The organism is Citrobacter sp. Cpo142 (genome assembly GCF_030332425.1).
In the GTDB taxonomy this organism is placed as follows: domain Bacteria; phylum Pseudomonadota; class Gammaproteobacteria; order Enterobacterales; family Enterobacteriaceae; genus Citrobacter; species Citrobacter portucalensis.
This window is the reverse complement of sequence record NZ_JAOWHW010000133.1, coordinates 115344-171673: the sequence shown is the minus strand read 5'-3', so window position 1 is coordinate 171673 and position 56330 is coordinate 115344. Positions and strand designations below refer to the sequence as shown.

At 54.0% G+C, this 56330-nt stretch carries 59 protein-coding genes and 1 pseudogene (2 of these 60 cut by a window edge); 26 read left to right on the top strand and 34 right to left on the bottom strand.

Annotated features, from left to right (window positions below; all coding sequences use genetic code 11):
* Both dtpB and uspA read right to left on the bottom strand, forming a co-directional pair.
* Positions 1-776 carry the 5' portion of a dipeptide/tripeptide permease DtpB gene (dtpB, locus tag OGY18_RS18750; protein WP_003827469.1) on the bottom strand. 697 nt of this gene lie to the left of the window's left edge, so 776 of the gene's 1473 nt are visible here — the first part of the coding sequence; it begins with the start codon at positions 774-776; the stop codon falls past the left edge of the window.
* A gap of 281 nt (positions 777-1057) precedes the next feature.
* The gene (uspA, locus tag OGY18_RS18745; protein ID WP_003023368.1) at positions 1058-1495 is read right to left on the bottom strand and encodes a universal stress protein UspA; all 438 of its coding nucleotides are present in this window, start codon (positions 1493-1495) and stop codon (positions 1058-1060) included.
* A 393-nt stretch (positions 1496-1888) separates the two neighbouring features.
* Between uspA and uspB the strand changes: the two genes are divergently transcribed.
* The gene (gene uspB, locus OGY18_RS18740; protein WP_003023371.1) at positions 1889-2224 is read left to right on the top strand and encodes a universal stress protein UspB; all 336 of its coding nucleotides are present in this window, start codon (positions 1889-1891) and stop codon (positions 2222-2224) included.
* Between the two features lie 64 nt (positions 2225-2288).
* Here the strand turns inward: uspB and pitA are convergent, their stop codons facing one another.
* On the bottom strand, positions 2289-3788 hold the full coding sequence (gene pitA / locus OGY18_RS18735) for an inorganic phosphate transporter PitA (protein WP_003827471.1): 1500 nt from the start codon (positions 3786-3788) through the stop codon (positions 2289-2291).
* 229 nt (positions 3789-4017) lie between these two features.
* On the opposite strand from pitA, the gene OGY18_RS18730 reads away from it, so the two are divergent.
* From OGY18_RS18730 to OGY18_RS18715, 4 genes are all read left to right on the top strand, one after another.
* Positions 4018-5211 carry a BaiN/RdsA family NAD(P)/FAD-dependent oxidoreductase gene (locus OGY18_RS18730; RefSeq protein ID WP_008786394.1) on the top strand — a complete coding sequence of 398 codons (1194 nt, stop codon included), beginning with the start codon at positions 4018-4020 and terminating at the stop codon, positions 5209-5211.
* A 403-nt stretch (positions 5212-5614) separates the two neighbouring features.
* A complete protein-coding gene (locus tag OGY18_RS18725) occupies positions 5615-6682 on the top strand; it encodes an HlyD family secretion protein (protein ID WP_003827499.1) in 1068 nt (355 codons plus the stop codon).
* Positions 6679-9426 (top strand): ribosome-associated ATPase/putative transporter RbbA, encoded by a 2748-nt coding sequence (gene rbbA / locus OGY18_RS18720; protein WP_286549303.1) that lies wholly within the window; start codon positions 6679-6681, stop codon positions 9424-9426. Before OGY18_RS18725 ends, rbbA begins: the two co-directional genes overlap by 4 nt.
* The gene (locus OGY18_RS18715) at positions 9426-10550 is read left to right on the top strand and encodes an ABC transporter permease (protein ID WP_063941408.1); all 1125 of its coding nucleotides are present in this window, start codon (positions 9426-9428) and stop codon (positions 10548-10550) included. Before rbbA ends, OGY18_RS18715 begins: the two co-directional genes overlap by 1 nt.
* A gap of 104 nt (positions 10551-10654) precedes the next feature.
* On the opposite strand, the gene nikR is transcribed toward OGY18_RS18715, so the two are convergent.
* Both nikR and OGY18_RS18700 read right to left on the bottom strand, forming a co-directional pair.
* Entirely contained in the window at positions 10655-11056 is a 402-nt protein-coding gene (gene nikR / locus OGY18_RS18710) for a nickel-responsive transcriptional regulator NikR (protein ID WP_003827507.1), read from the bottom strand.
* Between the two features lie 91 nt (positions 11057-11147).
* On the bottom strand, positions 11148-12008 hold the full coding sequence (locus OGY18_RS18700; RefSeq protein ID WP_286553966.1) for a LysR family transcriptional regulator: 861 nt from the start codon (positions 12006-12008) through the stop codon (positions 11148-11150).
* Between the two features lie 99 nt (positions 12009-12107).
* On the opposite strand from OGY18_RS18700, the gene OGY18_RS18695 reads away from it, so the two are divergent.
* Positions 12108-12614: a phenolic acid decarboxylase gene (locus OGY18_RS18695; protein ID WP_008786388.1), complete on the top strand. Its 507-nt coding sequence runs from the start codon at positions 12108-12110 to the stop codon at positions 12612-12614.
* Here OGY18_RS18695 and acpT read toward each other — a convergent pair.
* The 20 genes from acpT to OGY18_RS18595 form a co-directional block, all read right to left on the bottom strand.
* A complete protein-coding gene (gene acpT / locus OGY18_RS18690; RefSeq protein WP_003827514.1) occupies positions 12606-13196 on the bottom strand; it encodes a 4'-phosphopantetheinyl transferase AcpT in 591 nt (196 codons plus the stop codon). The two genes, OGY18_RS18695 and acpT, sit on opposite strands and share 9 nt — an antisense overlap.
* Before the next feature lies 1 nt (position 13197).
* The gene (locus tag OGY18_RS18685) at positions 13198-14427 is read right to left on the bottom strand and encodes a beta-ketoacyl-ACP synthase (RefSeq protein ID WP_003827516.1); all 1230 of its coding nucleotides are present in this window, start codon (positions 14425-14427) and stop codon (positions 13198-13200) included.
* Positions 14424-15155 carry a 3-ketoacyl-ACP reductase FabG2 gene (locus OGY18_RS18680; protein WP_003827518.1) on the bottom strand — a complete coding sequence of 244 codons (732 nt, stop codon included), beginning with the start codon at positions 15153-15155 and terminating at the stop codon, positions 14424-14426. The genes OGY18_RS18685 and OGY18_RS18680 overlap by 4 nt, the downstream gene beginning before the upstream one ends.
* Entirely contained in the window at positions 15152-15628 is a 477-nt protein-coding gene (locus tag OGY18_RS18675) for a hotdog family protein (RefSeq protein ID WP_003827520.1), read from the bottom strand. The genes OGY18_RS18680 and OGY18_RS18675 overlap by 4 nt, the downstream gene beginning before the upstream one ends.
* The gene (locus tag OGY18_RS18670; protein WP_003827522.1) at positions 15625-16794 is read right to left on the bottom strand and encodes a beta-ketoacyl-[acyl-carrier-protein] synthase family protein; all 1170 of its coding nucleotides are present in this window, start codon (positions 16792-16794) and stop codon (positions 15625-15627) included. The genes OGY18_RS18675 and OGY18_RS18670 overlap by 4 nt, the downstream gene beginning before the upstream one ends.
* A 1-nt stretch (position 16795) precedes the next feature.
* Entirely contained in the window at positions 16796-17380 is a 585-nt protein-coding gene (locus OGY18_RS18665) for a DUF3261 domain-containing protein (RefSeq protein ID WP_003827523.1), read from the bottom strand.
* A complete protein-coding gene (locus OGY18_RS18660) occupies positions 17373-19694 on the bottom strand; it encodes an MMPL family transporter (protein ID WP_191235941.1) in 2322 nt (773 codons plus the stop codon). Before OGY18_RS18660 ends, OGY18_RS18665 begins: the two co-directional genes overlap by 8 nt.
* Positions 19663-20268, bottom strand: a complete 606-nt coding sequence (locus OGY18_RS18655; protein WP_003827526.1) for a LolA family protein — start codon at positions 20266-20268, stop codon at positions 19663-19665. Before OGY18_RS18655 ends, OGY18_RS18660 begins: the two co-directional genes overlap by 32 nt.
* Complete coding sequence (locus OGY18_RS18650) at positions 20265-20687, bottom strand: acyl-CoA thioesterase (RefSeq protein ID WP_003827529.1); 423 nt, start codon at positions 20685-20687, stop codon at positions 20265-20267. The genes OGY18_RS18655 and OGY18_RS18650 overlap by 4 nt, the downstream gene beginning before the upstream one ends.
* Positions 20688-20690: 3 nt before the next feature.
* Positions 20691-22382 (bottom strand): glycosyltransferase family 2 protein, encoded by a 1692-nt coding sequence (locus tag OGY18_RS18645; protein WP_198579421.1) that lies wholly within the window; start codon positions 22380-22382, stop codon positions 20691-20693.
* On the bottom strand, positions 22373-22726 hold the full coding sequence (locus tag OGY18_RS18640; protein ID WP_003827533.1) for an ApeI family dehydratase: 354 nt from the start codon (positions 22724-22726) through the stop codon (positions 22373-22375). Before OGY18_RS18640 ends, OGY18_RS18645 begins: the two co-directional genes overlap by 10 nt.
* The gene (locus OGY18_RS18635; protein ID WP_003827534.1) at positions 22713-24074 is read right to left on the bottom strand and encodes an AMP-binding protein; all 1362 of its coding nucleotides are present in this window, start codon (positions 24072-24074) and stop codon (positions 22713-22715) included. The genes OGY18_RS18640 and OGY18_RS18635 overlap by 14 nt, the downstream gene beginning before the upstream one ends.
* Positions 24071-24652, bottom strand: a complete 582-nt coding sequence (locus OGY18_RS18630) for a COG4648 family protein (protein WP_003827535.1) — start codon at positions 24650-24652, stop codon at positions 24071-24073. The genes OGY18_RS18635 and OGY18_RS18630 overlap by 4 nt, the downstream gene beginning before the upstream one ends.
* Positions 24653-24658: 6 nt before the next feature.
* A complete protein-coding gene (locus OGY18_RS18625; RefSeq protein WP_003827536.1) occupies positions 24659-24910 on the bottom strand; it encodes an acyl carrier protein in 252 nt (83 codons plus the stop codon).
* Between the two features lie 12 nt (positions 24911-24922).
* Complete coding sequence (locus tag OGY18_RS18620) at positions 24923-25180, bottom strand: phosphopantetheine-binding protein (RefSeq protein WP_003827537.1); 258 nt, start codon at positions 25178-25180, stop codon at positions 24923-24925.
* Entirely contained in the window at positions 25161-25976 is an 816-nt protein-coding gene (locus OGY18_RS18615; protein ID WP_003827538.1) for a lysophospholipid acyltransferase family protein, read from the bottom strand. Before OGY18_RS18615 ends, OGY18_RS18620 begins: the two co-directional genes overlap by 20 nt.
* Complete coding sequence (locus OGY18_RS18610; RefSeq protein WP_003827539.1) at positions 25973-26695, bottom strand: beta-ketoacyl synthase chain length factor; 723 nt, start codon at positions 26693-26695, stop codon at positions 25973-25975. The genes OGY18_RS18615 and OGY18_RS18610 overlap by 4 nt, the downstream gene beginning before the upstream one ends.
* A 40-nt stretch (positions 26696-26735) precedes the next feature.
* Entirely contained in the window at positions 26736-27797 is a 1062-nt protein-coding gene (locus OGY18_RS18605) for a class I SAM-dependent methyltransferase (RefSeq protein ID WP_003827540.1), read from the bottom strand.
* A 68-nt stretch (positions 27798-27865) separates the two neighbouring features.
* Positions 27866-28243, bottom strand: coding sequence for a hypothetical protein (locus OGY18_RS18600; RefSeq protein WP_122973906.1), 378 nt, complete (start codon positions 28241-28243; stop codon positions 27866-27868).
* A gap of 470 nt (positions 28244-28713) precedes the next feature.
* The gene (locus OGY18_RS18595; RefSeq protein WP_003827543.1) at positions 28714-29760 is read right to left on the bottom strand and encodes an AI-2E family transporter; all 1047 of its coding nucleotides are present in this window, start codon (positions 29758-29760) and stop codon (positions 28714-28716) included.
* 133 nt (positions 29761-29893) lie between these two features.
* On the opposite strand from OGY18_RS18595, the gene OGY18_RS18590 reads away from it, so the two are divergent.
* Positions 29894-31111, top strand: coding sequence for an MFS transporter (locus OGY18_RS18590; RefSeq protein ID WP_149384398.1), 1218 nt, complete (start codon positions 29894-29896; stop codon positions 31109-31111).
* A 3-nt stretch (positions 31112-31114) separates the two neighbouring features.
* Here OGY18_RS18590 and OGY18_RS18585 read toward each other — a convergent pair whose 3' ends face one another.
* Positions 31115-31672: a DcrB family lipoprotein gene (locus tag OGY18_RS18585; RefSeq protein ID WP_003827547.1), complete on the bottom strand. Its 558-nt coding sequence runs from the start codon at positions 31670-31672 to the stop codon at positions 31115-31117.
* A gap of 72 nt (positions 31673-31744) precedes the next feature.
* The gene (locus OGY18_RS18580; RefSeq protein ID WP_003827549.1) at positions 31745-32410 is read right to left on the bottom strand and encodes a 7-cyano-7-deazaguanine/7-aminomethyl-7-deazaguanine transporter; all 666 of its coding nucleotides are present in this window, start codon (positions 32408-32410) and stop codon (positions 31745-31747) included.
* 168 nt (positions 32411-32578) lie between these two features.
* Here OGY18_RS18580 and tusA point away from each other — a divergent pair, with 168 nt between their 5' ends.
* Complete coding sequence (tusA, locus tag OGY18_RS18575; RefSeq protein ID WP_003827551.1) at positions 32579-32824, top strand: sulfurtransferase TusA; 246 nt, start codon at positions 32579-32581, stop codon at positions 32822-32824.
* A gap of 98 nt (positions 32825-32922) precedes the next feature.
* On the opposite strand, the gene zntA is transcribed toward tusA, so the two are convergent.
* Together zntA and OGY18_RS18565 are read right to left on the bottom strand one after the other, a co-directional pair.
* Entirely contained in the window at positions 32923-35121 is a 2199-nt protein-coding gene (gene zntA / locus OGY18_RS18570) for a Zn(II)/Cd(II)/Pb(II) translocating P-type ATPase ZntA (RefSeq protein WP_286553962.1), read from the bottom strand.
* Between the two features lie 74 nt (positions 35122-35195).
* Entirely contained in the window at positions 35196-35822 is a 627-nt protein-coding gene (locus OGY18_RS18565) for a lysoplasmalogenase (RefSeq protein WP_003827558.1), read from the bottom strand.
* A 141-nt stretch (positions 35823-35963) separates the two neighbouring features.
* On the opposite strand from OGY18_RS18565, the gene OGY18_RS18560 reads away from it, so the two are divergent.
* Entirely contained in the window at positions 35964-36323 is a 360-nt protein-coding gene (locus OGY18_RS18560; protein ID WP_003827560.1) for a DUF2500 domain-containing protein, read from the top strand.
* Positions 36324-36422: 99 nt separating this feature from the next.
* Here OGY18_RS18560 and OGY18_RS18555 read toward each other — a convergent pair whose 3' ends face one another.
* Positions 36423-36698 carry a DUF1145 family protein gene (locus OGY18_RS18555; protein WP_003023415.1) on the bottom strand — a complete coding sequence of 92 codons (276 nt, stop codon included), beginning with the start codon at positions 36696-36698 and terminating at the stop codon, positions 36423-36425.
* Positions 36688-37284, bottom strand: coding sequence for a 16S rRNA (guanine(966)-N(2))-methyltransferase (gene rsmD, locus OGY18_RS18550; protein ID WP_003827565.1), 597 nt, complete (start codon positions 37282-37284; stop codon positions 36688-36690). The genes OGY18_RS18555 and rsmD overlap by 11 nt, the downstream gene beginning before the upstream one ends.
* A gap of 151 nt (positions 37285-37435) precedes the next feature.
* Between rsmD and ftsY the strand changes: the two genes are divergently transcribed.
* From ftsY to livJ, 5 genes are all read left to right on the top strand, one after another.
* Positions 37436-38887 carry a signal recognition particle-docking protein FtsY gene (ftsY, locus tag OGY18_RS18545; protein ID WP_286553960.1) on the top strand — a complete coding sequence of 484 codons (1452 nt, stop codon included), beginning with the start codon at positions 37436-37438 and terminating at the stop codon, positions 38885-38887.
* A 2-nt stretch (positions 38888-38889) separates the two neighbouring features.
* Complete coding sequence (gene ftsE / locus OGY18_RS18540; protein ID WP_003023420.1) at positions 38890-39558, top strand: cell division ATP-binding protein FtsE; 669 nt, start codon at positions 38890-38892, stop codon at positions 39556-39558.
* Positions 39551-40609, top strand: a complete 1059-nt coding sequence (ftsX, locus tag OGY18_RS18535; protein ID WP_003827568.1) for a permease-like cell division protein FtsX — start codon at positions 39551-39553, stop codon at positions 40607-40609. Before ftsE ends, ftsX begins: the two co-directional genes overlap by 8 nt.
* A 270-nt stretch (positions 40610-40879) precedes the next feature.
* Positions 40880-41734, top strand: a complete 855-nt coding sequence (rpoH, locus tag OGY18_RS18530; RefSeq protein WP_003023425.1) for an RNA polymerase sigma factor RpoH — start codon at positions 40880-40882, stop codon at positions 41732-41734.
* Positions 41735-42004: 270 nt separating this feature from the next.
* Positions 42005-43108, top strand: a complete 1104-nt coding sequence (livJ, locus tag OGY18_RS18525) for a branched chain amino acid ABC transporter substrate-binding protein LivJ (RefSeq protein ID WP_139153507.1) — start codon at positions 42005-42007, stop codon at positions 43106-43108.
* An 83-nt stretch (positions 43109-43191) separates the two neighbouring features.
* Here livJ and OGY18_RS27575 read toward each other — a convergent pair.
* Positions 43192-43319: pseudogene (locus tag OGY18_RS27575) on the bottom strand (hypothetical protein).
* Positions 43304-43687 (bottom strand): aspartate 1-decarboxylase autocleavage activator PanM, encoded by a 384-nt coding sequence (panM, locus tag OGY18_RS18520; RefSeq protein WP_003827573.1) that lies wholly within the window; start codon positions 43685-43687, stop codon positions 43304-43306. Before panM ends, OGY18_RS27575 begins: the two are co-directional and overlap by 16 nt.
* A 423-nt stretch (positions 43688-44110) precedes the next feature.
* On the opposite strand from panM, the gene livK reads away from it, so the two are divergent.
* The 11 genes from livK to ugpQ all read left to right on the top strand — a co-directional run bounded on the left by livK (position 44111) and on the right by ugpQ (position 54575).
* Positions 44111-45220, top strand: a complete 1110-nt coding sequence (gene livK / locus OGY18_RS18515) for a high-affinity branched-chain amino acid ABC transporter substrate-binding protein LivK (protein ID WP_003023433.1) — start codon at positions 44111-44113, stop codon at positions 45218-45220.
* Positions 45221-45281: 61 nt separating this feature from the next.
* Entirely contained in the window at positions 45282-46208 is a 927-nt protein-coding gene (gene livH, locus OGY18_RS18510) for a high-affinity branched-chain amino acid ABC transporter permease LivH (protein ID WP_003827575.1), read from the top strand.
* Entirely contained in the window at positions 46205-47482 is a 1278-nt protein-coding gene (gene livM / locus OGY18_RS18505) for a branched chain amino acid ABC transporter permease LivM (RefSeq protein ID WP_048215381.1), read from the top strand. The genes livH and livM overlap by 4 nt, the downstream gene beginning before the upstream one ends.
* Positions 47479-48246 (top strand): high-affinity branched-chain amino acid ABC transporter ATP-binding protein LivG, encoded by a 768-nt coding sequence (gene livG / locus OGY18_RS18500; protein ID WP_003023438.1) that lies wholly within the window; start codon positions 47479-47481, stop codon positions 48244-48246. Before livM ends, livG begins: the two co-directional genes overlap by 4 nt.
* Positions 48247-48263: 17 nt before the next feature.
* Positions 48264-48977 (top strand): high-affinity branched-chain amino acid ABC transporter ATP-binding protein LivF, encoded by a 714-nt coding sequence (gene livF, locus OGY18_RS18495; protein ID WP_003827581.1) that lies wholly within the window; start codon positions 48264-48266, stop codon positions 48975-48977.
* 100 nt (positions 48978-49077) lie between these two features.
* Positions 49078-49359 (top strand): hypothetical protein, encoded by a 282-nt coding sequence (locus OGY18_RS18490; RefSeq protein WP_286553958.1) that lies wholly within the window; start codon positions 49078-49080, stop codon positions 49357-49359.
* Positions 49360-49606: 247 nt separating this feature from the next.
* The gene (gene ugpB, locus OGY18_RS18485) at positions 49607-50923 is read left to right on the top strand and encodes a sn-glycerol-3-phosphate ABC transporter substrate-binding protein UgpB (protein WP_003827583.1); all 1317 of its coding nucleotides are present in this window, start codon (positions 49607-49609) and stop codon (positions 50921-50923) included.
* 110 nt (positions 50924-51033) lie between these two features.
* Positions 51034-51921 carry a sn-glycerol-3-phosphate ABC transporter permease UgpA gene (gene ugpA, locus OGY18_RS18480; protein ID WP_126956409.1) on the top strand — a complete coding sequence of 296 codons (888 nt, stop codon included), beginning with the start codon at positions 51034-51036 and terminating at the stop codon, positions 51919-51921.
* Entirely contained in the window at positions 51918-52763 is an 846-nt protein-coding gene (ugpE, locus tag OGY18_RS18475; RefSeq protein ID WP_003023450.1) for a sn-glycerol-3-phosphate ABC transporter permease UgpE, read from the top strand. The genes ugpA and ugpE overlap by 4 nt, the downstream gene beginning before the upstream one ends.
* A gap of 1 nt (position 52764) precedes the next feature.
* On the top strand, positions 52765-53835 hold the full coding sequence (locus tag OGY18_RS18470; RefSeq protein WP_123268815.1) for a sn-glycerol-3-phosphate import ATP-binding protein UgpC: 1071 nt from the start codon (positions 52765-52767) through the stop codon (positions 53833-53835).
* The gene (ugpQ, locus tag OGY18_RS18465; protein ID WP_003827589.1) at positions 53832-54575 is read left to right on the top strand and encodes a glycerophosphodiester phosphodiesterase; all 744 of its coding nucleotides are present in this window, start codon (positions 53832-53834) and stop codon (positions 54573-54575) included. Before OGY18_RS18470 ends, ugpQ begins: the two co-directional genes overlap by 4 nt.
* On the opposite strand, the gene OGY18_RS18460 is transcribed toward ugpQ, so the two are convergent.
* Positions 54572-55012, bottom strand: a complete 441-nt coding sequence (locus OGY18_RS18460) for a DUF2756 family protein (protein WP_003827591.1) — start codon at positions 55010-55012, stop codon at positions 54572-54574. The two genes, ugpQ and OGY18_RS18460, sit on opposite strands and share 4 nt — an antisense overlap.
* A gap of 118 nt (positions 55013-55130) precedes the next feature.
* Here OGY18_RS18460 and ggt point away from each other — a divergent pair, with 118 nt between their 5' ends.
* Positions 55131-56330, top strand: partial view of a gamma-glutamyltransferase gene (gene ggt, locus OGY18_RS18455; RefSeq protein WP_003827593.1) — the 5' portion only. Its footprint extends 546 nt past the window's final position; the window shows 1200 of its 1746 coding nt (coding positions 1-1200); the start codon lies at positions 55131-55133; its stop codon lies beyond the right edge, outside the window.

The window sequence follows — 56330 nt, the reverse complement described above, 5'->3', positions numbered from 1 at the left end:
TTGAATGCCTGACGGAAGAAGATGATGGTCACGACAATCGACAGGACGATCAGCACCAGGTTGGCAATCTGCACGTTGTGCATCAGCCAGGCGCAGATAAATACCATCACTACCGTACCGGCCAGCACGTACAGCAGGTTACGGAAGTTCAGTGGCTTATGGTCTGGCTCAGAGCCGATATTTTTCACCATTCCGCGGCAGGCAAAGTAGACCAGCAGCGCGACGATTAGTCCGGCTCCGCACAGGTTGTAAGTCACAGCGTAGCCAAACTTATCGGCAATCACCGGCGCCAGCGACAGTGACAGCAGCGAACCGATGTTAATCGACATATAAAACAGGGTGAAAGCACCGTCCAGACGGGCGTCTTTCGGGGGATAACATTTTGACAGCAGGCTTGCCGGGTTGGCTTTAAATAGCCCGTTACCAACGGCAATGGTACCCAAAGCAATAAAGATTAGATCCGGCTTAAGCAGCGACATCCCGGTCATGAAGTAGCCGATTGCCAGCACAATGGCACCGAGCACCAGCGTGCGCTTGGTGCCTAACAGGTGGTCGCCGACGTAGCCGCCGATCGAGATCAGGCCGTAAACCAGTGCGGCAAAGGCACCAAAGGTGACAAATGCCTGTTCTTGTGAAAATCCGAGCTGCTTAACAAAAAATACCGCCAGGATGCCCTGTACGCCGTAATAGCCAAATCGTTCCCATAATTCCACAAAGAAGATCATGAAGAACGGACGAGGTTGCTGCAGCAAGCCCGTAGGTGCAGTTTTATTCATATTCCATCGCCTTTCAAAGCCATCCCGAAAAGTATGAACGCGTATGCTTAAACGCGCCGAAAAAGTCTTATTTTGTTATAGACTGCGGTTATTGGCCGCAAGGGTAGAGTATTATAGAGATAGTTTTCGATCCAATTAGTTGATCACACTAATTATGATTTGTTTGTTGGATTGATGTACTAATTGTGACCGAATGATAAAAACAAAAACGCCCGCGAAGGCGGGCGTTTACAGGCTTAACGACTTGCAGTGGGCCGGGTTAACTTCCGGCGGCAAGCATTTTATGCTTCTTCGTCGTCACGCAGCGGAACAATCAACATGTCGACGTGGACGGTGTTGATCAGTTGGCGCGCGGAGGACATCAGTTTGCTCCAGAAATCCTGGTGGTGACCACAGACGACCAGATCCATGTCGTATTTTTTGATGGCATCAACCAGAACCTGACCCAGGTCGCCGCTACCGCTCAGGGTTTCGGTGATAGGGTAGCCTGCATTGGTGGACAGCTCGGTTAACGCGTGGTGGGTTTCTTCAGAAATGCGTTTCTGCATGTCGCCCAGATTCACGTCGATGAGCCCGGTGTACAGGTCGGAATAGTTTACGTCAACGTGGATAAGGGAGACTTTAGCATTGTAAGGTCGCGCCATAGAAACCGCTTTTTCAACCAGAACTTTGCTTTCCGGAGAAAGATCAACCGCGATAAGAATGTGTTTATAAGCCATAGTGTTACTCCTTCCATAAGTTGTCGATGACTAGCCTGCTGGCGTTATATGCCGCCGCGTCATCCGCGTCCTGCGAACCTTGTGCGCGGGGCTAGCCCAGTCGTAAAAAACGTACCATATAAGGACTATCCTTACATTATAGCGACCAGGATAATCCGTCAATCCGCCTTGCTTGCCAAATAGTTAAACAAATTTTTTAGTTAATTGCATTGATAGCGATTAACCTTATGGCAAAAAAATTAACTAATCTCCTACACTATCTAAAGAGGCGTTCGGATGCGTGATACTAACACGAACGGTTTCGGCTGCACTCTTCATTGAATGGTTTGGCAGGGTATCGGGGAGCGGTAGTCCCGGAAAGGAGTTCCGTGGGCGGGTCGCCGGGGAGGAGGTATGATAAGCACCATTGCATTATTCTGGGCTTTATGTGTCGTTTGCATTGTTAATATGGCGCGCTATTTTTCTTCGCTACGCGCACTGTTAGTGGTACTTCGTGGTTGCGATCCATTACTTTACCAGTATGTAGATGGAGGGGGCTTTTTTACCTCGCATGGGCAACCGAACAAGCAGATGCGTCTGGTGTGGTATATCTACGCTCAGCGTTACCGCGATCATCATGATGATGAATTTATTCGCCGTTGTGAGCGGGTTCGCGGTCAGTTCATTCTCACCAGCGCGCTATGTGGCCTGGTGCTAATCAGCATGGTTGCGCTGATTATCTGGCACTGATGCCAACAACAGATACAAAAAAAGCGGGTCAGCTTCCTGACCCGCTTTTTTACCGTGCATTCGCTTAGATAAGCTTCAGGGAGAGCCAGTACAGCACCCCGGAAAGAATAATCGCAGCTGGCAGGGTGAAGACCCAGGCCATCAGAATGCTGGTTACCGTTTTACGCTGCAATCCGCCGCCATCAACAACCATCGTCCCCGCAACGGAAGAAGAGAGAACGTGGGTGGTGGAAACGGGCATACCGGTGTAGCTGGCGAGACCGATAGAGACTGCGGCGGTCATCTGAGCCGACATCCCCTGGGCATAAGTCATGCCTTTCTTACCGATTTTCTCGCCGATGGTGGTGGCAACGCGACGCCAGCCAATCATCGTACCAATACCCAGCGCCAGTGCGACGGCCATAATGATCCAGATAGGCGCGTACTCAATGGTGCTCAGCATGTCAGCTTTCAGTTTTTTCAGCAGACGCTGATCGTCAGCGCTTACGCCAGGCAGCTTAACCACTTTATCGGTGGTATCAGAGATGCACAGCATAATACGGCGCAGCTGACCACGCTGTTCGACGCTTAACTTGTCGTAGGTTTCCAGGTTCGCCAGCATACCTTTCGCACGTTCCAGCGCGTTGATGGTATTCGCCGGGTGGCAATGGAACTCTGTCGTCGTCGCAGGTGCCGCGTCCGTCGGGGACGGAATCAGCTGGTCTACGCCTGTGGCCTGTTTAAGCAGGTCAGGACGCTGCTGGAAGAAGACTTCGACGTTATTGATTGCATCACGGGTACGGGTAATCTCGTAACCGGAAGCATTCATATTCACCACGAATCCTGCAGGCGCTACGCCAATCAGCACCAGCATCACCAGACCAATGCCTTTCTGCCCGTCGTTAGCGCCATGAGAGAACGCTACGCCGATAGCGGAGAGGATCAGTGCAATACGGGTCCAGAACGGCGGCTTTTTCTTGCCATCTTTCTTTTCACGTTCTGCTGGCGTCAGGTGGATACGGGCACGTTTTTTTGTACCGCTCCAGTAGCGACGCAGAATGAAAATAAGACCGCCAGCAACCACCAGACCAACAATTGGCGAGATGATAAGCGAAGCAAAAATACCGATAACTTTCGGAATGTTAAGTGCGTCCACCACCGAGGTGCCGGTCATCAGTGCATTGGTTAAACCAATACCGATAATGGCGCCAATCAGCGTGTGGGAGCTGGATGCAGGTAAACCAAAGTACCAGGTACCCAGGTTCCAGATAATTGCCGCCAGCAGCATGGAGAACACCATGGCAAGGCCATGTGACGATCCCATATTAAGCAGCAGATCCGTTGGTAGCATATGCACGATGGCATACGCCACGCTGAGACCACCCAGCAAAACACCAAAGAAGTTGAACAACGCAGCCATGACCACCGCCAATTGCGAACGCATTGCACGGGTATAGATCACGGTTGCGACAGCATTGGCTGTGTCATGGAAGCCGTTAATTGCTTCGTAGAACAGCACAAAAGCCAGAGCAAGCAATAGTAAAAGCCCGGTATGTAAATCCAGGCCAGCAAACAAATGTAGCATAGGACGTTACGCCATTTTGAGGACATGAACGCGGCGCATTATCAGTGACTTTGGCGGCGCGGGCAAAGTGAAATATAGAGTTTTTTTGATTTGTCTCCTGCTTTGTTTTACACCACTAAAGAATTATCCTATATATTTCAGTTAAATACCCTTTATCGGTAGTTTGGTGCTGGTGCGACCACTGAGGAATCTTTACAATTCACACCCGCTTTTTAGAGAGGATCGCAACGTGGAAAGGTTTGATACCGTTATTATAGGCGCTGGCGCAGCGGGTATGTTTTGTGCCGCGCAGGCAGGACAAGCAGGTAGTCGAGTACTGCTGATTGATAATGGTAAAAAGCCAGGGCGCAAGATTCTCATGTCTGGCGGGGGACGCTGCAACTTTACCAATCTTTATGTCGAACCGGCCGCCTATTTGAGCCAAAACCCCCATTTTTGCAAATCGGCACTTGCGCGTTACACGCAGTGGGATTTTATCGACCTGGTGGGCAAACACGGTATTGCCTGGCATGAAAAAACGCTGGGTCAGCTGTTCTGCGATGATTCCGCTCAGCAAATTGTCGATATGCTGGTAGACGAGTGTGAAAAAGGTAACGTAACTATGCGGTTACGGAGCGAAGTCCTGAGCGTGGTGCAGGATGATGAAGGTTTCACCCTCGAACTGAATGGCATGACGGTCGGCACGAAAAAACTGGTTATCGCTTCAGGTGGGCTTTCCATGCCGGGTCTGGGGGCAACGCCGTTTGGTTATAAAATTGCCGAACAGTTTGGTCTGAAGGTGTTGCCAACGCGCGCGGGACTGGTGCCCTTTACGTTGCATAAGCCACTGCTGGAGCAGCTTCAGGTGCTCTCTGGCGTGTCGGTCTCCTCCGTTATCACCGCCGAAGACGGCACCGTATTTCGTGAAAATCTGCTCTTTACACACCGAGGACTTTCGGGCCCAGCTGTTTTGCAGATTTCCAGTTTTTGGCAGCCAGGCGAATTTGTCAGCATTAATTTGTTGCCGGATGTTGACCTTGCGAGCTTCCTCGACGAACAACGTAGCGCACATCCTAACCAGAGCTTAAAGAACACCTTAGCAATGCAGTTGCCAAAGCGTCTGGTGGAATGCTTGCAGCAGTTAGGGCAAATTCCTGACGTGTCTCTGAAGCAGCTTAACGTGCGCGATCAACAGACGCTGGTTGAAACGCTGACCGAGTGGCGGGTGCAACCGAACGGTACGGAAGGGTATCGTACCGCTGAAGTCACGTTGGGTGGTGTCGATACTAACGAGCTGTCATCGCGCACGATGGAAGCCCGCAAAGTGCCAGGGCTCTACTTTATCGGCGAAGTGATGGACGTCACCGGCTGGTTGGGTGGCTATAACTTCCAGTGGGCATGGTCGAGTGCCTGGGCATGTGCGCAGGATTTGGTATCTGAATAAGCGAAGACGATACGTTGAGCGTGGACCCGCTGCGTTTTACATAAAGCTCACTTGTGAAATTTGCCCGGTAAATGGATTGCCGGGCACGATTTTTTTCCTGCAACATACCTGCTACAACCGAATAGACATATTGAATCCAGGTGTTAGTATTCAATAGACAGCAGTAATGAGTATGCGTGTTTCATTTCCGGCCAGGAACGCTGATGATGACAACATTACTACCCGATATCACAGCATTTTCATCATTCACTTCCTTCGCGGCGCAGGTTGCTTGCATGCCTGTCTGCTCTCTGGCCATTGTTTCTCATTCCTTCTTATCCCGGATGGAATCTCCCGCTGAATAGCTGTTCAGTGGGCTTTGTGACACGCATCGTTTGATAACAGGGATTACGGCGGGTCGAATATGGATAAGTTTAAACGTCATATGATGTGGTGGGTGGCGGGCATCCTGGTCGTGGTGGCCGCGATAGCATGGTGGATGCTTCGTCCTGCGGGAATACCGGAGGGGTTTGCAGCCAGCAACGGCAGAATTGAAGCCACTGAAGTGGATATTGCCACCAAGATTGCCGGGCGAATTGACACGATCCTCGTGTCGGAAGGGCAGTTTGTTCGTCAGGGCGAAGTGCTGGCGAAAATGGATACCCGCGTGCTGCAGGAGCAGCGGCTGGAAGCGGTAGCCCAAATCAAAGAGGCCGAAAGTGCGGTGGCGGCGGCGCGGGCGCTGTTAGAGCAGCGGCAAAGTGAAATGCGCGCCGCGCAGTCGGTGGTAAAACAGCGTGAGGCGGAACTGCAGTCGGTCTCTAAACGCCACGTCCGCTCCCGTTCGCTATCTCAGCGTGGGGCTGTGTCTGAGCAACAGCTGGATGACGACAGGGCTGCGGCAGAAAGCGCACGCGCTGCACTGGAATCCGCAAAGGCGCAGGTCTCTGCGGCAAAAGCCGCCATTGAAGCCGCTCGTACCAGTATCATTCAGGCGCAAACCCGCGTAGAAGCCGCGCAGGCTACCGAACGTCGTATTGCGGCTGATATTGATGACAGCGAGTTGAAAGCCCCGCGCGATGGCCGCGTACAGTACCGCGTAGCTGAACCGGGCGAGGTGCTTTCCGCAGGCGGTCGCGTGCTGAATATGGTCGATCTCAGCGATGTCTACATGACGTTCTTCTTGCCAACCGAACAGGCTGGTTTACTGAAGATTGGCGGAGAAGCGCGGCTGGTGCTGGATGCTGCGCCGGATCTGCGTATTCCGGCGACCATCAGCTTTGTGGCTAGCGTCGCGCAGTTCACGCCGAAAACGGTCGAAACCAGCGATGAACGGCTGAAACTGATGTTTCGCGTCAAAGCGCGTATCCCGCCAGAGCTGTTGCAGCAGCATCTGGAGTACGTGAAAACCGGTCTGCCGGGCATGGCGTGGGTGCGTGTTGATGAAAGTCGCGCCTGGCCTGACGACCTGGTGGTGAGGTTGCCGCAATGACGCATCTGGCGCTGGTTCCCGTTCCTCCCGTGGCGCACCTTGACGGCGTGAGTCAGCATTACGGGAAAACGGTAGCGCTGAACAATATCACGCTGGATATCCCTGCCCGCTGTATGGTGGGGTTGATTGGCCCGGATGGCGTCGGAAAATCGAGCCTGCTGTCGCTCATCTCCGGCGCGCGGGTCATTGAACACGGCAACGTGATGGTGTTGGGTGGCGATATGCGCGACCCAAAACATCGCCGGGATGTCTGCCCGCGCATTGCCTGGATGCCGCAGGGGCTGGGGAAAAACCTGTATCACACGCTGTCGGTATATGAGAACGTCGATTTCTTTGCCCGCCTGTTTGGGCATGACAAAGCGGAGCGTGAGGCGCGGATTACCGAGCTGCTGAATAGCACCGGACTGGCACCGTTTCGCGACCGTCCTGCCGGGAAACTCTCGGGCGGGATGAAGCAAAAGCTGGGGCTGTGCTGCGCGTTAATCCACGACCCGGAACTGTTAATTCTCGATGAACCCACCACCGGGGTCGACCCGCTGTCCCGCGCCCAGTTCTGGGATCTGATTAACAGCATTCGCCAGCGGCAGACCAACATGAGCGTGCTGGTTGCGACCGCTTATATGGAAGAAGCCGAGCGCTTTGACTGGCTGGTGGCGATGAACGCCGGGGAGGTGTTAGCCACCGGGAGCGCGCAGCAGCTACGTGAGCAAACCAACAGCAACACGCTGGAGCAGGCGTTTATCGCGCTGTTACCTGAAGCCCAGCGGCAGGCGCATAAACCGGTAGTGATCCCGCCGTATCACGCTGAGCAGGAAGAGATTGCCATCGAGGCGAAAAACCTGACCATGCGCTTCGGTAAATTTGTGGCGGTGGACCACGTTAACTTCCGCATTCCGCGCGGGGAAATCTTCGGTTTTCTCGGCTCCAACGGCTGCGGTAAATCCACCACCATGAAAATGCTCACCGGACTGCTGCCCGCAAGCGAAGGCGAGGCGTGGCTGTTTGGGCAAGCGGTTGACCCGAAAAATATCGATACCCGCCGCCGGGTAGGCTATATGTCGCAGGCATTTTCGCTCTACAGCGAGCTGACCGTCCGGCAAAACCTCGAACTACATGCGCGGCTGTTCCATATCCCCGAAGCAGAAATCCCTGGTCGGGTGCAGGAGATGAGTGAGCGCTTTTCGCTGACCGATGTCGAAGATGCGCTGCCCGGTGCGCTACCGTTGGGGATCCGTCAACGCCTGTCGCTGGCGGTGGCGGTGATCCATCGTCCGGAGATGCTCATTCTTGATGAACCGACCTCCGGGGTCGATCCGGTGGCGAGGGATATGTTCTGGCAACTGATGGTTGATCTGTCGCGTCAGGACAAAGTGACCATTTTTATCTCCACCCACTTTATGAACGAAGCGGAGCGCTGCGACCGCATGTCGCTGATGCACGCCGGAAAAGTACTGGCCAGCGGTACGCCGCAGGAACTGGTGAAACAGCGTGGAGCTGCCAGTCTGGAAGAGGCGTTTATCTCCTGGTTGCAGGAAGCGGCAGGCCCGGCGCCGGAAACTCAGTTGGCGCCAGCCAATGTCCCGACAGTGCATGAAAACAGTAAGCCGCCGCGGCAAGGTTTTAGCCTGCGGCGCTTATTCAGCTACAGCCGCCGTGAAGCGCTGGAACTACGGCGCGATCCGGTACGTTCAACGCTGGCGCTGATGGGCACGGTGATCCTGATGCTTATCATGGGCTACGGCATCAGCATGGATGTGGAAAACCTGCGTTTTTCGGTGCTCGATCGTGACCAGACCGTCAGCAGCCAGGCGTGGACGCTGAATCTGGCGGGTTCGCGCTATTTTATCGAGCAACCGCCGCTCACCAGTTATGACGAGCTGGACAAACGGATGCGCTCAGGCGAAGTTGCGGTAGCAATTGAAATTCCGCCAAATTTTGGCCGCGACATCGCGCGTGGAACGCCGGTGAAGATTGGCGTCTGGGTCGATGGCGCAATGCCAAGCCGAGCTGAAACGGTCAGGGGTTACGTGCAGGCGATGCACCAGACCTGGCTGCAGGATGTGATGGCGCGCCAGCCAAATGCCAGCGGGCAAAACGGGCTGATGACCATTGAAACTCGCTATCGTTACAACCCGGATGTGAAGAGTCTACCGGCGATTGTTCCGGCAGTGATCCCACTGCTGTTGATGATGATCCCTTCCATGCTCAGCGCCCTCAGCGTAGTGCGTGAGAAAGAGCTGGGGTCGATTATCAACCTGTACGTTACGCCCACGACCCGCAGCGAGTTTTTACTCGGCAAACAGTTGCCGTACATCGTGCTGGGTATGCTGAACTTCCTGCTGTTGTGCGCGCTGTCGGTGTTTGTGTTCGGCGTCCCGCATAAGGGGAGCTTTGTGACCCTGACGCTGGCAGCGCTGCTGTACGTCACCATTGCCACCGGGCTGGGGCTGTTAATCTCCACGTTTATGAAAAGCCAGATCGCGGCCATTTTTGGTACGGCGATTATTACGCTGATCCCGGCGACGCAGTTTTCCGGAATGATCGATCCAGTTGCCTCGCTGGAAGGGCCGGGTCGGTGGATTGGTGAAATTTATCCGACCAGCCATTTTCTGACCATCGCGCGTGGAACGTTCTCTAAAGCGTTGGATCTGACCGATCTCTGGCCGCTGTTTATTCCGCTGGCGGTAGCCATTCCGGTGGTGATTGGTCTGAGCGTATTACTGCTGAAAAAACAGGAGGGGTGATGCGCCGATTACGCAATATTTATAACCTCGGCATCAAAGAGTTACGCAGCCTGCTGGGTGACAAAGCGATGCTGACGCTGATCGTCTTCGCCTTCACGGTTTCGGTTTATTCTTCCGCGACCGTCCTGCCGGGTTCGCTGCATCTGGCACCGATTGCTATTGCCGATATGGACCAGTCGCAGTTGTCGAATCGGATTGTGAATAGCTTTTATCGCCCGTGGTTTTTACCGCCGGAGATGATCACTGCCGATGAAATGGATGCCGGGCTGGACGCCGGGCGCTATACCTTCGCCGTAAACATTCCGCCTGACTTTCAGCGTGATGTGCTGGCCGGACGACAACCGGATATACAGGTTAACGTCGATGCCACGCGGATGAGCCAGGCGTTTACCGGCAACAGCTATATCCAGAATATCATCAGCGGCGAGGTGAACAGCTTTGTGGCGCGTTACCGCGATAACAATGAGCCGCCGGTGGCACTGGAAATGCGCATGCGCTTTAACCCTAATCTGGAACCCGCCCGTTTTGGCGCGGTGATGGCGATCATCAATAACATCACCATGCTGGCGATTGTGCTGACCGGTTCGGCGTTGATCCGCGAACGCGAGCACGGGACTATTGAGCATCTGCTGGTGATGCCGGTGACGCCGTTTGAGATTATGATGGCAAAAATCTGGTCGATGGGGCTGGTGGTGCTGGTGGTTTCCGGTCTGTCGCTGATGCTGATGGTGAAAGGCGTGCTCGGGGTGCCGATTGAAGGTTCAATTCCGTTGTTTATGCTGGGCGTGGCGCTGAGCCTGTTCGCCACCACCTCGATCGGCATTTTTATGGGCACGCTGGCGCGTTCCATGCCGCAGTTGGGACTGCTGATGATTCTGGTGCTGCTGCCGTTACAGATGCTCTCAGGTGGCTCCACACCGCGTGAAAGCATGCCGCAGGCGGTGCAGGACATTATGCTGACCATGCCAACGACCCATTTTGTCAGCCTCGCGCAGGCGATACTTTACCGCGGCGCAGGGTTTGACATTGTCTGGCCGCAGTTTCTGACGCTGCTGGCGATTGGTAGCGCGTTCTTCCTGATAGCACTGCTGCGTTTCAGAAAGACGATTGGCACGATGGCGTAATCATTATTGCCGGGGGCGCTTCGCTTGCCTGGCCTACAGACGGTAACAGACGTAGGCCGGATAAGGCGTAGCCGCCATCCGGCATCCCGCAACGAAACAGGCAATTACTCTTCTTTCGGCAGGCACTGTAAATGGCCGTGGCGCACGCCGCGCTGGGAAATCACGTCATCGGCAAAATGCTGCACATCGCCCATGTCGCCTTTTAGCACGGCGATTTCCAGGCAGTCGTCATGGTTGATGTGCACGTGCAGCGTGGCGACCGATAAATCGTGATGGTGGTGTTGGGTAGAAACAATACGGCTGGCCAGATCACGCTTCTCATGCTCATAAACATACGAGAGCACCGCGAAGCCCTGAGTGCCGTGTTCAAGGGTAGTTTCCTGCGCCAGTGCGCCACGCAGAATATCGCGGATCGCTTCGGAACGGTTGTTGTAGCCACGGCGCTGACTCAGGCCGTCAAGCGTTTCCAGTAAATCGTCATCGAGGGTAATGGTGACTCGTTGCATCTGCAGTTAACCTTTCATGTGGCGCGTTGGCGCACAGGGAGTAAGGGGAATAGCGTATTTTGTAACACACGTCCGGCATCCGGGGAAAAGGTTAATGTTCTCGCAATAAACGCAGCAGAGTACTGACCTGTTCATCCAGCGGGGCAAGCGTATCTTTAACGATCAGATGCAAAGGCGTGGCGCGGCGAGCACCATGGCTTAACGGCAGTGGGCGTAAAAGCCCCTGATCAAGCTGCGTCTGAATACGTTCCTCAGGCAGCCAGCCGTAACCGACCTGATACATCACCGCATCAATCGCGGCATCAATGGTCGAGAAGGTCCAGGCATCACGCGCCGGTTGTTGTGGGTTATCGCGATCGGCAATGCGAATCAGCGGCCAGGCGCGTAATGCGTCTTCATTCAGCGGTGCATCCAGCATGCAGAGTGGGTGATCGCGGTGGGCCACGGCCACGAAGTCAATATTCATCAGCCATTCGCCGCGTCCGGTGACATCCTGACGCCGGGTCAGGACCATTACGTCCGCATCGGCATGTGCTGCCAGTCGAGCATCACCATTCTCCAGGACTTCGGTCAGACGCACCTGCGTTTGCGGCCAGGCCTGCTGAAACTGTTTGAGAATGGCGAACAGGCGTTTGCGTGGGAAGATGCTATCTACCATCAAATCCAGCCGCGTTCGCGTACCGTTTTGTAACGTTGCGGCCCGGGTTTCCACCCATAAAAAGGCCTTCAGCAACGGTTTGACCTGATTGAGCAATAGCTCTCCGGCCGGGGTCAGGACAGCCCTGCGGCCTTCCGGGGTCAGCAGCGTTACGCCAAGCCGCTCCTGCAACAGTGCCAGATTGTAGCTCACCGAAGACTGGCTACGGTTGGTCTCTTCCGCCGCTTTAGCAAAGCTGCCCAGCCCCACCACTTTCTCCAATAGGGCCCACTGCTCGAGGGTTGTTTTGTGCATAACTCATCTAATAATTGAATGAATTTGATGCAAACATAGCGTTATTCATCCAATTTTTGAAGCGTTAAGATCCTCACATCAAGTAAGAGGAGAACGAATATGAGCGCGTTTGATAAACATGATTTGAGCGGATTTGTCGGCAAACATCTGGTCTATACCTACGATAATGGCTGGAATTACGAGATCTACGTGAAAAACGACACTACGCTGGATTACCGCATTCACAGCGGTATTGTGGGAAATCGTTGGGTGAAAGATCAGCGGGCCTATATTGTGCGGGTCGGGGAGAGCGTTTATAAAATTTCGTGGACCGAACCGACCGGGACCGACGTCAGCCTGATCGTAAACCTGGGTGATAAACTCTTTCACGGCACCATCTTTTTCCCTCGCTGGGTGATCAATAATCCGGAAAAAACGGTCTGCTTCCAGAATGACCATATTCCGCTGATGATGTCGTACCGCGATGCCGGCCCGGCGTATCCCACCGAGGTGATTGATGAGTTCGCGACCATCACTTTCGTACGTGACTGCGGCGCGAACAACGATGACGTTATTGCCTGTGCGGCGAGCGAGCTGCCGAAAAACTTCCCGGAAAATTTACGCTAAGGCTTCCAGGCGCTGCACGGCGTCTGCGGTCAGGGTAAACGGCGTGGGGGTGCACACCGCCAGGCTCAGGGTATCGAGCTGGCACTGGCTGACGGAGAGTGAGGAAGTTAGCGCGGTACTGTCGACGCTGACGATTTGCCAGGCGCTACCGCCGCGCTGTTTCACGATAGCTTCTTTACGCGTCCAGATGCGCCAGAACGCCGCCAGCTGTTGCTCCGGGCGTTCGGCCTCGACTTCGGCATGTTCACCAAGACTGAATACCGTATTTGCCAGCGTTTGCCAGTTATCGCGCGGGCGCACGACTTCAATATCGCAGCCGACTTCCCCTTCGTCGCTGAGCAGCAGGGCGATATCATCACCGCTGTGGCTGAGATTGAACCACAGCGGCGTGTCAGCAGAAAAGGCCGGTTTTCCTTGCTCGCCATAGACGATGTCCGGTAATGGCGAAAGGGCATGGGAAAGCAGCACGCGACCTGCCAGCCAGCGCGCACGGCGAGCACCTTGCGGCGCTTGCTCACTCAGTGCGGCAGGCAGTGCGCCAGCGCTTAAAACAGAAACTTTCCCAAGAACGATCCGGTACATATCACGGCCAACGTTTAATGATGATAGAAGTATTTATGCCGCCAAACGCAAAGTTGTTGCTCTGCAAAAACTCGCAATCAATCTTGCGGGCTTCACCCATAATGTAATCCAGCGCGCCACAATTGGCATCTGGCTGACTCAAATTTAGCGTAGGCGCAAACCAGCCTTCACGCATCATTTGCAGACTCATCCAGGCCTCTAGTGCGCCACAAGCGCCAAGGGTATGTCCAAAATAGCTTTTAAGCGAGGATAGCGGAACATTATCACCATAAATTGCAGAGGTTGCCTGACTTTCTGCAACATCACCACGATCGGTTGCGGTTCCGTGCGCTGAAATATAGCCGATATCCCGGGCACTAATACCTGCCATATTCAGTGATTTTTCCATGCAAATCTGCATTGTTTCGCGCTGCGGCTGGGTGATATGGGCAGCATCGCAGTTAGTGGCAAAGCCAACGATTTCACCATAAATCGTTGCTCCGCGCGCTTTAGCGTGTTCCAGCTCTTCCAGCACTAGCGTACCTGCGCCTTCTCCGATGACCAGACCATCGCGTTTTTCATCGAACGGGGAGGGGGTGGTTTTCGGTTCGTCGTTGCGCTGGCTGGTCGCGAATAGCGTATCAAACACGGCGGCTTCGGAAGGACACAGCTCTTCTGCACCGCCGGCGACCATCACCGTTTGATAACCGTGTCGAATGGCTTCCCATGCGTAACCAATTGCCTGGCTACCGGATGTGCAGGCGCTGGATGTCGGGATGACGCGCCCACGCAGACCGAAAAACAATCCGGTGTTAACGGCAGTGGTATGCGGCATCATTTGCACGTAGGTCGTGCCAGTGATGTTATTGGTGTGTTTCTCGGTCAGCATGGTCGCGAACTCGCTCACTGGACCGGTACTACCGGTTGATGAACCATAAGCGATCCCGGTTTCACCGTTAGTCAGTACCCGATCGCCAATCAGCCCGGCCTGCTCAAGCGCCAGCTCTGTTGCGCGGGTGGACATCAGCGATACACGCCCCATGGCGCGAATTCGCTTGCGGGTATAGTGTTCCGGCAGAGTGAAGTCGTCGATCGGCGCTCCCAGCAGTGTGTGCAGTCCGTCATAAACCTGCCACTCCGGCATTTTGCGTACCGCATTTTCATATGCCAATAACCTGGCGGAGACAGCCTGCCAGTTTTCCCCAAAGGCGGTGACGCCGCCCATGCCTGTAATCACGACACGACGTGTCATAACATCCCTCCATTGATGGAAATCACCTGGCGAGTTACATAGCCCGCCACATCCGACATTAAATAACTGGCAAGCCCGGCGACTTCTTCAGCCTGACCTATTCGTTTCATGGGAATCATCGACATCGCCTCTTTCAATGCGGCTTCTTCCATCTCGATCATCCCGGTATCAATGAGTCCCGGCGCAATGCAGTTTACGGTAATTTTGCGTTTTGCCAGTTCGATAGCCAGCGCTTTGGTGGCACCAATAATTCCGGCTTTTGCCGCACTGTAATTGACCTGACCGCGGTTGCCCATCACGCCCGAAACCGAAGACAGTGTGATGATACGGCCCCCCTGGCGTGCGCTGATCATCGGCATAATGCACGGATGAATGACGTTGTAAAAGCTGTCGAGGTTGGTATGGATCACCGAATCCCAGTCGTTATCACTGAGCGCAGGGAAAGCGGCATCCCGAGTGACTCCAGCGTTGCTGACAATGCCGTACCATGCGCCGTTTGCCTCAATATCTTGCGACAGTATTTCACGGCACTGCTCGCGATTGGCAACGTCAAATGTCAACAGGCGCCCTACGCCGCCAGCGGCGAGGATAGCATCCAGCGTTTCTTGTGCTCCTTGCACATCGCGATGATAGTGTACGCCGACCACAAAACCGTCCGCGGCCAGTTGTCTGGCGATGGCGCGACCGATACCTTTGCTGGCACCCGTAACTAAAACTGAACGGCTCATGTGGACGCTCCTTGTTGAAATAGCGTGTTAATTTCTTCTGATGTCGGCTGGAAGGTGTTGACTCGACCGGTTGCCAGCGTCTCGTTGTCTGCCTGGATAGCACATTCAAAGCTACCGAATCGTGCATCCTGCATCAGCAATTTGACATGGATGCTCAGCTTCTTCCCGGCAGGCAGAACACCTGTAGCACAGACTAACTCACGTGCGCCCAGTACCATGCCTAACGTAATACTCGCCTGACCTTGTTGCTGGCGGTGCCAGCCAGACCAGACGCCAATGGTCTGCGCCATCAGTTCTAGTGCGAACCAGCCAGGCAGATTGCCATCAGGGTCGAGAAAAGGGGCCAGTACGCTGTTTGCTGATACCGTCACGTGGCAGGTGGCGGTTTCGTCCGCCACACTGACGACCTCTTCAAGAAGCAGCATCGGCGCATCATGCGGTAAATAGTCACCCGGTGGTAAAAAGTGGCTCATGAGGTTCTCCCGAGCAGGATGCTGGCATTATTGCCACCGAAGGCAAACGAATTAGACAAGATAACCGGGCGAGTCAGCGACTGCGGCTGTTCAATGATGCCGCAGGCTGGCAATGTTTCATCGCGTGGCGATTGGCTAAAATCCTGCGGTGGCAGCGGCAGTTCGCGTTGCAGAATCAGCATACTGATCGCTGCTTCGGTGATCCCCGCAGCGCCCAGCGTGTGCCCGGTCAGATGTTTGGTTGAACTGCACGGGACCGTTTCGCCAAATAGCGCGCTCACGACGTTGGACTCAATCTGATCATTTAACGGTGTGGCGGTTCCGTGCAGATTGATATAGCCCACGTGTTCCGGCGTCATTCCTGCGTCGTTAAGCGCCTGGCCGATGGCGCGAATGGCACCTTCCCCCTGTGGATGGGGAGCCGAAATATGGTACGCGTCGCTGGATTCGCCGACGCCAAGGAGCGCGATAGGCTGTGGCTCGCGGGTTAATACCATCAATGCGGCGCCTTCGCCAATGGTGATCCCACAACGGTCGCGGCCAAACGGCTGACACAGCGTTGGGGAGAGTGATTCCAGACTGTGGAATCCGTTGATTGGCATTCGGCTTAGCGTATCCGCACCGCCGACAATGGCGATATCGACCAGACCTGATTCGATCAAACGACGTCCGCTCATGATAGCCCTTGCACTGGACGAGCAGGCGGTTGAGAGCGTAAAGGCCGGGCCATCCAGCGCCAGCCAGTGGCTAAGAAAACGCGACGGATCGCCCAGTTCCTGTTGCGGATAGCGCCAGTCAGTGCTCTCTTTGCCGTTGAGCATCAAATCTACGTGAACGTCACCCTCATCCAGACCGGAGGTGCTGGTGCCGAGAACAACAGCAATACGATCGCGACCAAATCTGGCGATAGCGTCGTCCACCTGTGGCTGGATTTGCATCAGTGCTGCCAGCAATAGCTGGTTGTTGCGCGAACGATGAGCGCTAAAGTGCTGAGGAATAGCGGGCAGCTCACCGTCAACGCCTGCTAACACTGCGGATGGGTGTCCTTGCAGCCAGCCCGTGCGCGGGCGCATTCCCGGCGCTACGCCACGAGTGAGGTTGGCTGCGATTTCATCAGTGTTATTGCCCAACGCATTAATCATGCCAACGGCAGAAATGTAGATCATCTCAGTCACCCAAGTATTGAATGGTGATGTGGTATTTAAAAACGTGCTGTTCAATGCTGATCGGTTCGCGTTTTCCTTTTCGATTCAGATACGTGATTTCCGTGACCACTTTGCCGCGGGCATTGCGCAGCTCACGCGTGTCACCCGTATCGACGAGCGTCCAGCCTGTGGGTAATTGCGGTTGCCAGGCGCTAATCGGCCAGTGACTGAGCATCACGTCAGCCAGCACCTGGCTGGCTGGCGGCAATTGTGGAACGATGATCGATTGCTCGGTGTGCAGTCCTTTTTCATCGTAAGTCACGAGGAACAGGCGAATGCCGACTGATGACAGCCCGGCAAGTGTGATTTTCTTGTCATCAGCATTGAGCATGACCAACAGTGACTGAGTTTTGCCGTTGAAACTTCCGGTTAGTAGCTGTTGTGAATTCACCGCGGGAGAAATCCCCGGGGCAGGTAGCGTTACACGAGTCCCCGGCTCTAACCAGGCTTGCGGGCGGCCTTTCTGTTCCGGCTGCGAGTGGCTGCAACCGGCCAGCAGCAACGTGGCGACGAGCGCAGCGGTACGCCAGAATGTCTGTTTAATCATCTTCTTTTTTTCTCTTTTTTCCTGGCATAGCCAGCGGTGACAGCAGGAAGGCGGTGAAAATACCGCTCACTAGCACAATGCCAAAACTGCTGATTGCCTGAGTGGCGCTAAAGACCAGCATGCCGAGCGTCAGGAGCGTGGTCATCATCGCCAGCGTGATAGCCAGCAGTGATGTCAGTGGCGTACCGCGTGGATTACTAAAAAACAGCGTGTAGTTAATGCCAATTCCCAGTACCAGCACCAGTGCCAGCAGCGAGAACAGGTTGAGCGCATGACCGCTCAGGGCCAGTACCGCCAGACCGCAACCTAAAGACAGCACTGAGGGGACCAGGCTAATTAAGCCCTTACGCCAGCCAAGCCGAATGACGGCGCCACAGGCAATCACCGCCAGCGCAATGCACAGCAGACCGGTCAGAATATGGCGATAAAGGGCAAACAGGTTGTCAAAGCTGCTCTTACGATCCACCCACGCCACGCCGGAATATTTCGCGCTGAGCGTATTTAAAGCATCACTTTGTTTCACCCCTTCAACGGGAACCAGTACGCTGCTTTCGCCATCAGCCAGAGACAACCATAGCAAGCGCCAGCCTTCACTGGCCGGGCTGGCAAGCCAGGCATCGACGGTTACGGGCATGGCGCTAAGATCGGGGTTCACCGTTGCCAGACCGGCGTTGTTTAAGGCTTTCGTGATGGCGGGCGCGGCATCTTTTAGCAGAGACAGATCCTGCTGTTGCCGGGCGAGTGAATTCAGCGGAATGGTGCGATATCCGCTGAGTAACCCGTCTTTTTTTGCCTGTTCCAGCGCGGGGATAAAGGTTTCCAGCCGCTCCAGCGTTTGCTGAGCGGATTTGCCGTACACCACAAACCACTTCTGGTCGACGCTTTGCCCGGTCAGGGCGGTAATTGCTTTTTCCTGAGCAAGAATTTCCTGCGGCAGCGCCTGTAACTGGGAGATATCATCGTCTACGCGTAGCGTCGCCATACCTGCCAACGAGAACAACGCCAGCGCCACCGGCAGGCCAACGGATAATTTCTTATTCCGCCGCCATGCAGCAAGCCAGCGTAGCATGAGTACCATTGCCGGCACTGGGCGTACCGGCAACCGACGACACAACCACGGGTGCCAGAAAATGACCGTCAGGCAGGAGGCGCTCAGACCTACCGCCGCGAATACCGCCATCTGGCGAATACCGGGGAAGGGGGCCAGCATCATAATCAGATAAGCCGCTACGGTGGTGAGTAGAGCCAGGAGCAGGGCATTGCGCACTTTGGCAAGGCTTTGCCATGGCGATGTTTCCGCACCGTGCACCATCCGTTCGGTCAAATAGTAGAGCGTATAGTCGGCGGAAATACCGATGATGCTCATGCTCATCACCAGCGTCATCAGATGGAGCTCGCCAAAAATCAGCAGCGTGACGACGGTCCCCGCCAGCGCACCAATGCCAATCGAAATCAGGCACAGCAGCAGCGGACGCAGCGAACGAAATACAGCCACGATGAGCAGGATCACCCCGAGCACAGTGGCTATGCCGAGGGTAGAGATATCTTGTTTCGCCTGCTGGCTGGCGTAATCGCTATAGAACAGCGTCCCGCGAGACAGCAGTTGAGCCTGTGGATAGTGGGCTTTGAGCTCACCTTCCAGCGTATTCAGCGTGGTGACCAATTGATGCGTCTGTTGCATATCAAACGATGAGCCGGTCAACTCGCCATGTAACAGATACCAATAGTTGCCTTGCTCATCCTGGGTGACAAGCCAGCCGTCCATCAGGCGCAGACGCTGCCCGGTTTTGGCCATGGCCAGCTGCGAGCCTCGCATCAGCATGAAAGGATCGTTTTGTAGCTCTTTGCCACTGACGCCGGAGAATGCGGAGTAAAGTTGGGACAGGATCCACTGGCCCTGTGCTTCGCCGCCGTTTTGCAGCCGGGCGCGGGTCTCGTTATCTATAAGTCCGTTACGATGTTGCCAGAAGAATGCCCCCCAGGCCTGCTGGCTGTCGGCATCCATTGGACCTTTTACCTGGGCTAGCGCGTGCGATTTTTGCAGTAAAGCCAGCCAGTCCCGGGCTATCGCTGGGTCCGGTTGCTTACCGGGACTCACCAGCCAGACCACCTGACGGTCAAGGCGCTGCATAAATCCCTCGTTCAGATCCGGAGGTATAGCGCCCAGCGTCTGCTTTGGCAACATGGCCAGCACGCTGCTGTTAAGGCGGGCCTGAGGTAGCAACGTCAGAAAGATGCCCAGCAGAAGCAGGCAGACGACTCCCCATAACAGCGCGGGGCGTTTACTGGGCGGCAAAGCGTTGGCGTTCGTCATCGGTCAGTTGCGCTGGCGTTAGTTGGTGTTGGGAAAGCGCGATATCGGTGCGATCCCCCTGCTTATCGTTGAGATGAATGCTCTCCAGGTAAGTCTTTCCGGCTAAATCAATCGTCGCAAAAATCTTATCCAGCGGTGTGGTGATTGGCGTCAGGCGTAGCGTCCAGCGACCTTCTCCTAAGTCTGCAAACTCCACGCGGAAGTTTTGTTCCAGCACTTTACGATCCGCCTGGAATAACGCCCGTAGCAGATGATTAAACTGGAACATTTGCGGGTTATTCTCAGCGGTAATGGTCTGCGGTGGTTGACCGTTAATTGCCTGAACCATCCGTTTGTCGTCCAGCAGCAGCTGCATCGGGAACGGGGAGGTTTGATCCCACAGCAACCCCTGGTCGCGGGCGATCAACATCTTGCCCTGAGATCGCAGCGGCTGCGGCAGATCCTTTATCGTCCGGGTTTGATCGAAGTGGGCGCGAACCACCGGTTGTTCGGTAAAACGCTGTTGTAGGGAGTCGAGCGTCAGGGCACTGACGAAAGGGCTGACGAGCAGCACGAGCAATGGCCATAATTTCATGGTGTCACTCCCATCCGTTCAAACAGAATATCCGGGCTGACAAAGCACAGTTCACGGCTTTTTTCGTCGACGGCGACCTGGATGGTGTAGCCTGTTGTGGCGCGTTTACCTGTTTCGGCATCAAAAATTTCGTAGCCGATACGCAGGCGATTTTCGTACTCTTTAATTTGGGCGCGTACACGGATACGCTGCTCGAAAGTCAGCGCATTGCGATACTTCACCCGAGTGTCGACCACGGGCCACAGATAGCCAGATTCTTTCATCTGCCGATAGCCATAATCGAATTGGTTCAGCAGTGCCTCACGGGCAATCTCGAAGTAACGGAAGTAGTTACCATGCCACGCTACGCCCATCATATCGACGTCGTGAAACGGAATAGTTAGCTCGACTTCAGCCGTAAAGCGGGGATCGTTAAGCACCCTTTACTCCTTGTCATTGGTATCCGGCAGTTGCCAGAAATCGAAAAAGTTAAACCAGTCGAGGGGCGACTGAAGCGCATAGTGCTCAAGGCGTTCGGCGTAGCGATCGACAGTATTCTGTAATGCCTGTTGTCGTGTGGCGCGCGGTAAGAGCAGTGGGTCGGCAAACGGTTCGCAGTAGATGTGGAGTTTCTCCTGCTGGCGCAGGGCAAAAATCAGATCTACAGGGCAGCGTAAAATAGACGCGAGAATAAACGGGCCCTGAGGGAATGGCGCGTTTTGCCCCATAAAGCGGCTCCAGCACACGCGCCACTCGCCGCCGCGTTGGGGATTGACTGCGATGCGATCGCCTACGATGGCTACCCATTCACCGCGCTCCAGTTTCTCTTTGAGCAGAATGGCAGTATCTGGACCAATACTGTTCACCGGGAGCAGATTTAATCCAGCCTGCGGGGCCATCTCTTGCATGATTTGTTTAAAGCGTTGGGCGTTATCGCTAAATACCAGCGCATTGATTGTTTTACTGCCCTGTAGCTGGGCCAGTGCCCGACAGGCCTCGACATCGCCAAGATGTGAAGCCAGTAGCAGTTTTCCCCGAGGATCGCTGATATTCAGCGTCGTTTCTGCACCTGGTGCAAAAATCACATCGCGACCGAAGTGCAGCTCACCGCGCCAGCTGGCGATCTTATCCAGCATCGCGCCGCCAAAACGCAGGAAATGCTGATAACTGGTCAGGTTTGGCGGTACTGGCATCCGGCGTGTGATCAGTTGCGCTCTTACGCGGCTAATCCAGCGTTGAGAGGCTTTTCGGGCAGTTGAAGCGCTGAGCCAGTATACGCCGACGACAGGATACAGCAGCAGGGAGAAGGCTTTGCGACCCAGTACACGCCAGACCAGTAGCATCAGGCGCATTCCCCACAACCCTTTGACTTCCTGTTGCTGCGCCCAGTGTGTCGATGAACGACGACAAAGCAGGGAGGGGATGCGTGGCAACATGCCAAAGAACAGGCGAGTGTGCATCAATGAAATGTGCAAATTGTCTTTAAGCGCGTCGAAATGGGATAGCCCGTCCTGCGGATAGGTGACTCGCGTGGGGATAAAATAGCTGGTGTTGCCTTGCCAGTAGAGGCGCACCATCACTTCAGTATCAAAATCCATCCGTTTGCCGAGCGTTACGCGCTGTGCCAGTTGCAGCGTAGGGGCCACCGGATATACCCGAAAGCCGCACATACTGTCTTTGAGTTGCAACGAGAGCGTTTCTATCCACACCCAGATATGGGTTACCCAACGACCGTACAGGCGCGAGCGAGGAACCGAATCATCGTAAATCGGTTGTCCGGAAATCAGTGCTGTCGGATGTTCTTTTGCCAATGCAAGCAGCCTGGGAATATCTTCAATGGCATGTTGCCCGTCGGCATCGACCTGCACGGCATGACTGAACCCGGCATCTGCCGCCTTCTGCATTCCGCGAATAACCGCTGCGCCTTTGCCTGCGTTGATGGGCAGGCGAATTAACGTCAGATTGCTGTATTCTGCCGCCAGGCGTGCCAGTTCATCTCGTGTAGTCTCGTCGCTGCCATCGTCCACCACAATGCAGGGGAGATTGAACGGCCGAAGACGATCCAACACGTCTGACATCATCGCGCCGTGGTTGTAGCAGGGGATCAACACGCACGGGGAAAAGGTCAGCGGCATAACCGAATCTTCCCGCTGCTGGCGGTATGGCGCACGTCACCGTCGTGGCGCTGGTAGCTAAAAGAGAGCATCTGACGCGCTTCCTGCCAGCTCAGACTCAGGGTGACAGTGGCCTCTGGCAATAGCGGTGACTGGAACTTCACGTTTTGAATACTGTGAAAACGCCAGCCTGGGACCAGCAGTGTGGTGGCGTAATCCATCGCCCAGTTCAGCTGTGCAACGCCCGGCAGCAGTGGCTGCACGCTAAAATGCCCGCTGAACCAAAACAGAGACGGGTCGAGTTGTAAAACAATCTCAGCCTGATGAGGCAGTGCCTGATGGCGCTCGATTTCATGGGGTTTCATGAAATAACTCCTGTAATTGCGCATAGACACGCTTGTTCATACTGTTGACCGGAATCTCATCAATCACCCGCCAGTAGCGGGGAACCGCGACAGGCTCCAGCCAGGGCAGCAGCGAACGTCGCCAGGTCAGTTCTTGCGGTTTACCACCGCACTCAAGCCAGCGTTGCCGGGCTTCGTCATTCAGTACCAGCAGGACGCCAACGCCCTGACGTCCTCCACGTGAGACCGGCAATGCCGCGACTTCACAGATACCATCCAGTGCCAGTAAACGTTGCTCCACTTCGCTGAGTGAAATGCGTTTCTCTTCAATTTTGACCACCCGCCCGCGTCTGCCCATCAGGCGGAACTGTCCGTTTTCGATAAACTGCAGAACATCATCGAGTAACAGGCCATCATCAGCGTTAATTAGCGGTGAAAACACACGAAATGCGTCGTCTTCTGGCTGGAATCTGACGCCGGGAAAAGGCAGCCATGCCACATCATCCTGATGGCGATAGCGCCACGCAAGGATCCCGGTTTCAGTGCTGCCGTAGATCTCATCGGGCCAGACATTAAGCCAGTCAGCAGCCTGCGTGACGTCCTGCCAGGGCAGCATACCGCCCGCAGACAGAATCAGTTCTACCGGCGGCGGTGTCAGGTTGTGGTCGAGGCGTTTCAGAAACGCCGGGCTGCTGATAAACGCATACCGATGCTCAGCGCTCAGCGCCGCCAGTTGTTCGGCATACCAAAGCATCGCCGCGTGCAGCGGCAGGCCTAAGGCCATCGGCAAAAAAATACGGAATGTCAGGCCATACAGATGTTGCGGTACCACTGACGCGACCACCCGGCAACCTGCCAGACGATCGGCAAAGCGTGTAGCGAGCAATGCCGCTTCGCTATCCAGACGAGCGATCGGTTTGATCACGCGTTTCGGCTGGCCGGTCGAACCGGAAGTGAATAGCTCCACAAAGGCGTCACTGCGTATTGCTGGGAACGTGATGTCGTGAGCCACGGATGTCATGGCGGAGCTGACCACCCGCAGCGTTCCCTGCCAGTCCATCGCTTTATCGCTCAGTACGCCGTCAAACAGCAAGTGCTGCTCGTTTAACAACGAAACGCGACAATGTCCTGGGATCACCGGTGTTTTGCCGGCATGGAGTGTTGCCAGCAGTGCGACGATGAATAAATAGCTGTTCTCGAAGCACAATGCCCAGCGCTCACCTTCCTGCTGTCGCAGATATGCTAGCAACTGGGCCACATCATGGCGCAGATGGCCAAGCGTCCAGGTATGCTCTTCCTGCCACGCAACAGGAACGTCGTCCGGACGTGGGGCACAGAGCCATTGAGCGAGTGTGAGGGGCTGCTTCATTGGGTATCTCGTTTTATCACCAGTTGGCGAATTAACCACTCGCCTACCATCAATGTTCCCATTAGCAGATAGGAAACCATGCCGTTCCAGGTGGTCCACAGGGTCATATCGCCATTCAGTGCGGTAAAGAGCGCAACGCTGCCATTGATGATGAAAAAGGCGCACCAGATTTGTGTCACACGGCGCGTGTAGCGCACGCCCGCATCGGGCAGATTTGGGTCGCGCAGTCGTGCCAGACGTTCAACAATGGGCATTGCTGACCATAACGATCCACCAAAAACCGACAGCATAACGGCGTTTACCACTACCGGATAAAACAGCAGCAGCTGGTGCGTTTTGAGCAGATAACTGGCAATGCACAAGGTTATACCCGCGACCGCCACTACCTGGGTCACGACGCGCAGCGGCCCCGCCTGTCGCCGGGTCTGGCGAAAGCGTAAAAAAAGGAGTAGCGCCATCAACGGTAGCAACCAGTGCAGACTGTTATGCGCCAGGCCAAACCAGATCAAAAACGGCCAGGCCAGCAACAGTAGACCTGTCAGCAGTTGTACGACTGGCAACGAGCGTGTGCCCGACACGGAGAATTACGCTTCTTTGAGAAGGCGTTCTACCGCATCGACGACATCTTGTACGGTGCGTACTGCTTTGAACTCTTCCGGCTTGATTTTCTTACCGGTTTTCTTTTGCAGATGCACGATCATGTCGACGGCATCGATGCTATCGAGTTCCAAATCTTCGTACAGGCGCGCCTCAGGCTTGATATCTTGCGGATCAACTTCAAACAGCTTGACCAGCAGCGAGGAAACTTCAGCGTAAATGGCTTTTTGTTCGGTCATAACGGACTATCCTCAGGCACGTTGCGCGTGAATGAAAGATGCCAGCGTGGCGACGGAGAAGAAGTGCTGACGCATTTCTTCGCTCTCTGCTGAGAGGATCACGCCATACTCGTTTTTCACCGCCAGACCCAGCTCCAGGGCATCGATTGAGTCCAGACCTAAGCCATCGCCAAAGAGTGCCGCTTCGGTTTCAATATCATCAGCTGTCAGTTCGTCGAGATTCAATGTCGTTATAATGAGATTTTTGATTTCAAGATAAAGCGCTTGCATCATTAATTCCTGAAAGAGGTAAAGTACCTGGTTGTAATTGAAGCAAAAGATGCCGGTTCAACTGCCTTGCGGCCAGCGCCGGTTCTTGTGAGTTTGCGTCGTAAAATTGGTCGATCTTAACCCGTTCGTGTACTGAAATGGTAAACATCGGTTTTACAGATGGGACGTTGTACCATTGGCTTTCTTTATCCAGCATTTGTTCGCTGCAGTTAATAGTCACTATGCGTAAATCACTGCTGCAGCGCACGGCGATATTTGCTGCACCACGCTGTAACGTCATTGCTTCTCCGGGGCGTGTACGGGTTCCCTCGGGGAAAATTAAAATGGTATCGCCTTGCTCCAGACGTTGCTGGCAAGCGGGCAATAGCGCATCAGCCTGGCTGTTAATCAGATAATCTGCGGCCCGGACTACGCCGCCGAGAAAAGGATTTTTTAGTAGTGCACTTTTCACCAGACAGTCGGTTTCTGGCATGACCGAGGCCAGTAGGACATAGTCGATGAGCGTCGGGTGGTTGGCGACGACAAGACACCCTTGTTCGTTGCGTAAAATGTCTCGTCCTTCAATTTGGTAATCCAGCACGCCTAGCCGCTTCGCCACGGTTAAGAAGAGACGAAAACTGGCAGCGATACTGCGTCTGGCGATACGCCGACGTCGGGCTTTATCCCATACCGCGATCAGCAGGACGTTAAACCAAATCGTAGACAGGAGGAGCCCGCCGAGGCCAAACAGGGCAAAGCAAAAACCGGTCATCACCAGTCGCCATACCCGGTTAAGCCGCAGGATCATCGTGCTCATCCCTGACTCCACTGCCACTGTACGCGTTCGCCAGGCAGGGTAAACGCCCTGGCATCTTGTAAGTAATGTTGTAAAAACAACAGGCTTTGCGGCAATGTTGTCTCGCTCTGTGCGCTGTGTGGACGGGTTTCACATTGCCAGCTATCACCGGATTCAATAACCAGCGCGACGGCAAACGGCCATGTTGGCATGTCTGGTGGTAACTGTGGGTGATAAAACTCGGGCAGAAAACCGTCGAAATCGACCATCAATACGCGCTGATATCCCGCCTGCAACAGCCCGATGACTTCGCATAACCCCTGCTGGAATGTATCCCTGCCAGCAGAAAGCGAGGAGGAGACAATCGGTTTTTTCGCGGCGATGGTCAGGTTACCCACAGCAGAGTTATGGACAGAGAGGGCGAAATCGGTCGGTGAGAGCGCCTGCTCAGTCGCGAGAGCGTGCAGGATCCTGTAGTTACGCTCCAGTTCACCATGGCGGCTGGTATACAAAACGGCATTGATATCATGACGACGTAACATCGCCAGACCGCAATCGACGGCCAGTTTGCTGCCGGAACTGAGGCGGCGAGCTGTCATCATCGGTAACTCATTGAGCTTAGCCAACGGCGCGGTGGGATCGATGGCGTGCGAAAGCCGTGACCATTCATGCCACTGTTCTGTTTCGCTTAACCCAGGCGCCCTGGCCTGCCAGTCGATAATATTGAAAGCAAATTTCATCAACGCGTATCCGCGGTAAATCGGTTGTTCCGATTGTTTCTTATTTTTTCTTCTGACATATCAATAAAGTATGCCCAACACCTAAGTTATCGTGGCGTTCATCTACCTGAAAACCTGCCTGATTCAGATAGTGATAAAACTTCTCTACGCTGTAGAAACGGCTGTTGCCATTCGCCATACAGGTAAAATAAAGCGAAGACGCATTCAGGCTAAATGAGGCAGCCTCAAATTTTTGGGCATCCCAAAACAGCTCCATAATGCACAGCTTCGCGCCTGGCTTCATCACCCGAGCAACGTTGCTTAGCATAGCGATAATTTGTTCCGGGGAAAAACAGTCCAGGAATTGACTCATCCACCAGATATCAGCGCCGTCAGGTAAAGGCGAGTCGCTAAGCATATCCACAGCATGGAAATTTATGCGATGAGATAATCCTGCATTTTCTATATTTTCGCGGGCAAGTGCAATTTGTTGCGGCAAATCTAAGAGGGTGACTGTAATATTGTCATCATGCTGACAACAACGTAATGCCCATTTTCCGGTATTTCCGCCGACATCGTACAGGGTTGCAGGGGCGCTGGCGAATACATATGGCAATGCGGCATCAAATGCGCCATCTGAATAGTAATGATCAAAAGCAAACCAACTTTCACGCGCAGCCAGCGGTAATTGTGATAGCGCAGGATAGATTGTTGGCCAGTCGCCAAAAATTTTTAGTCCCGCGGGTTTTCCATCTTTCAACGCATTTTCAAGATAGAACAATCCTTGGTAGCAAACATCCTGAGTGAAGTCCATATTCACGCGCGTCATCGTGTCATGTAAAAGAAAATGACCGACTTTAGCGAGGTAATAATATCCTTCTTTGTGGGTAATGATTCGCCCACTTAACCCCATATCCAACAGGATGCTGGCGGCATATTCGTTGATGGTGCTGTTTTCGGTAATTTCGTCGAGCGTGGCGCCGCGTTTACCTTGCTTGTCTAGCCAGGTGAGTACTCCCGCATTTCGCAGACACAACGCGGTTTGAAAAAGCATAGGGGCAAAGGCGATACGTTGTGCTTCAGTAATGGCATCCAGTGCGCTAAGCGAATCCTGTTCGTACATGTGGGGACAACCTGTTAAATGGCAGATAATAAGAGTATCGGGCCTTTTCGGCCCGACTTTAGGCATAATTACAGATTGGCACCGGCTGACAGATTAAGCTGGATGTCTTTATCCAGATTGCGTACCCAGCGGTTATAGTTTTTGTGAATTTTTCCACCAGAGGCCTGCAGGTTGAGGCTGCTGTCGTATTTGATGTCATAGCTGGTGGCGGTATAAGTGATACGGACTTCAGCCACATGATCGCGGGTTTGTTGGCGAGCTTTAATAACACCTGGTCCGGCTTCAGACATGACCCATTGGCGTTGAATACCGGCTTTCAGGATCGCGGTTTTAACCTGGTCCTGAGTATGTCCCGCGCTCACACTGGTGTGAACTTGATCAATCGGCGCAGTACGTGCACAACCCGCCAGAGCACCGACAACGGCAATGGCCGCAAACCACTTAATATACTGTTTCATTAAAGCTCCCTATCAAAGTACCGTTTATACGTGTTAAATAATAAACTCCGAAACCATGGGCACCTTGTATTGCCTATGATTATATTTAAGCTAAATTAGCATTTTATTTCATATGATTGGTAGCAAGGTAATGAGATGACCGGATAGTAATACCCCATGACTTTCTTCAACGGAAATTTTTCAGCATCATCATTGGCGAGAAGTATAGATTTTTAGAGAAAATGTATCAAATAAAATAACCTTTAAAGATAAGTAGATAGTTTACGTTAAATGCTTTGGGGGGATTCATTTTTTTTATGCGTTTTGGCAAAGAAACCATCATCTTGGCTTATGTATTTTCTTTATAAAGAATGAAATCCCTTTCACTCTTTATTTAAGATAAGCTTCTATATATAACTACGTTGGCGTCATTTTAACGGTCATATAAAAATATAAAAACTACCTCGGTTGGTAGTTTTTCAGGGAAGCCGACTTTTGGGCCTGCCTGGCCCCAGCAAAATGGCCAGTTTGCTGCCGCCTGTGGTCGTTTCCATCCAGATTTTACACACGCTGGTTAACGGCACGGAGAGCAACATGCCGACCGGACCGAGCAGCCATCCCCATACCAACAGAGAGAGGAAGACGATTAGCGTCGATAATCCCAGCCGATGCCCCATCATTCGGGGTTCGAGAATATTGCCAATCACCATATGCACCACCAGAAACAGTGCGCCAACCAGCACGCATTCGTAAATGCCATTAAATAGCAGTGCCTGGATCATGGGCGGGACGGCGGAAATGACCGAGCCAATGTTGGGCACGTAGTTCAACAGGAATGCCAGTACACCCCACATCAGAGCAAACTGAATCCCCATCAGTGCCAGTCCCAGCCAGATTATGGCACCGGTCCATAAGCTGAGCAGCGTTTTCAGCGCCAGATAGTGTGACACGCCCTTCAGCGCCCGATGTAGCCCCGCAATGTGGATTTGCGGATTATTCAACGCAAAACGCATCTTATAGGGGACATGACGCACCTCAAACAGCATAAAAACTACCGTCATCACCAGCAGAAAGACGCTGGCCATGGCACCAGAAAGACTCGTCATCAGCGTGGTTGTGAAGGTCATCAGCTTGTCAGAGTCCATGCGTTGCAGCATGCGCTCCGGGGACATATGCAGATTCAGAAAAGGCACCATCTCTTGCAAATACAGAACCTTGCGCGTTAGCTCCTTATTATATTTTGGCAGCAGGTCCATGAATTCAGTGATTGATGACGCCAGCACGCCAACCAACGCCGTAAGAACGATCAGCATCACCACCACGACTAAGGTAATAGCGATTGGGCGACCGACTCCCCGGCGGATAAACCAGGTGACCAGTGGATTCAATACAATGGCAAAAAAGAGGGCCAGCAGCAGCTGCACAATGATATCCGCCGCAGCATGGATACCTGCGAGGATCACCACCAGAGCGGCCAGTTTGAGCAAAATGTGCAAACCCGTTTTATCGGGCTGGGTGGTTATCATGTCTTCTTCCTGTTTGCGTTTTTGCATTAAGTGTAGCGGCTGGCTTGCGACTGATATTCCTAAACTGGCTACTGATTTCTGCTCTGCAACATGGTAGAAATGAAACACTGTTGTGAAAACGTGGTGACCCTCCATGCCCGAACCCGTCGCTGAACCGACGCTTAGCGGTTTACGCCTGAACCTGCGTATTGTTTCTGTGGTGATGTTTAACTTCGCCAGCTACCTGACCATCGGCCTGCCGCTCGCGGTGTTGCCTGGCTTCGTCCATGATGTAATGGGATTTAGCGCTTTCTGGGCTGGGCTGGTCATCAGCCTGCAATATTTCGCTACGCTGCTGAGCCGTCCGCATGCCGGTCGCTATGCCGATCTGCTGGGGCCAAAGAAAATTGTGGTATTTGGGCTGTGCGGCTGCTTTTTAAGTGGCCTGGGCTATTTACTGGCGGGATCAACGAACGGCTGGCCGTTGGCCAGTTTGCTGCTGCTATGTCTGGGGCGCGTGATTCTCGGGATCGGGCAAAGCTTTGCCGGGACCGGCTCTACGCTGTGGGGCGTGGGGGTGGTTGGCTCAATGCACATCGGACGGGTGATTTCCTGGAATGGCATCGTGACCTATGGCGCGATGGCGATAGGCGCGCCGCTGGGTGTTCTGTTTTATGCCTGGGGTGGCTTACAGGGGCTGGCGCTGACCGTGATGGGCGTGGCGCTGTTGGCAATCCTGCTGGCGCTCCCTCGTCCGGCGGTGAAGGCCAGCAAAGGCAAACCGTTGCCATTTCGCGCGGTGCTTGGGCGCGTCTGGTTGTACGGCATGGCGCTGGCCCTGGCCTCCGCTGGATTTGGGGTAATCGCTACCTTCATTACCTTGTTCTATGATGCCAAAGGCTGGGATGGCGCCGCATTCGCGCTGACGCTTTTTAGCTGCACGTTTGTCGGTACTCGTTTGTTGTTCCCAAATGGTATCAACCGCTTAGGCGGGCTGAATGTGGCGATGATCTGCTTTAGCGTCGAGATTGTCGGGCTGTTACTGGTCGGGATGGCTTCGATGCCGTGGATGGCGAAAATCGGCGTTCTGCTGGCCGGGGCTGGGTTCTCACTGGTTTTCCCGGCGCTGGGCGTGGTGGCGGTAAAAGCCGTTCCTCAGCAAAATCAGGGCGCTGCGCTGGCAACCTACACGGTGTTTATGGATTTATCGCTGGGGGTTACCGGGCCGCTGGCCGGGCTGGTCATGACGTGGGCGGGTGTGCCGGTTATCTATCTGGCGGCGGCAGGGCTGGTAGCGGTGGCGTTATTGCTGACCTGGCGGTTAAAAAAACGGCCTCAGGTGGTGTCACCGGAGGCCGCGTCATCGTCTTAACCGTTACTGGATAACCAGCGTGTTAATGATGTTTTCTGCGGTAGTCTGCGCTTTTTGCTGATCGTCAGCAGGCAGCGTGATTTGCAGCGTCAGCAGTTGGTTGTCCACTTTACCCAACACCACGGAAGAGTATGCGGTCTGGCCTTTGGCCGAGATGATGCTGTCTAACTGCTGCAGCGTGTGGCCTTTCAACTCAATAGATTTATTGGTGACGACCTGCAGCTGAGGGTCACGGCTACGCTGCTGATCTTCCAGACGTTTTGCCAGCACAGCCAGATCTTCGTTGGTGTTGTCGCCAACAATCACAATCACCGCTTTCTGGCCGGTTGCGTCAGAATATACGTGCATATTGTTCGCCTGGGTGCCTAGCTTGCCGCTCTGATCGGTCATATCAGCTGGCAGGGAAAAACTGAGTTTGCCGTCCAGCAGGCTGACCGGTTGTCCGGTGGCGTTACTTTCTGCGGCAGCACCCTCGGCTGGCGCTTTTGTATCGCTATTATCACAGGCCGCAAGCCCCATAACCAGCAGGCCAATACCGACATATTTAACCAGATTGCGCATTGACTTCTTCCTTTCGATAAACGGCCATAACGGCTCATTCGTCCATCTTATCACAACTCGGAAAATGAACCTTTAACTCGTCTGCAATGCAGAGATTTCAGATTTATCTGCCAGCCTTTTCAGTAACATATTCAGCAGCACGCCATACATTGGCAGGAAGAAAATAATGCTGATCAGCACTTTGAAGCAGTAATCGACCAGTGCGATTTCCATCCAGTGCTCGGCCATAAAGGCATCCGGGCTGCGCCAGAAGGCGATAAAGAAGAAGGCCAACGTATCGCTGATATTGCCAAACAGCGTGGACGCCGTCGGTGCCAGCCACCAGCGACGGTTCTGACGCAGGCGGTTAAAGACATGCACATCCAGAATTTGTCCCAGCGCGTAAGCCATAAAGCTGGCAGCGGCGATACGGGCGACAAACAGATTAAAGTGCAGCAGTGCGCCGAATCCTTGCCACGATCCCATATAGAACAGTGATGAAACGACATAGGAGATCAGCAGCGCGGGGATCATAACCGCAAAGATGATACGTCGAGCCAGCGGCGCGCCAAAAATACGCACGGTCAGGTCGGTCGCGAGGAAAATAAACGGAAAGCTAAACGCGCCCCATGTGGTATGGAAACCAAAAATGGAGATTGGAAGCTGCACCAGATAGTTGCTGGAGGTGATCACCAGCAGATGAAATAGCGATAGCCAGAACAACGCTTTTACGCGCTGAGTTTGTGTAAACGGAGTCATATTGTGACCTTTTTGTTGGATGGGGTGAGGGAACCCAATAAAAAACCGTCGCATGATACTGCTTTAAGAGCACATTGCAATGGTTGTTTTTCACGCAATCGTTAACCTGATTGGCTTACGCCACAACAGAGCGTAAAATAACGCCGTTTTTGTATGAATGAGACGACGATGAGCGACCTGTTTACTTCCCCCGACCATACTCTTGATGCCCAGGGGCTGCGCTGCCCGGAACCGGTAATGATGGTGCGTAAAACCGTACGCGGCATGCAGGCCGGTGAAACGCTGCTGATTGTCGCCGACGATCCGGCAACAACCCGCGATATTCCTGGCTTCTGTACCTTTATGGAACATGAGCTGGTGGCCAAAGAGACCGACTCGCTGCCGTACCGCTATCTGGTGCGCAAAGGGCAGTAATCTTGTTATGCCGGATGGCGCTAACGCTTCTCCGGCCTATAAAGACTGAGTAACCTGTAGGCCTGATAAGCGAAGCGCCATCAGGCGAGAAACAGGCACTACCCTTTACGCAACAACCGCAGCGCGTTCGCGGTCACCAGCACCGTCGCCCCCGTATCCGCCAGCACTGCCAGCCACAGTCCGGTCATCCCGAGCAGCGTGGTGACGAGGAAAATCCCTTTCAGACCCAGCGCAATCGCAATGTTCTGGCGAATATTGGCGTGGGTGGCCCGCGCCAGCTGAATCATTTGCACCAGACCACGCAGACGGTTGTGGGTCAGGGCTGCATCGGCGGTTTCCAGCGCGACGTCGGTCCCGCTTCCCATCGCAATACCAATTGTGGCCGCTTTCATTGCCGGAGCGTCGTTGATGCCGTCGCCGACCATCGCCAGCGGCGACTGTTGGTTAAGATGGGTAACGGCCTGCACCTTATCTTCCGGCAAGAGTCCCGCTTTGAATTCGAGGCCCAGTTCACCGGCAATGGCGGCCGCCGCACGCGGGTTATCGCCGGTCAGGATCACGCCTTTCACGCCAATCTGATTAAGCTCGCTGATGGCGCTGCGAGCGTCATCGCGCAGCGTGTCCTGTAGGGCCAGCACGCCGAGAACGGCATCGTTACGTAGCACCAGCACCACCGTTTGGCCCGCGCTTTCCAGCTCGCTAATCTGTCCGGCAAAGGCGTCGGCAGGCTGTTTGCCTGCGGCGCAAATTAGCACGCGCTCGCCGTCGACCAGCGCTTCAATTCCAGAGCCAACCAGCGCCCGTTGCTCTTTTGCGACAGGAATAGTCAGTTCGCGCGTTTGCGCTTCCCGAACAATTGCTTGTGCCAGCGGGTGCGTCGCGCCTTGCTCTACCGCTGCCGCCAGTGCCAGCAGTTCAGCCTCACCAATACCGCTTGCCGGATGAATCGCCGTGACGCGTGGTTTACCGACGGTCAGGGTGCCGGTTTTATCAAACGCCACCTGCGTAACTCTACCTAACTGTTCCAGCGCGGCCCCGCCTTTGATTAACGCCCCACGACGCGCCGCGGCGGCCAGACCAGAGGTAATGGCTGCGGGGGTTGAAATCACCAGTGCGCAAGGACAACCTATCAACAGCAGCGTCAGCCCTTTATAAATCCACTCCTGCCAGGATGCGGCAAACAGTAGCGGTGGTACGAGGGTGACCAGCAGCGCAATCGCCATAATGGCCGGGGTGTAAATCCGGCTGAAACGGTCAATAAAGCGCTCAATGGGGGCGCGGCGTTCTTCCGCTTCTTCAATCAGCTTCAGAATACGATCAATGGCGCTGGCACCCGGCTCGGAGAGCACTTCCAGCGTTACCAGACGGTCCACGCTGGTAGCACCCGCCGGAACTTTCTCGCCGATGGCGCGTTCAACCGGGATCGATTCGCCGGTCAGGGCACTTTCATCAAAGCTGGCAAAACCAGAGACCAGTTTGCCGTCGGCAGGTAAACGTCCACCTGCGGCAACTTCAATAACATCGCCAGGCCGGAGAGTATTGATAGCCACCTCTTCGCGCTCGCCGTTACGCAGGCGTGTGGCGGTTTCCGGTTTGAGCGCCATCAGCGCGCTGACCCCTTTGCGGGCGCGACTGGCGGCCCATCCTTCCAGGCGTTCGCCAATTAAAAATAGCAGCAGCACCATGGCGGCTTCCGCCGTCGCGCCGATAAACAGTGCGCCAATGGCGGCCACGCTCATCAACGTTTCAATGGCAAAGTAGCTGCCGGTTTTCATCAGACGCAGAGCCTGACGGGCAATGGGATACAGACCAACCAGCGTGGTGGCGATAAACGCTATCTGACCGAAGGGATGATTGAACTGCTCCAGGCCCCAGCTAATCGCCATCATGATAATCAGCGAAATTAGCGGCAGGTTTTCTTTAAAACGTGACTCGGGGGCGGCGTCCGCCGCGTACTCATCGCGCAGGGTATAGCCTGCTTTTTGCACCGCGTTTTCAACTTGATGTCGGATATCGGAACTAGCATCGACCACCAGTTTTTCAGTGGCGAACAGAACCTGGACCTGGTTAACGCCGCTGACCTGGCGGACCGCATTCTCTACTTTGCGGGCGCAAGCTGCACAGTCCATGCCCGTCACTTTCCAGGAATAGCGGGTACCTTGCACGGTATCGGATACGGGTGGTGTAGTGGAGCAGCTTCCTTCGCAGCAGCAGTCATCCGCCTTTTGTGGCGCAGGCGCTGGCTTAAAAGAAGAGAATTGTGGGGCCTTTTTGCCACTGGTATCAGGTGTCGACATGGCATCCTCCGGTTGATAATCATTTCGTATTAACCGGAGGATACACTCTGGAGTCGACTCCAGAGTCAAGCGTTTTAAAGATACAACGAACGAACAATCAGGAAATGCCCGGCGAAGTAGCAGGCGGCGGCAATTGCGTTATCGGCGCGGAAGCGGCGACGATAATGGCTACCCAGCCAGACAATGTTGCCGATGAACAGGAGGGATGCGCCCATAAATGCCGACAGCGCCGGGGCGGTCGGTCGAAAGAACCACAGCTCACCGGCCATCCAGACCATCATCAGCGTGATGCCGATAAAGGTGCAGATAGCGACACGCAGCTCTTCCAGACGCGTCCAGATCACGGCGATCAGCAACGCCCCCAGCACTACCAGCACCAACGGCAGAGGCCAGAAGAACGACAGCGTCATTTGGCTGGCGAAGTAAATGGTATACAGCAGATGCGACAGGAAGAATGCTCCCACGGCGTACAGCAGGCGTTGGCGCGGTAACAGCGTCAGCGCATCGCCCAGCAGCGAGGCAAGCAGGCCAGCCAGCACCAGATAGCTGATAGCGTTAAACATTGGCGCCTGCCAGGCCAGCAGTGCCAGCAGGAGTAACGTCAGGGGCTTAAAGACCCAGCGTTGCCAGGCAGGTCCACGATAGGAAGCATCCACGAACAACCATGCGGAAAGACAGACAGCGATAAACGACCAAAGCATCTTAGTTCCTTGAATTCGTTATTTTTTCGTAAGCGGGGTGCTCACGGCTCTACTGTCCAGTGTAGAGGTCGACACAGCCAGATGACAACACCATAACAGGCGATGTATGCTTATTTCCGCATTTTCTGATGGGTTAATAATATGAGCAAGCCACCACTTTTTTTCATTGTTATCATTGTCTTAATCGTTATCGCTGCGTCGTTTCGCTTTGTTCAGCAGCGGCGAGAAAAAGCCGATAATGATACGGCACCGCTGATGCAAAAGCAGGTGGTGGTAAGTAACAAACGGGAAAAACCGCTTAACGATCGGCGATCCCGCCAGCAGGAAGTGAGCCCGGCAGGTACCAGCATGCGCTATGAAGCCAGCTTTAAGCCACAAAATGGGGGGATGGAGCAGACGTTTCGTCTTGATGCGCAGCAGTACCACGCGTTAACGGTCGGGGATAAAGGCACGCTGAGTTACAAAGGTTCGCGATTTGTTGATTTTACGCTTGAACGCTAAGGTGTCATCTGACTGATGCCGGATGGCGGCTTACGCCTTATCCGGCCTACAGATTTTTCGCCCCGGCCCGCAACGTGCCGCCGGGCGAAAAGATCACAGCTACTTCTTCAACTGATCTTTAATCTTCTTCTGCCACACCAGTAGCTCAAAGACGCCGAACAGAAAAATACGGATTTTCTCTCCGTTGGTCATCTGCGGGCCATCTTTAGGCATGGTGCTTTTTAGCAGCGCCAGCTGCATGCCATGCATCAGCACCATAAATATCAGTGCGACGTTAACGAAGATGTTAAGCGGGCGTGGAAAGGGTTGGAAAATATTCAGTAGTAAAAATGCCCAGACGCACAGCATCAGCAGGCGTCCCAGGTTAATCAGCATCGTGCTCTCCTCGTGCTTCACGTTGGTACAGGCGATAGGCGACCTGTCCGGCGACTTTCTCACGGTATAGCGACCAGTTCACCGGAACCGGCGGTAAGCCGTTTTCTACTTCGCTTTCAACGTAAATATACGCTTCATTTGCCAGCCAGCCATGAGTTTCCAGAAGAGTTAATGTTTCTTCCAGTAATCCTTTGCGAAACGGCGGGTCAACAAATACCACGTTATGCGGCGTACCTGCCTGAGCCAAAAATGTCAGCGTATTGGTATTGACGACGCGGGCATGGGAGGCTTTTAGCGTGGCGAGATTCTTTTGTAGCTGCTGAGATACCGCGCGATCCATCTCCAGAAGCGTCGCATTTGCCGCATAGCGAGAGAGGGCTTCCAGCCCCAGCGCGCCGCTGCCGGCGAAGCAGTCCAGACAGTGAGCATCGACCATTACCGGGGCCAGCCAGTTAAACAATGTTTCGCGCACACGGTCGGTGGTCGGACGTAAGCCGGGGCTGTCCGGAACCGGGAGTTTACGGCCACGCCATTGCCCGCCAATAATGCGGATCTGGCCGCTACCAGAGTGATTCGGTTTTTTCATTTCTATTATTGCTCAATCCGCCTATAGCATGTCATTCCAGGCGGTGATGTGAGTTAAGTTAAGTGATAGACTATTTCATCATTTTTTTAGCTGCTATGTACATAGCGTTGACGCTGTGCCATGAAGCAACAGCGGGGGAGTGTAGTCGCAAATGGCGAAAGAGAAAAAACGTGGCTTTTTTTCCTGGCTGGGCTTTGGTCAAAAAGAGCAGGCACCGGAAAACGAGACAGAAGTAAAAAATGAAGAACAACAACCGGTTGCTGAAGAAACTACCGTCGTTGACGAACAGCCGCACGTCGAGGAAACCCATAGCGAGGCTGAAACGCAAGCCTTTGCAGCTGAAGTCGTTGAAGTAACTGAACAGGTTGCGGAAATCGAAAAACTGCAGCCGGAAGAAGAACCTGTCGCCGAACAAGCGCAGCCGGAGATTGAGCCGGTTGCTGAATCCGTTGCTGAAACTGTAGTGGAAACGCCAGCTGCGGTGGTTATCGAACGCGAAGAATTGCCGCTGCCGGAAGAGGTGAAAACCGAAGAAGTTACTGCCGAAGAGTGGCAGGCCGAAGCGGAAACCGTGGAAATCGTTGAGGCGGCTGAAGAAGCGGTTATGGTGGTGCCGGTAGAAGAACCTGCTGTAGAAGAACCGGTAGAAGAAGAGGTGGTCCAGGAGCAGGAAAAACCAACCAAAGAAGGTTTCTTTGCGCGCCTGAAACGCAGCCTGCTGAAAACAAAAGAAAACCTCGGTTCCGGATTTATCAGTCTGTTCCGTGGTAAAAAAATCGACGATGATCTGTTTGAAGAGCTGGAAGAGCAACTGCTGATCGCTGATGTGGGTGTAGAAACGACCCGCAAGATCATTGCGAATCTAACGGAAGGCGCCAGCCGCAAGCAGCTTAAAGATGCGGAAGCGCTGTACGGTCTGTTGAAAGAAGAGATGGGCGAGATTCTGGCGAAGGTTGACGAACCGCTGAACGTTGATGGCAAAACACCATTTGTTATCTTAATGGTTGGTGTCAACGGCGTGGGCAAAACCACCACTATTGGTAAGCTTGCGCGTCAGTTTGAGCAGCAGGGTAAATCGGTAATGCTGGCGGCAGGTGATACTTTCCGTGCGGCGGCGGTAGAACAGCTGCAGGTTTGGGGTCAGCGTAACAACATCCCGGTGATTGCTCAGCATACTGGCGCGGATTCCGCGTCCGTTATCTTTGATGCCATCCAGGCGGCGAAGGCGCGTAACGTAGACGTGCTGATCGCGGATACCGCAGGGCGTTTGCAGAATAAATCGCACCTGATGGAAGAATTGAAAAAAATCGTTCGCGTCATGAAGAAGCTGGACGAAGATGCGCCGCATGAAGTTATGCTGACTATCGACGCCAGCACCGGGCAGAATGCGATAAGCCAGGCCAAACTGTTCCATGAAGCGGTGGGCTTAACCGGTATCACCCTGACCAAGCTGGACGGTACGGCGAAGGGCGGGGTTATCTTCTCGGTTGCCGATCAGTTTGGCATCCCTATCCGCTATATCGGTGTGGGTGAACGTATCGAGGATTTACGTCCGTTTAAAGCGGACGATTTTATAGAGGCACTTTTTGCCCGAGAGGATTAACAATGATTCGCTTTGAACATGTCAGCAAGGCCTATCTCGGTGGGAGACAAGCGCTGCAGGGAGTGACCTTCCATATGCAGCCTGGCGAGATGGCGTTTCTGACCGGCCACTCCGGCGCGGGGAAAAGTACCCTGCTGAAGCTGATTTGTGGAATTGAACGGCCCAGCGCCGGGAAAATCTACTTTAGCGGGCATGACATCAGCCGTTTGAAAAACCGTGAAGTGCCGTTTCTGCGTCGTCAGATTGGCATGATTTTTCAGGATCACCACCTGTTGATGGACAGAACCGTGTTTGACAATGTGGCAATCCCGCTGATCATCGCGGGTGCCAGCGGGGATGATATTCGTCGTCGCGTGTCAGCGGCGCTGGATAAGGTCGGGCTGTTGGACAAAGCGAAAAACTTCCCGATTCAACTCTCCGGCGGTGAACAACAACGCGTCGGCATCGCCCGCGCGGTGGTGAACAAACCTGCGGTGCTGCTGGCGGATGAACCAACGGGGAACCTGGATGACGCGCTGTCAGAAGGGATCCTTCGCCTGTTCGAAGAGTTTAACCGCGTCGGGGTCACGGTATTAATGGCCACGCACGATATTGGCCTGATCTCCCGTCGCTCCTATCGCCAAATGGTTCTGAGCGATGGACATCTGCATGGAGGCCTGGCGCATGAATAGACGTGACGCTATTAACCAAATCAAACAGTTCGGTGGCCGACTGGATCGCTTTCGTAAATCGGGCGGTGCGTCGGGTGACGGCGGTCGCAACGCGCCAAAGCGTGCGAAAGCCGCGCCAAAGCCGAATTCGCGTAAAACCAATGTCTTTAACGAGCAGGTACGTTATGCGTTTCAGGGCGCGTTACAGGACCTGAAAAGCAAGCCGCTGGCGACGTTTCTGACGGTGATGGTCATTGCCATCTCCCTGACGCTGCCTAGCGTGTGCTACATGGTTTATAAGAACGTAAACCATGCGGCAAGCCAGTATTATCCGTCTCCGCAGATCACCGTTTATCTGCAAAAAACGCTGGATGATGATGCGGCGGCGCGGGTGGTTGGTCAGTTGCAGGCCGAACAGGGCGTGGAGAAAGTGAATTATCTTTCCCGTGACGACGCGCTGGGCGAATTCCGTAACTGGTCTGGCTTTGGCGGCGCGCTAGATATGCTTGAAGAGAACCCGCTTCCGGCCGTGGCGGTTGTTATCCCGAAACTGGACTTTCAGGGTACGGAGTCGCTGAACACGCTGCGTGACCGCATCGCACAAATCAACGGTATTGATGAAGTGCGAATGGATGACAGCTGGTTCGCTCGCCTGGCGGCGCTGACGGGCCTTGTCGGACGCGTTTCCGCGATGATCGGCGTGCTGATGGTGGCGGCGGTCTTCCTCGTCATCGGTAACAGCGTGCGGCTGAGTATTTTTGCGCGACGCGATACCATTAACGTGCAAAAACTCATTGGCGCGACGGATGGATTTATCCTGCGTCCGTTCCTCTACGGCGGTGCACTGCTCGGTTTTTCCGGTGCATTTCTTTCACTGATTTTGTCAGAAATTTTGGTGATGCGTCTGTCGTCAGCGGTGACTGAGGTGGCACAGGTATTTGGAACCAAGTTTGATATCAATGGTTTATCATTCGACGAGTGCCTGTTATTGCTGCTGGTGTGCTCAATGATTGGCTGGGTGGCAGCCTGGCTTGCCACGGTTCAACATTTACGCCACTTTACCCCCGATTAAAAAATCTCTGGTATAATCTTTCCCTGCACTGAGTAGTTCGCTCTGCAGGGAAAGAGTCCCTGTGATCTCTTCCCGGCGTATTCATTGTGATGTCACATTTTGTGCGTAATCTATACACATTACGACATGGAACTTGTGGATAAAATCACTGTCTGATAAAAGATTGAATGATATTCTCGTTGCTCATAAGCTCTGGCATGGTTGTTGCTACTGGTTTTTGTTAATTAGTTTTTAGCCAATGCGCCAGATGAAAAGATTGAGAGGATTTGAATGACCAAAGAAATGCAAAATTTAGCTTTAGCCCCTGTTGGTAACCTGGAATCTTATATCCGGGCTGCGAACGCGTGGCCGATGTTGTCGGCTGACGAGGAGCGGGCACTGGCTGAAAAGCTGCATTACCAGGGCGATCTGGAAGCAGCTAAAACGCTGATCCTGTCTCACCTGCGCTTTGTTGTTCATGTTGCTCGTAATTATGCGGGCTATGGCCTGCCGCAGGCGGATCTGATTCAGGAAGGTAATATCGGCCTGATGAAAGCCGTGCGCCGTTTCAACCCGGAAGTGGGTGTGCGCCTGGTTTCCTTCGCCGTGCATTGGATCAAAGCTGAGATCCACGAATACGTTCTGCGTAACTGGCGTATCGTTAAAGTCGCGACCACCAAAGCGCAGCGTAAGCTGTTCTTTAACCTGCGTAAAACCAAACAGCGTCTGGGCTGGTTTAACCAGGACGAAGTTGAAATGGTTGCTCGCGAGCTGGGTGTTTCCAGCAAAGACGTGCGCGAAATGGAATCCCGTATGGCGGCACAGGACATGACGTTTGACATGTCTTCAGACGATGAGTCTGACAGCCAGCCGATGGCCCCGGTGCTGTATCTGCAGGATAAATCTTCTAACTTTGCCGACGGCATTGAAGAAGATAACTGGGAAGATCAGGCCGCGAACAAACTGACCCACGCAATGGAAGGTCTGGACGAGCGGAGCCAGGACATCATTCGTGCCCGTTGGCTGGACGAAGACAACAAGTCGACGTTGCAGGAACTGGCCGATCGCTACGGCGTTTCCGCTGAACGTGTTCGTCAGCTTGAAAAGAACGCCATGAAAAAACTGCGCGCGGCGATCGAAGCGTAATCTTCCAGCCGATCTGGAAATGCTGATAAACCCTGGATGAAAATCCGGGGTTTTTTGTTTTTATCTCTCCCCCTCTCTCCTGACGTTTAAGCTTTTTGTCATCAAGTTGTTATCTGCATGTCAAATTTAGCTATTCCAAAATAATAAAAATCGGGTATGTTTTAGCAGAGTATGCTGCTAAAGCACGGGTGGCTATCCAATAATCGAAATAAAGTGCTGAACAACAACATCACAACACACGTAATAACCACAATAATGGGGATTGTCAGGATGAATATGAAGGGTAAAGCGTTATTGGCAGGATGTATCGCCCTGTCTTTGAGCAATATGGCGTTTGCTAAGGATATTAAAGTTGCCGTCGTCGGCGCGATGTCCGGTCCGGTAGCGCAGTATGGCGATCAGGAATTTACTGGCGCAGAGCAGGCGATTGCAGATATCAACGCCAAAGGCGGCGTGAAAGGCGACAAACTGGTCATGGTGAAATATGACGATGCCTGTGACCCGAAACAAGCGGTAGCGGTAGCTAACAAAGTGGTCAACGACGGGATTAAATATGTTATCGGCCACCTGTGCTCGTCCTCCACTCAGCCTGCGTCAGATATCTATGAAGACGAAGGCATTCTGATGATCACCCCAGCGGCAACGGCGCCGGAGCTGACCGCGCGCGGTTATAACCTGGTGATGCGTACCACCGGTCTGGATTCCGATCAGGGCCCAACCGCTGCCAAATATATCGTTGAAAAAGTGAAGCCGAAGCGCATTGCGATCGTTCACGACAAACAACAGTACGGTGAAGGCCTGGCGCGTTCCGTGCAGGACAACCTCAAGAAAGCCAACGCTGACGTGGTGTTCTTCGACGGGATCACCGCTGGCGAGAAAGATTTCTCTACGCTGGTGGCGCGTCTGAAGAAAGAGAATATCGATTTCGTTTACTACGGTGGTTACCACCCGGAAATGGGGCAGATTCTGCGCCAGGCACGCGCTGCGGGTCTGAAAACCCAGTTTATGGGACCAGAAGGGGTAGCGAACGTGTCGCTGTCTAACATCGCGGGTGAGTCTGCAGAAGGCTTACTGGTAACGAAACCGAAGAACTACGATCAGGTTCCGGCGAACAAACCGATTGTGGACGCGATCAAAGCCAAGAAACAAGATCCGAGCGGTGCATTCGTATGGACCACCTACGCCGCGCTGCAATCCTTGCAGGCCGGTCTGAACCAGTCTGACGACCCGGCTGAAATTGCCAAATACCTGAAAGCAAACTCAGTGGAAACCGTCATGGGGCCGCTGTCATGGGATGCGAAGGGCGATCTGAAAGGCTTCGAATTCGGCGTGTTTGACTGGCATGCAAACGGGACGGCGACCGACGCCAAATAATTTTCCTGGCGCCTTTCGCGCTGCAGATGCGTTGGCTACGTTATTCAACCCCGGTCACTTACTTATGTAATCTCCCGGGGACTTCATAACTTGCCGCCTTCCTGCAACGTGAAATTCTTGGAAAATTGCGAGATGGTTTTTTATTTTTTGCTCCCAGCATGTAGGCCGGATAAGCGTCAGCGCCATCCGGCTTTTTTATCTTTTTTCCCAGCCATTCTCCTGGGCTGTAAACCCTAACGCCTGCATAAACGCGGCCATCACGCTGCGGTCTTCAACGCCGACGTCGGCCATCCACCATGAACTCACGTCAGGGTTTTCCCGGATGACTTCTTCGATCAAATACTGCCCGACGCCGCGACGGCGGGTGATATCGCGTACGCGCAATGAATCTAATGCACCTTGCGTGCCGCTCAGGGTTACGCGAACTGCGCCTAACAGACGCTCGTTAAAGCGTGCGGCGTAGATCCGGTGCGTTTCATCTACGCTTAACGATGAGGCGGAATATTCCGGCCAGATTTTGCCCAGATCAATCTGGTCCTGGTCGCTAAAGTTATCTAAACGAACGATGGTCAGCTTCATTAACAGCATGTCCAAATCACAAAAGATGGAATGAGTGTACCGAAATAATTCACCCGGATGCTTTCTCTTTTTTATGTGAATAACCAGATTAATAATTTTGTAACAACGGTAATGACAGTTTGAAACCGTAGAGATTGAAAAATAGGCAGAATAATACCCTGGGATGCAGCATTTTATTCGGCTCTTTGTACCGTTATTTTATGCTGACAAACGTGCTTTTTTTTGTTTATCTATAGTGAAAAGCAGAATATTATCTTTTCTTAATCGACTGAAAAATAGAGATTTTAGCCTGATTTTGCTTAAAAAACTGCGCTAAACCATTAATGAGACTGGTAAAAATAGTGCAGTTCAAAAAAAGCACAGACTGCTTTTTAACCACATAAATACAAAATATTAATTACGTCACGAATGGGGATTCAGGTAATGAAACGGAATGCGAAAACAATCATCGCAGGGGTGATAGCACTGGCAATGTCACACGCGGTCATGGCGGAAGATATCAAGGTCGCTGTTGTCGGCGCGATGTCAGGTCCGGTCGCGCAGTGGGGCGATATGGAATTTAATGGCGCACGTCAGGCCATTAAAGATATCAATGCCAAAGGCGGGGTCAAAGGCGACAAACTGGTTGCTGTGGAATATGACGACGCCTGCGATCCGAAACAGGCCGTTGCGGTAGCGAACAAAATCGTCAATGACGGCATTCAGTACGTTATTGGTCATCTGTGCTCATCTTCCACGCAGCCCGCATCAGATATCTATGAAGATGAAGGCATTCTGATGATTTCTCCGGGTGCCACAAACCCGGAACTGACCCAGCGCGGTTACGCTCACATTATGCGTACCGCGGGCCTGGACTCCTCTCAGGGGCCGACCGCCGCGAAATACATTCTGGAGAAGGTGAAGCCACAGCGTATCGCCATCATTCACGATAAACAGCAATACGGTGAAGGCCTGGCGCGTTCGGTGCAGGACAGCCTGAAAGCGGGCAAAGCCAACATCGTTTTCTTTGACGGTATCACCGCCGGGGAAAAAGATTTTTCTGCGCTGATCGCTCGCCTGAAAAAAGAAAATATCGACTTTGTTTATTACGGCGGCTACTACCCGGAAATGGGGCAAATGCTGCGCCAGGCGCGTTCCGTCGGGCTGAAAACCCAGTTTATGGGACCTGAGGGCGTCGGCAATGCGTCGCTGTCTAACATCGCCGGTGATGCTGCTGAAGGCATGCTGGTAACCATGCCAAAACGCTATGACCAGGATCCGGCGAATAAGGCTATCGTCGATGCGCTCAAAGCTGACAAGAAAGATCCAACCGGACCATACGTGTGGATCACTTATGCAGCCGTCCAGTCATTGGCGACAGCAATGGATCGCAGCGGTAGCAAAGAGCCGTTGGACCTGGTGAAAGATCTGAAAGCACACGGGGCTGATACCGTGATTGGGCCGCTGAAATGGGACGAAAAAGGCGATTTGAAGGGATTTGAGTTTGGTGTCTTCCAGTGGCATGCAGACGGTTCTTCGACCGTCGCGAAGTAATACCTGAAGACGAGTTATCCCACCGCCCGTGCAAAACGGGCGGGTTTAAAAAGGTTACCTTATGTCCGAGCAGTTCCTCTATTTCTTGCAGCAGATGTTTAACGGCGTCACGCTGGGAAGCACCTACGCGCTGATCGCCATCGGTTACACGATGGTGTACGGCATTATCGGCATGATCAACTTCGCCCACGGCGAGGTGTATATGATCGGCAGCTATGTCTCCTTTATGATCATCGCAGCGCTAATGATGATGGGCATCGATTCCAGCTGGCTACTGGTCGCGGCGGGCTTCGTCGGCGCAATTGTGATTGCCAGCGCCTACGGCTGGAGCATTGAACGCGTGGCGTATCGGCCCGTGCGCAGCTCCAAGCGTCTGATCGCGCTGATTTCCGCTATCGGGATGTCCATCTTCCTGCAAAACTACGTCAGCCTGACGGAAGGTTCGCGCGACGTGGCGCTGCCCAGCCTGTTTAATGGCCAGTGGACTGTCGGCAGTAGCGATAACTTCTCTGCTTCCATCACCACCATGCAGTTGGTTATCTGGATCGTAACCTTCCTGGCGATGCTGGCGCTGACGCTGTTTATCCGTTACTCCCGTATGGGCCGCGCCTGCCGTGCCTGTGCAGAAGACCTGAAGATGGCCAGCCTGCTCGGCATCAATACCGATCGCGTGATTGCGTTGACCTTTGTGATTGGTGCGGCAATGGCGGCGGTAGCGGGCGTGCTGCTCGGTCAGTTCTATGGCGTAATTAACCCATACATCGGCTTTATGGCCGGGATGAAGGCCTTTACCGCGGCGGTACTGGGCGGCATCGGCAGCATTCCTGGGGCGATGATCGGCGGCCTGATTCTGGGCGTTGCGGAAGCGCTTTCCTCTGCTTATCTGAGTACTGAATACAAAGACGTCGTTTCATTCGCGCTGCTGATTCTGGTGCTGCTGGTGATGCCGACCGGTATTCTGGGTCGCCCGGAGGTAGAGAAAGTATGAAACCGATGCATTTTGCAATGGCGCTGCTCTCTGCCGCTATGTTCTTCGTCCTGGCGGGCGTCTTTATGGGGGTTCAGTTAGAGCTGGACGGTACCAAGCTGGTAGTCGATACCGCTGCGGATATCCGCTGGCAGTGGGTGTTTATCGGCACTGGCGTGGTCTTTCTCTTTCAGCTGTTGCGTCCAGCCTTCCAGAAAGGCCTGAAGAGCGTCTCCGGGCCGAAGTTTATTCTGCCGGCGATTGATGGCTCCACCGTTAAACAGAAGCTGTTCCTGGTGGCGCTGCTGGTGATTGCCGTGGCGTGGCCGTTTATGGTTTCGCGCGGAACGGTGGATATCGCCACGCTGACGATGATTTATATCATCCTCGGCCTCGGCTTAAACGTGGTGGTGGGGCTTTCCGGCCTGCTGGTGCTGGGCTACGGCGGCTTCTATGCCATCGGCGCTTACACCTTCGCGCTGCTGAACCACTATTACGGACTCGGCTTCTGGACCTGCCTGCCGCTGGCAGGGCTGGTTTCCGCGGCAGCGGGCTTCCTGCTCGGCTTCCCGGTACTGCGCCTGCGCGGTGATTATCTGGCGATTGTGACCTTAGGCTTCGGCGAAATCGTCCGCATCCTGCTGCTCAACAACACCGAAGTAACCGGTGGTCCAAACGGTATCAGCCAGATCCCGAAACCGACCTTTTTCGGTCTGGAGTTCAGCCGTACCGCCCGTGAAGGCGGCTGGGATACTTTCAGCAACTTCTTTAACGTCAAGTACGATCCGTCTGACCGCGTCATTTTCCTCTATCTGGTGGCGCTGCTGCTGGTGGTCTTCTCGCTGTTTGTTATCAACCGTTTGCTGCGTATGCCGCTGGGGCGTGCGTGGGAAGCGCTGCGTGAAGATGAAATCGCCTGTCGTTCTCTGGGCTTAAACCCTACGCGCATCAAGCTGACAGCCTTTACCATCAGCGCCGCGTTTGCCGGTTTTGCCGGTACGCTGTTTGCCGCGCGCCAGGGGTTTGTTAGCCCGGAATCCTTCACCTTTGCCGAGTCGGCCTTTGTGCTAGCGATTGTGGTACTGGGCGGAATGGGCTCACAGTTTGCGGTGATCCTCGCTGCCATCCTGCTGGTAGTGTCACGCGAGCTGATGCGTGATTTCAACGAATACAGCATGTTAATGCTGGGTGGTTTAATGGTACTGATGATGATCTGGCGTCCGCAGGGCTTGTTGCCGATGACCCGTCCACAGTTGAAGCTGAAAAACGGGGAAGCAAAAGGAGAGCAGGCATGAGTCAGCCATTATTATCCGTTAACGGCCTGATGATGCGCTTCGGCGGTCTGCTGGCGGTAAACAACGTTGAACTGGAACTGCGACCGCAGGAGATCGTTTCGTTAATCGGCCCGAACGGTGCGGGGAAAACCACGGTCTTTAACTGTCTGACCGGTTTTTATAAGCCGACCGGCGGGACGATTAAGCTGCGCGACCAGCACCTGGAAGGGCTGCCGGGTCAGCAAATCGCGCGTATGGGCGTGGTGCGTACTTTCCAGCACGTGCGTCTGTTTCGTGAGATGACGGTGATTGAAAACCTGCTGGTGGCGCAACATCAGCAACTGAAAACCGGCGTCTTCTCCGGCCTGTTGAAAACCCCGTCGTTCCGTCGCGCGCAGAGTGAAGCGTTGGATCGCGCCGCCACCTGGCTGGAACGTATTGGCTTGCTGGAGCACGCCAACCGTCAGGCGAGTAACCTGGCCTACGGCGACCAGCGCCGTCTGGAGATTGCCCGCTGCATGGTGACCCAGCCGGAAATCCTGATGCTCGACGAACCCGCTGCGGGACTCAACCCGAAAGAGACCAAAGAGCTGGACGAGCTGATTGCTGAACTGCGTAACCATCACAACACCACCATTTTGTTGATTGAGCACGACATGAAGCTGGTGATGGGGATTTCCGACCGTATTTACGTGGTGAACCAGGGCACGCCGCTGGCGAATGGGACGCCGGAACAGATTCGTAATAACCCGGATGTTATCCGCGCCTATTTAGGTGAAGCATAATGGGGGCGAGGCTTAATATGGATAAAGCGATGTTATCGTTCGACAAAGTCAACGCCCACTACGGCAAGATACAGGCGCTGCACGATGTCAGCTTGTATATCAATCAGGGTGAAATCGTTACTCTGATTGGTGCCAACGGCGCGGGAAAAACCACGCTGCTCGGCACATTGTGTGGCGACCCGCGAGCGACCAGCGGGCGAATCGTCTTTGATGGTAAAGACATTACCGACTGGCAGACGGCGAAAATCATGCGCGAAGCGGTAGCGATTGTGCCGGAAGGGCGTCGCGTGTTTTCCCGCATGACGGTGGAAGAGAACCTCGCGATGGGCGGCTTCTTTGCCGAAAAGGACCAGTTTCAGGAACGCATCAAATGGGTATATGACCTGTTTCCCCGTCTGCATGAGCGTCGTATTCAGCGTGCGGGAACGATGTCCGGCGGTGAACAACAGATGCTGGCGATAGGCCGCGCGCTGATGAGCCAGCCGAGGCTGCTGCTGCTTGATGAACCGTCGCTGGGTCTGGCGCCGATTATCATCCAGCAGATCTTTAACACCATCGAACAGCTGCGCGAACAGGGGATGACCATCTTCCTCGTCGAACAGAACGCTAACCAGGCGCTGAAGCTGGCCGATCGCGGCTACGTGCTGGAAAACGGTCATGTGGTGCTGGAAGACACCGGTGATGCGTTACTGGCTAACGAAGCGGTGCGTAGTGCGTATCTGGGCGGTTAACCATTCTCTGAATAGATAAGGGGCCGCTGTGGCCCCTTTTTATTGCTCTATGTTATTATTGAGAATAGTTATCAATAATAAAAATGAACATGGAGAAAGGATGATTCGTTCAGGTACCCGCATGATGACTGGCAGTTTGTTTTTGACGCTTTCATTAACTACCCTGGCCTCAACACCGCCAGCGTTTGACCCGCGCGATCCCGCTATCTGGGAAGAGAAACCGGCCAACCCGTTAGCGCAATCCGACTCGCCCTGCGAAGTGTTTACCAGCTCGGTATGCCCAGGCTGGGATGATGATAAATCGGATATCCAACGTGAACGTGAGCGGCGAGAGCAGCAGCGTTTACAGAATGAATATGAACGACGCTGGCGTCGGGATTAATCTTCCTTGCTGGAGCAGCAGATAACGCCATCCAGGCCGGAGAAGGTATAGCGATATCCGGCTTTGTTGTGCACCACCCCGCATTTTCCTGTCACTACGCTTTCACCGCCTTGCCATCTGTTTGTCGCCTTACTATCTTTTTTTTGTAATAAAAAAGTTATTTTTCTGTCATTCGAGCATGTCATGTTACCCCCGCGAGCATAAAACGCGTGATATCGCGCATCCGGCACAACAAGAGAGATAACCGATGATATCGTTACGACATACAGCTTTAGGACTGGCACTTAGCCTGGCATTTGCAGGTCAGGCACTGGCGGTCACCACTATCCCGTTCTGGCACTCAATGGAAGGCGAACTGGGTAAAGAAGTTGATTCACTGGCGCAACGTTTTAATGCAGCCAATCCCGACTACAAAATTGTTCCGCAGTACAAAGGCAACTATGAGCAGAGCCTGAGTGCAGGAATTGCTGCTTTCCGTACCGGAAACGCGCCTGCGCTGCTGCAGGTTTATGAAGTGGGCACGGCAACCATGATGGCCTCAAAAGCCATTAAACCGGTCTATGAAGTATTCAAAGAGGCTGGCATTAACTTCGATGAGTCTCAGTTCGTACCGACCGTTTCCGGTTACTACACCGACTCTAAAAGCGGACACTTGCTCTCCCAGCCGTTTAACAGCTCCACTCCGGTGCTGTACTACAACAAAGATGCCTTCAAAAAAGCCGGTTTAGACCCGGAGCAGCCGCCGAAAACCTGGCAGGATCTGGCGGAGTACACCGCGAAGCTGAAAGCCGCAGGCATGAAGTGCGGTTACGCCAGCGGCTGGCAGGGATGGATTCAGATTGAAAACTTCAGCGCCTGGAACGGTCTGCCGGTAGCAACCAAAAACAATGGCTTTGACGGTACTGACGCGGTGCTGGAGTTCAATAAACCGGAACAGGTGAAACACATCGCTCTGCTGGAAGAGCTGAACAAAAAAGGTGATTTCAGCTACTTCGGGCGTAAGGACGAATCCACTGAGAAGTTCTACAACGGGGATTGTGCCATTACCACCGCCTCTTCCGGTTCGCTGGCGGACATCCGCCACTACGCTAAATTCAATTATGGCGTCGGGATGATGCCGTACGATGCCGATGTGAAGGGCGCGCCGCAGAATGCGATTATCGGTGGGGCCAGCCTGTGGGTGATGCAGGGTAAAGATAAAGCAACCTACGAAGGCGTGGCGCAGTTCCTCAACTTCCTGGCGAAGCCTGAAATTGCTGCCGAATGGCACCAGAAGACCGGCTATCTGCCGATCACCACCGCTGCCTACGACCTGACCCGTGAACAGGGCTTCTATGAGAAGAACCCTGGGGCTGATATCGCCACCCGCCAGATGCTGAACAAGCCGCCGTTGCCATTCACCAAAGGACTGCGTCTGGGCAATATGCCGCAGATCCGCACTATTGTGGATGAAGAGCTGGAAAGCGTCTGGACCGGGAAGAAAACCCCGCAGCAGGCACTGGATGCCGCCGTTGAGCGTGGCAATCAGTTACTGCGCCGCTTTGAGCAATCGACCAAGTCTTAAGTGTATAAGTGCCGGATGGCGCTGCGCTTATCAGGCCTACAAGTTCGTAGTTTGTAGGCCGGATAAGGTGCTTGCACCGCTATCCGGCACCTTCCAGGAAAAGAACCTACATGTCTTCATCCCGTCCGGTATTCCGCTCGCGTTGGCTTCCCTATTTGTTGGTGGCTCCGCAGCTGGTTATCACCGTTATTTTCTTTATCTGGCCCGCCGGTGAAGCGCTGTGGTACTCGCTACAATCCGTTGATCCGTTTGGTCTTTCCAGCCAGTTTGTCGGACTGGAAAACTTTGTCGCGCTGTTTCATGACCCGTACTACCTCGACTCATTCTGGACCACCATTAAGTTCAGTACGTTAGTCACGGTAAGTGGTCTGCTGGTGTCGTTATTTTTTGCGGCGCTGGTGAATTACGTGGTACGTGGCAGTCGTTTTTACCAGACGCTGATGCTCTTGCCCTATGCCGTCGCGCCTGCCGTCGCCGCCGTATTGTGGATCTTCCTGTTTAACCCAGGTCGCGGGCTGATTACCCATTTTCTCGGTGAGTTTGGCTATGACTGGAACCATGCGCAAAACAGCGGTCAGGCAATGTTTCTGGTGGTGTTCGCGTCGGTCTGGAAGCAGATTAGTTACAACTTCCTGTTCTTCTTTGCCGCACTGCAGTCTATCCCGCGGTCGCTGATCGAAGCCGCCGCGATTGATGGTGCAGGGCCGGTTCGCCGCTTCTTTAAGCTGGCGCTGCCGCTGATAGCCCCGGTCAGCTTCTTTCTGCTGGTGGTGAATCTGGTTTACGCCTTCTTTGATACCTTCCCGGTGATCGATGCCGCCACGGCGGGTGGACCGGTACAGGCGACCACGACGTTGATTTATAAGATCTATCGCGAAGGCTTTGTCGGGCTGGATCTCTCCGCCTCGGCCGCGCAATCGGTGGTGCTGATGTTGCTGGTCATTATTTTGACGGTGGTGCAGTTCCGCTATGTGGAAAGTAAGGTGCGTTACCAATGATTGAGAACCGTCGTGGGCTGACAATATTCAGCCATGCCATGTTGATTATGGGGATCATGGTGATCCTGTTTCCGCTGTACGTCGCGTTTGTCGCGGCGACGCTGGACAACAAAGCGGTGTTTGAAACGCCGATGACGCTGGTTCCCGGCACGCAGTTGCTGGAGAACATGAAATACATCTGGGTCAACGGCGTGGGCGTCAACAGCGCGCCGTTCTGGTTGATGATGCTTAACAGCTTCATCATGGCGTTCAGTATTACGGTAGGGAAAATCACCGTCTCCATGCTTTCCGCATTCGCCATCGTCTGGTTCCGCTTTCCGCTGCGTAACCTGTTCTTCTGGATGATTTTTATCACCCTGATGCTGCCGGTTGAAGTGCGAATCTTCCCGACGGTGGAGGTTATCGCCAACCTGAAAATGCTCGACAGCTATGCGGGTCTGACGCTGCCGTTGATGGCATCGGCTACTGCGACCTTCTTGTTCCGCCAGTTCTTTATGACCCTGCCGGATGAGCTGGTTGAGGCTGCGCGTATTGACGGCGCATCACCGATGCGTTTTTTCCGCGATATCGTTCTACCGCTGTCAAAAACCAATCTGGCGGCGCTGTTTGTTATTACCTTTATCTACGGCTGGAACCAGTATCTGTGGCCGTTGTTAATTATTACCGACGTCAATTTGGGCACTGCGGTGGCGGGTATCAAAGGCATGATCGCCACCGGTGAAGGCACTACGCAGTGGAACCAGGTTATGGCCGCCATGCTGCTGACGCTCATCCCTCCGGTAATCATCGTGTTAGCCATGCAGCGCGCGTTTGTGCGTGGTTTAGTGGACAGTGAGAAATAAAATGGCAGGACTCAAACTACAAGCAGTAACCAAAAGCTGGGACGGCAAAACCCAGGTAATTAAACCGCTGACGCTGGACGTCGCGGACGGGGAATTTATCGTGATGGTTGGGCCATCCGGCTGCGGAAAGTCTACGCTGCTGCGGATGGTAGCCGGGCTGGAGCGGGTGAGCGGTGGCGATATCTGGATTGATAATAAACGCGTCACCGAGATGGAGCCGAAGGATCGCGGCATTGCGATGGTCTTTCAAAACTACGCGCTCTACCCGCATATGAGCGTGGAAGAAAACATGGCCTGGGGGCTGAAAATCCGCGGGATGGGTAAGGAACACATTGCTGAGCGGGTAAATGAGGCGGCGCGTATTCTCGAGCTGGGTGAGCTGCTCAAGCGCCGTCCGCGCGAACTTTCTGGCGGTCAGCGCCAGCGCGTAGCGATGGGACGAGCGATTGTGCGCGACCCGGCGGTATTCCTGTTCGATGAGCCGCTTTCTAACCTTGATGCCAAGCTGCGCGTACAGATGCGTCTGGAGTTACAACATCTGCATCGCCGCCTGAAAACCACTTCGCTATACGTGACGCACGACCAGGTTGAAGCGATGACCCTCGCCCAGCGGGTGATGGTGATGAACAAAGGCATTGCCGAGCAGGTAGGTACGCCGGTTGAAGTGTATGAAAAACCTGCCAGCCGCTTTGTGGCGAGTTTTATCGGCAGCCCGGCAATGAATCTGCTGGACGGGCGCATCAGCGCCGCGGGCACCCATTTTGAACTGGAGGGTGGCATGACGCTACCCATCGGCAGAAGCGCGAGAGAGTCTATTGGCCGTAACATGACGTTGGGTATCCGCCCGGAGCATATTGCGCTAAGCTCGCAGGCCGAAGGCGGTGTGCCGTTGGTTGTTGATACACTGGAAATGCTGGGCGCAGATAACCTGGCACACGGACGCTGGGGCGAGCAAAAGCTGGTGGTGCGACTGGCGCATCAGCATCGCCCGACGGCTGGCAGCACGCTGTGGCTGCATCTGCCGGAAAATCATCTGCATCTTTTTGATGGCGAAACAGGACAACGCGTATGAGTAACTGGCCTTACCCCCATATTGTCGCCCATCGTGGCGGCGGTAAGCTGGCACCAGAGAACACCCTGGCGGCGATCGACGTGGGGGCGCGATACGGGCATACCATGATCGAGTTTGACGCTAAATTGTCGAAAGACGGTGAGATCTTCTTACTTCATGACGACAACCTGGAGCGAACCAGCAACGGCTGGGGCGTGGCAGGCGAGCTGAACTGGCAGGATTTATTGCGCGTGGACGCCGGCGGCTGGTTTAGCGGTGAGTTTAAAGGTGAACCGCTGCCGCTGCTCTCGCAAGTGGCCGAGCGCTGCCGTCAGCATGGAATGATGGCAAATATTGAAATTAAACCCACAACCGGTACCGGAACGTTAACCGGCAAAGTCGTGGCGCTGGCCGCGCGGGAACTGTGGGCGGGAATGACGCCGCCACTATTGTCATCCTTTGAAATTGATGCACTTGAAGCGGCGCAGCAGGCGGTACCTGAACTGCCGAGAGGCTTGCTGCTTGATGAATGGCGCGAGGACTGGCGCGAGCTGACCACACGGCTTGGATGCGTCTCTATTCATCTTAATCACAAACTGCTGGATGAAGCGCGTGTGGATGCGCTGCGCGATGCGGGGCTACGTATTCTGGTATATACCGTCAACCGACCCCAGCGCGCGGCGGAACTGCTGCGCTGGGGCGTGGACTGCATCTGTACCGATGCCATTGATACGATTGGTCCGGATTTCCAACCTTTTTAAGGCCCAATCGTTTTTAACGGAACGTTAGGCTGCGGCGTGCTGGAGGGCTTCAGCATGTCGCCGTTCTTTTTCTCTGACAGCATATGTTGCTTATTCAGAGAGCTGTCCGGGTTACGGGTTCCACTCAACATCCCACCGTTGCTGTTGGGCAGCATTTGCTGCTGACCGGAATTTAGCTCGCCTGGCTGAGACTGAAGGACCCGCTGGGAGTTGGTGTTAATTTGGTTTTCCAGATGCTGTTGCTGCATACGCGTCTGCGTTTGCAACTGCTGGTTGAGCATCCCTTTCTGCTGAATTTGCTGCGTTTGCATTTGGGTTTGCATACGCTGCTGACTCGGGATCTGATAACCGGGTTGGTTCGGGTTATTCATGGTGTTGATGGGCTGTGCAAAGCCTGCAAACGGCAACAGCATGGCTAAAAGTAAGAGTCGTTTCATCGCTTTTCTCCTCTCGGGGATCTCTTAAGTTTACTCCTTTCTCGCCGTTACGATGATTATTTCAGAGTTATGCACCAGGCTTAGTGGGGGCCGACCCCCATACATCTGGAGAATAACGATGATAAAACCGACGTTTTTACGCCGGGTAGCCATTGCTGCTCTGCTCTCAGGAAGTTGTTTTAGCGTTGCTGCCGCGCCGGCTGCACCACCACCGGTATCTTACGGAGTCGAGGAAGATGTGTTCCATCCCGTACGTGCTAAGCAAGGGATGGTGGCCTCTGTGGATGCTTTAGCTACCCAGGTTGGGGTGGACATTCTTAAACAGGGTGGGAATGCCGTCGATGCCGCCGTGGCCGTTGGCTATGCGCTGGCGGTGACGCATCCCCAGGCGGGCAATCTGGGCGGCGGTGGTTTTATGCTGCTGCGTACCAAAGACGGTAACACCACAGCGATCGATTTTCGTGAAATGGCGCCTGCTGGCGCGACCCGTGACATGTTCCTCGATGAGCAGGGCAACGCCGATGCGAAAAAGTCGCTGACGTCGCATCTGGCATCCGGTACGCCGGGTACCGTGGCGGGTTTCTCGCTGGCGCTGGAGAAATACGGCACGATGCCGCTGAACAAAGTGGTGCGCCCGGCGATGAAGCTAGCGGAAGAGGGCTTTGTGGTTAATGACGCGCTGGCCGACGATCTGAAAACCTATGGCAGCGAAGTGCTCCCTAATCACGAGAACAGCAAAGCCATTTTCTGGAAGGACGGCGAGCCGCTGAAAAAGGGCGACAAGCTGGTGCAAAAGAATCTGGCGAAAAGCCTGGAAATGATTGCCGAGAATGGCCCGGATGCGTTTTATAAAGGGGCGATTGCCGATCAGATAGCCGGGGAAATGCAGAAGAACGGCGGGCTGATGACCAAAGAGGATTTAGCCAGCTATAAAGCCGTGGAGCGCACGCCGATAAGCGGTGACTATCGCGGGTATCAGGTCTTCTCCATGCCACCGCCGTCCTCTGGCGGTATTCACATCGTGCAGATCCTCAATATTCTCGAAAACTTCGATATGAAGAAGTACGGATTTGGCAGCGCCGATGCTATGCAGGTTATGGCTGAAGCGGAGAAATATGCTTACGCCGACCGTTCAGAGTATCTGGGCGACCCGGATTTTGTGAAAGTGCCGTGGCAAGCGCTGACCAACAAAGCCTATGCTAAAACGCTTGCCGATCAGATTGATATCAACAAGGCTAAGCCTTCCAGCCAGATCAAACCTGGCAAGCTCGCCCCATATGAAAGCAACCAGACCACTCATTTCTCAGTGGTGGATAAA

Bases quoted from the DNA above. Each gene is read 5' to 3' on its own strand.
- uspA (WP_003023368.1), bottom strand. From the start codon at position 1,495: ATGGCTTATAAACACATTCTTATCGCGGTTGATCTTTCTCCGGAAAGC.
- uspB (WP_003023371.1), top strand. From the start codon at position 1,889: ATGATAAGCACCATTGCATTATTCTGGGCTTTATGTGTCGTTTGCATT.
- pitA (WP_003827471.1), bottom strand. From the start codon at position 3,788: ATGCTACATTTGTTTGCTGGCCTGGATTTACATACCGGGCTTTTACTA.
- OGY18_RS18725 (WP_003827499.1), top strand. From the start codon at position 5,615: ATGGATAAGTTTAAACGTCATATGATGTGGTGGGTGGCGGGCATCCTG.
- rbbA (WP_286549303.1), top strand. From the start codon at position 6,679: ATGACGCATCTGGCGCTGGTTCCCGTTCCTCCCGTGGCGCACCTTGAC.
- OGY18_RS18715 (WP_063941408.1), top strand. From the start codon at position 9,426: ATGCGCCGATTACGCAATATTTATAACCTCGGCATCAAAGAGTTACGC.
- nikR (WP_003827507.1), bottom strand. From the start codon at position 11,056: ATGCAACGAGTCACCATTACCCTCGATGACGATTTACTGGAAACGCTT.
- OGY18_RS18700 (WP_286553966.1), bottom strand. From the start codon at position 12,008: ATGCACAAAACAACCCTCGAGCAGTGGGCCCTATTGGAGAAAGTGGTG.
- OGY18_RS18695 (WP_008786388.1), top strand. From the start codon at position 12,108: ATGAGCGCGTTTGATAAACATGATTTGAGCGGATTTGTCGGCAAACAT.
- acpT (WP_003827514.1), bottom strand. From the start codon at position 13,196: ATGTACCGGATCGTTCTTGGGAAAGTTTCTGTTTTAAGCGCTGGCGCA.
- OGY18_RS18685 (WP_003827516.1), bottom strand. From the start codon at position 14,427: ATGACACGTCGTGTCGTGATTACAGGCATGGGCGGCGTCACCGCCTTT.
- OGY18_RS18680 (WP_003827518.1), bottom strand. From the start codon at position 15,155: ATGAGCCGTTCAGTTTTAGTTACGGGTGCCAGCAAAGGTATCGGTCGC.
- OGY18_RS18675 (WP_003827520.1), bottom strand. From the start codon at position 15,628: ATGAGCCACTTTTTACCACCGGGTGACTATTTACCGCATGATGCGCCG.
- OGY18_RS18670 (WP_003827522.1), bottom strand. From the start codon at position 16,794: ATGATCTACATTTCTGCCGTTGGCATGATTAATGCGTTGGGCAATAAC.
- OGY18_RS18665 (WP_003827523.1), bottom strand. From the start codon at position 17,380: ATGATTAAACAGACATTCTGGCGTACCGCTGCGCTCGTCGCCACGTTG.
- OGY18_RS18660 (WP_191235941.1), bottom strand. From the start codon at position 19,694: ATGACGAACGCCAACGCTTTGCCGCCCAGTAAACGCCCCGCGCTGTTA.
- OGY18_RS18655 (WP_003827526.1), bottom strand. From the start codon at position 20,268: ATGAAATTATGGCCATTGCTCGTGCTGCTCGTCAGCCCTTTCGTCAGT.
- OGY18_RS18645 (WP_198579421.1), bottom strand. From the start codon at position 22,382: ATGCCGCTGACCTTTTCCCCGTGCGTGTTGATCCCCTGCTACAACCAC.
- OGY18_RS18640 (WP_003827533.1), bottom strand. From the start codon at position 22,726: ATGAAACCCCATGAAATCGAGCGCCATCAGGCACTGCCTCATCAGGCT.
- OGY18_RS18635 (WP_003827534.1), bottom strand. From the start codon at position 24,074: ATGAAGCAGCCCCTCACACTCGCTCAATGGCTCTGTGCCCCACGTCCG.
- OGY18_RS18625 (WP_003827536.1), bottom strand. From the start codon at position 24,910: ATGACCGAACAAAAAGCCATTTACGCTGAAGTTTCCTCGCTGCTGGTC.
- OGY18_RS18620 (WP_003827537.1), bottom strand. From the start codon at position 25,180: ATGCAAGCGCTTTATCTTGAAATCAAAAATCTCATTATAACGACATTG.
- OGY18_RS18615 (WP_003827538.1), bottom strand. From the start codon at position 25,976: ATGAGCACGATGATCCTGCGGCTTAACCGGGTATGGCGACTGGTGATG.
- OGY18_RS18610 (WP_003827539.1), bottom strand. From the start codon at position 26,695: ATGAAATTTGCTTTCAATATTATCGACTGGCAGGCCAGGGCGCCTGGG.
- OGY18_RS18605 (WP_003827540.1), bottom strand. From the start codon at position 27,797: ATGTACGAACAGGATTCGCTTAGCGCACTGGATGCCATTACTGAAGCA.
- OGY18_RS18595 (WP_003827543.1), bottom strand. From the start codon at position 29,760: ATGATAACCACCCAGCCCGATAAAACGGGTTTGCACATTTTGCTCAAA.
- OGY18_RS18590 (WP_149384398.1), top strand. From the start codon at position 29,894: ATGCCCGAACCCGTCGCTGAACCGACGCTTAGCGGTTTACGCCTGAAC.
- OGY18_RS18585 (WP_003827547.1), bottom strand. From the start codon at position 31,672: ATGCGCAATCTGGTTAAATATGTCGGTATTGGCCTGCTGGTTATGGGG.
- OGY18_RS18580 (WP_003827549.1), bottom strand. From the start codon at position 32,410: ATGACTCCGTTTACACAAACTCAGCGCGTAAAAGCGTTGTTCTGGCTA.
- tusA (WP_003827551.1), top strand. From the start codon at position 32,579: ATGAGCGACCTGTTTACTTCCCCCGACCATACTCTTGATGCCCAGGGG.
- zntA (WP_286553962.1), bottom strand. From the start codon at position 35,121: ATGTCGACACCTGATACCAGTGGCAAAAAGGCCCCACAATTCTCTTCT.
- OGY18_RS18565 (WP_003827558.1), bottom strand. From the start codon at position 35,822: ATGCTTTGGTCGTTTATCGCTGTCTGTCTTTCCGCATGGTTGTTCGTG.
- OGY18_RS18560 (WP_003827560.1), top strand. From the start codon at position 35,964: ATGAGCAAGCCACCACTTTTTTTCATTGTTATCATTGTCTTAATCGTT.
- OGY18_RS18555 (WP_003023415.1), bottom strand. From the start codon at position 36,698: ATGCTGATTAACCTGGGACGCCTGCTGATGCTGTGCGTCTGGGCATTT.
- rsmD (WP_003827565.1), bottom strand. From the start codon at position 37,284: ATGAAAAAACCGAATCACTCTGGTAGCGGCCAGATCCGCATTATTGGC.
- ftsY (WP_286553960.1), top strand. From the start codon at position 37,436: ATGGCGAAAGAGAAAAAACGTGGCTTTTTTTCCTGGCTGGGCTTTGGT.
- ftsE (WP_003023420.1), top strand. From the start codon at position 38,890: ATGATTCGCTTTGAACATGTCAGCAAGGCCTATCTCGGTGGGAGACAA.
- ftsX (WP_003827568.1), top strand. From the start codon at position 39,551: ATGAATAGACGTGACGCTATTAACCAAATCAAACAGTTCGGTGGCCGA.
- rpoH (WP_003023425.1), top strand. From the start codon at position 40,880: ATGACCAAAGAAATGCAAAATTTAGCTTTAGCCCCTGTTGGTAACCTG.
- livJ (WP_139153507.1), top strand. From the start codon at position 42,005: ATGAATATGAAGGGTAAAGCGTTATTGGCAGGATGTATCGCCCTGTCT.
- panM (WP_003827573.1), bottom strand. From the start codon at position 43,687: ATGAAGCTGACCATCGTTCGTTTAGATAACTTTAGCGACCAGGACCAG.
- livK (WP_003023433.1), top strand. From the start codon at position 44,111: ATGAAACGGAATGCGAAAACAATCATCGCAGGGGTGATAGCACTGGCA.
- livH (WP_003827575.1), top strand. From the start codon at position 45,282: ATGTCCGAGCAGTTCCTCTATTTCTTGCAGCAGATGTTTAACGGCGTC.
- livM (WP_048215381.1), top strand. From the start codon at position 46,205: ATGAAACCGATGCATTTTGCAATGGCGCTGCTCTCTGCCGCTATGTTC.
- livG (WP_003023438.1), top strand. From the start codon at position 47,479: ATGAGTCAGCCATTATTATCCGTTAACGGCCTGATGATGCGCTTCGGC.
- livF (WP_003827581.1), top strand. From the start codon at position 48,264: ATGGATAAAGCGATGTTATCGTTCGACAAAGTCAACGCCCACTACGGC.
- OGY18_RS18490 (WP_286553958.1), top strand. From the start codon at position 49,078: ATGATTCGTTCAGGTACCCGCATGATGACTGGCAGTTTGTTTTTGACG.
- ugpB (WP_003827583.1), top strand. From the start codon at position 49,607: ATGATATCGTTACGACATACAGCTTTAGGACTGGCACTTAGCCTGGCA.
- ugpA (WP_126956409.1), top strand. From the start codon at position 51,034: ATGTCTTCATCCCGTCCGGTATTCCGCTCGCGTTGGCTTCCCTATTTG.
- ugpE (WP_003023450.1), top strand. From the start codon at position 51,918: ATGATTGAGAACCGTCGTGGGCTGACAATATTCAGCCATGCCATGTTG.
- OGY18_RS18470 (WP_123268815.1), top strand. From the start codon at position 52,765: ATGGCAGGACTCAAACTACAAGCAGTAACCAAAAGCTGGGACGGCAAA.
- ugpQ (WP_003827589.1), top strand. From the start codon at position 53,832: ATGAGTAACTGGCCTTACCCCCATATTGTCGCCCATCGTGGCGGCGGT.
- OGY18_RS18460 (WP_003827591.1), bottom strand. From the start codon at position 55,012: ATGAAACGACTCTTACTTTTAGCCATGCTGTTGCCGTTTGCAGGCTTT.